This window comes from Yersinia bercovieri ATCC 43970 (genome assembly GCF_013282745.1).
GTDB lineage: Bacteria > Pseudomonadota > Gammaproteobacteria > Enterobacterales > Enterobacteriaceae > Yersinia > Yersinia bercovieri.
This window is the reverse complement of the sequence record NZ_CP054044.1, coordinates 2,130,270-2,187,940: the sequence shown is the minus strand read 5'-3', so window position 1 is coordinate 2,187,940 and position 57,671 is coordinate 2,130,270. Positions and strand designations below refer to the sequence as shown.

Below are 57,671 nucleotides of genomic sequence, written 5' to 3'. Positions count from 1 at the left end.
GCAGTTATTAGCAAAAGAGATGGATGCTCTTCCATGGCGATGCTTATTACAGGAAATCAGCCAACAGGTTTCACAGGGCCAATCATTATCCGAAGCAATGACACATTACCCACGTATTTTTCCGCGATTATATCCCCCAGTAATTGCTATGGGGGAGTTAACCGGGAATCTTGAGCAGTGCTGTATTCAGTTGGTCGAGCATCAGGAACGGCAACAAAAATTACAAAAAAAAGTGATCAAAGCACTAAAGTATCCCGTGTTTGTCTGCATTATCGCGTTAGTTGTCAGTGTGTTAATGTTGGTAATGGTGCTACCTGAATTTGCACAGATCTATCAATCATTTGATACGCCACTGCCCACGCTTACTGCCTCGCTTCTTTGGATGTCAACACGCCTTACAGATTATGGGCTAGGTATCGCCGTCATACTGATATCACTCAGCACCGGATATTTTTATGCACGACAACATAAGGCCCGCTGGCAAATATGGGAGCAAAAAATTTTATTACGTATTCCATTAGTCTCGGCATTAGTTCGTGGCAGTTGCCTTAGCCAAATTTTTCAAACATTGGCTATCACTCAACATGCAGGATTACCACTAACAGCAGGATTAGATGCAGCACTTCTTTCCGCCAGTAACGAGACCTATCGGCAAGCACTACAACATATTCAAAGGCAGATAAATCAAGGTTCCCCTCTATATACCGCTCTTGATCAATACCATTTATTTCCCCCACTGTGCCAACAACTGGTGCGAGTAGGCGAGGAGTCAGGCGCTCTGGATGTACTGCTAGATAAGCTGGCAGATTGGCATCAGCAACAAACACAAGATTTGGCTGATAATCTCACTCAAATGTTGGAGCCACTTTTGATGTTGATTATTGGCGGTATTGTTGGCGTTTTGGTGATAGCAATGTATTTACCGATCTTCCAGTTAGGGGATGTCATTGGGTAGATAGGGGAAAGCTCGCTGGCACTGTGATAGGAGAAAATATGACTAGTCCTACTATAGGTTGATACTTTTCAGCCTTATAACGCCCGATGAAGCTCATCGGGCATTTTGTATTTCGCGACAGATATGGCCGGCGTGTGTGGTAGATTTCTACCAACTCCCTGACCATCTTTCTTTATCGCGTCCTGAAATAAGTTGTCACTCTGAAATGAATAAGCTTCAGGTATTCATTGACCACCGCATCCAGAAAGACATTATCACCGGAAGTTTGAGATTAATTACTGCCAAATACGCGGTTTTCTTGCTCTGCTACACGAATAAACGTAGTGCGTTTAGTTAGCTCTTTTAAGTGTGAAGCACCGACGTAAGTACAGGCTGAACGCAGGCCGCCCATGATGTCACGTACTGTGTTATCAACCGAGCCACGCAATGGCAATTTAACAGTTTTGCCTTCTGCTGCACGATACTCAGCAACACCACCTACATGGCGTTTCATAGCAGATTCAGAGCTCATACCATAGAACAGCATGAACTTCTCGCCATTCTCTTCAACGACACGACCTTCACACTCATCATGTCCAGCTAGCATGCCACCCAACATCACAAAGTCAGCACCGCCGCCGAACGCTTTAGCTACATCACCCGGTACGGAACAACCGCCATCACTGACAATCTGTCCACCCAGACCATGCGCCGCATCAGCACACTCGATAACAGCGGATAGCTGTGGATAGCCAACCCCAGTTTTCACTCGTGTAGTACAAACTGAACCTGGCCCAATACCAACTTTAACAATATCAGCACCAGAGAGGATCAGCTCCTCTACCATCTCGCCGGTGACCACATTACCCGCACAGATCACTTTATCCGGGCAAGCTTCACGGGCTCTTTGCAAGAAAGCGACAAAATGTTCTGAGTAGCCGTTAGCCACATCGATACAGATGAATTTTAAGGCGGGTGATAACGCCAAAATTTGTTTCATTTTGTCGAAATCAGCAGAAGAGGTGCCGGTGGAGACCATAACATGGCGCAGTACTGATTCAGGGACACGTTTCACAAACTCGCCCCACTGCTCAACAGTGTAGTGCTTATGAACTGCGGTAAGAACATCGAATGAGGCCAAGACTTCAGCCATGCGGAAGGTGCCAACGGTATCCATGTTAGCGGCGATGATAGGTACACCGGACCAATTCCAACCTGAGTGTTTGAAGGTAAACTGGCGCTCCAGCTCCACTTCAGAGCGACTTTTCAGTGTTGAACGTTTAGGGCGGATTAATACATCTTTGAAACCTAACTTTAAACCTTCTTCAATACGCATGGCTTATTATTCCTGGTTAGTGGCGATAGATCGCAAAATTGATCGGGCGTAAATCACGCCATCCCAGTGAAGCTATCATACGCATGAATAATTCTTCGGCAAGACTGCGAATTCACCTTTATTTACGCTACAATCCCACAAATTACCTGAAGAGTCGCAACCATGTGTCCGGTGATATACCTACTTCACGTATTTCTCCACGCAGTTCAAATAGAATGCACTCCTTGCTATGCCTGATCGCTTGCTTTCAGATACAATTCGGCCACTCACTAACAGCATGTAAGGTTAGGCAATGACCTATATTGTGGCCCTCACCGGCGGAATTGGCAGCGGTAAAAGCACCGTAGCAAATACATTCGCTAATTTTGGTGTGCCCCTTATTGATGCTGATATCATCGCCCGCCAAATCGTTGAGCCGGGAACGCCAGCGTTAGCAGCTATTGCTTCCCACTATGGCAAAACCATTTTACAAGCTGATGGCACATTGAATCGTGCAGCATTACGCGAAAAAATTTTCAGTGAGCCGCAGGAAAAAGCATGGTTAAATTCATTATTGCATCCGCTAATTCAGCAAGAAACTCAGCGCCAATTTGCCGAGATAGATACACCATACATACTTTGGGTTGTCCCGCTACTGGTTGAAAATGGTTTACACCACCGAGCGAATCGTGTGTTAGTGGTAGATGTTACACCTGAAATACAACTTGCTCGAACGATGGCAAGAGATGGTATTACCCGCCAACAGGCAGAACATATTTTAGCATCACAGGCTTCGCGACAGCAGCGGCTGGCCTGTGCTGATGACATTATTGACAATAGCGGCGATCCATTAATTATCGCCCCGCAAGTTGCTTCATTACACCAGCAGTACTTAAAATTAGCAGCAGCGGCCCAACAGGATCTACATCAATGAGTGACCTCACCTCAACAATACTATTTGAACACCCGCTCAATGAAAAGATGCGGACCTGGCTGAGAATGGAGTTTTTACTACAACAATTAGTAAGTCAGTGTTCATTAGATAATATCGCCAGTGCGTTAACATTTTTCCGCACTGCATCTGATTTAATTGATGTTCTTGAGCGCGGTGAAGTGCGTACTGATTTGCTCAAAGAGCTTGAGCGCCAACAACAGAAATTGCAGCAATGGAGTGATATGCCCGGCGTTGATATGTCGTTAATGGATACCCTGCGCAGTCAGCTAAAAAGCCGGGCATCGGTATTGATGTCAGCACCACGTATTGGGCAAGCATTAAAAGAAGACCGCTTAATCAGTGTTGTTCGCCAGCGGTTAAGTATTCCCGGCGGTTGCTGTAGTTTTGATTTACCCACTTTACACACTTGGTTGCACCAACCGCAGGAACAGCGCAATCAGCACATTGATAAATTGCTAGCAAGTTTAGCTCCACTCAATCAGTCGCTGACCCTCATTTTAGACTTAATCCGCCAGTCTGGCCCATTACGCCCACAAATCAGCTTGAATGGCTTCTTCCAAGATAACGCCGAAGGTGCAGATCTGCTCCGATTACGTCTGCCGCTAGATCCCCAGCTATACCCGCAAATTTCTGGCCATAAAACACGATATGCCATTCGCTTCTTACCACTCGACAGTGAAAATGGTACTGTGCCAGCTCGTTTATCGTTTGAATTAGCCTGCTGCTGATTTAGTTATAATGATACCCAATGGATTCCAAGGGTTGGAAGGTGGCAAATTCATTCACCTGTGACTTGAAAGATAGAGGGTAGAGAAAGATTTTGAGGAGAGAACATGGAACCCGAAGTCATCGAGGTTAACTGCCCAACTTGTGGGAAAATCGTAGTTTGGGGTGAACAAAGCCCGTACCGCCCTTTCTGCTGCAAACGTTGCCAGCTTATTGACTTAGGTGAGTGGGCGGACGAAGAAAAACGTATTTCCAGTAGTGGCGAGTTATCTGACAGTGACGAATGGAGCGAGGAAGAGCCTCCTAAGCACTGATGCTCATACCAAAATGGAGCAAACTACCTTGCTCCATTTCAGTTATAACGCGGTACTATGCAGTGAGTAGTTCGATGATTGCTGCATTCGCGGGTGGAAACTCTTCAGCCAACAATTCAGATTGTCTCACCCAGCGCATCGGTTGCCCTTCGCGACCAAAAGGTTCGCCATCCCACGCTTCGACCATATAAAAAGTTAATGTCACAATACGATCAGTAAAAGTATGCTCTAGCACTTTGAGTAGCGTCGCCTTCTGCACCACAATTCCGGTCTCTTCCAACAGTTCACGTTTTAAGGCCAGTTCCGGCGTTTCACCCTGTTCAATCTTCCCGCCAGGGAACTCCCAAAAACCCGCCATATGGGAGTCAGCAGCGCGCTGGGTAATAAAAATCTCTTGCTGGGCGTTGCGAATAATCCCTACCGCAATATGCAAATGTTTCAATTCTTTTCTCCTCATCAGAGAGCTGACTCATGTGGCCCTCTGTTTACTTGTCCTAAGGCAGCTCGACAAAAAACAAAATAAAAGGGCGGTGTTTAGCCGCCCTTATTGTCAGTGACACCGTGGCCTAAATATTACTGTAGGCTACCATGGCACTGTTTGTATTTTTTGCCTGAGCCACATGGACACGGATCGTTACGACCCACTTTGCGCTCAAGGTTGGCGGCAACATTGATCTCTTCCTGTGACATCAATGCGCTGTTGTCAGACTGGTGGCTCAGTTGTTGCTGTTTAGCCAAACGCTCAGCTTCTTCACGACGTTGTACTTCCAGCGCTTCTACCTCTTCAGGCATCCGCACCTGTACTTTGCTCAGCACGCTAATCACTTCATATTTCAGTGATTCTAGCATGGCGGCAAACATAGCGAAGGATTCGCGCTTATATTCTTGCTTAGGATCTTTTTGCGCATAACCACGTAAATGGATACCTTGACGCAGGTAGTCCATCGCAGCCAAATGCTCTTTCCACAAGGAATCGAGCGTTTGCAGCATCACGCCTTTTTCGAAGTTGCGCATCATTTCAACGCCAACAACCTCCTCTTTGCGGTGATAAACTTCGATCGCCTGTTGAAGAATGCGCTCACGTAATGTCTCTTCATGCAGTTGCGGCTCATCTTCCAGCCATTTTGCAATCGGCATATCAAGATCGAAATCATTTTTCAGGCGCAGCTCTAACCCTTCAACATCCCACATCTCTTCTAGTGACTGGGTTGGAATGTAGCCATCAATAACCGTTTTAAAGACATCTTCACGGATACTGTTGATGGTTTCGCTGACGTCGGACACATCTAACAGCTCGTTACGCTGGCTGTAGATAGCGCGACGCTGGTCACTGGCAACATCATCATATTCCAGTAATTGCTTACGAATATCGAAGTTACGGCTTTCAACTTTACGCTGTGCGTTAGCAATGGCCTTGGTTACCCATGGATGCTCAATGGCTTCGCCCGGTTTCATACCCAGTTTACGCATCATGCCAGACACACGGTCGGAAGCAAAAATACGCATCAATGCATCTTCCATCGACAGGTAGAAGCGTGAAGAACCCGCATCACCCTGACGACCCGCACGACCACGCAACTGGTTATCGATACGGCGTGATTCATGACGCTCAGTACCAATAATGTGCAAACCACCGGAGGCCAGAACCGCATCATGACGAATCTGCCATGCAGCTTTGATGGCGGCGATTTGCTCTTCAGTTGGATCTTCGAGCAAGGCAATCTCACTCTGCCAGCTGCCACCTAACACGATGTCAGTACCACGGCCGGCCATGTTGGTTGCGATAGTAACCGCCCCCGGTTGACCCGCTTGGGAAACGATATCCGCCTCCATGGCGTGGAATTTGGCGTTCAGAACTTTGTGTTCAATACCCGCTTTAGTTAACTCAGCGGATACCACTTCAGATTTCTCAATCGAGATGGTCCCGACCAATACAGGCTGACCATTGGCGGTACGTTCACGGATATCTTCAATGATCGCGCCGATTTTTTCCTGCTCGGTCATATAGACCAAATCAGCCAAATCCTTACGAATCATTGGACGGTTAGTAGGTACAACAATGGTATCCAGCTTGTAGATTGAGCTAAATTCAAATGCTTCGGTATCTGCTGTACCGGTCATACCGGCCAATTTTTCGTACAGGCGGAAGTAATTCTGGAAGGTGATGGAAGCCAGCGTCTGGTTCTCGTTCTGGATTTCCACGCCCTCTTTGGCTTCAATAGCCTGATGCAGGCCATCGGACCAGCGACGCCCTTGCATGGTACGACCGGTGTGTTCGTCAACGATGATAACTTCGCCGTCTTTCACAATGTAATCGACATCGCGGGTAAACAATACATGCGCGCGCAGCGCTGCCGTGACGTGGTGCATCAACATGATGTTAGTTGGAGAATAGAGTGACTCTCCCTCTTCCATAATGCCCGCTTCTACCAACATTTGCTCAATCAGAATCAAACCACGTTCTGTCAGGTGAACCTGACGTGATTTTTCGTCCACTGAGAAGTGGCCTTCACCCTGGAAGGTATCTGAGTCCTCTTTTTCCTGACGAATCAGTTTTGGAATCAGTTTGTTAACCCGGATATACATCTCGGAGCTATCTTCGGCTGGGCCAGAGATAATCAGCGGAGTACGGGCTTCATCGATCAAGATGGAGTCAACCTCATCTACCAGCGCATAATGCAGCTTACGCTGTACACGCTCTTCAGGGCTGAATGCCATGTTATCGCGCAGATAGTCAAAACCGTATTCGTTGTTCGTACCGTAAGTGATGTCAGCAGCATAAGCCGCACGCTTGGCCGGTGCCGTCATATTCGGCAGGTTGATACCAACACTCAGACCAAGGAACTCGAACAATGGACGGTTATTTTCGGCGTCACGTTGAGCCAAATAGTCGTTGACAGTAACCACATGAACACCACGGCCACTTAACGCATTGAGGTAAGCGGGCAGCGTTGCCGTCAGAGTTTTACCTTCACCAGTACGCATTTCGGCAATGCAACGCTCATTCAGTACCATACCGCCGAGCAATTGTACGTCGAAGTGACGCATACCAAACACACGCTTACTGGCCTCGCGCACCACAGCAAACGCCTCAGGAATCAAGGTTTCCAGCACCGCACCTTTTGCCAGGCGCTCACGAAACTCGTCTGTTTTGGCGCGTAATTCAGCATCAGTCAGTTTTTCAACTTCAGGTTCCATGCGGTTGATTAGCTCAACCACTTTGCGCATGCGGCGCAGGGTACGATCGTTACGGCTGCCAAAAACTTTGGTTAATAATTTAATTAGCATGATTCTTAATATCTCTTACAAGACCACCAAACCGACGGTCAAAGGTTACATAAAATGGGGGTAGAAAAGGGAATAATTAGCTGAAATTGGCAGGCCCGGCGCGGATGCCTTGCACTTGTGCAAGCCAAAGCCCAGGTTTGTGTAATGAAAGAACAGGCCGTTTAACCTGCTCGGTATAGCGAATGATCGCGGGTGGCTTAAACTCGTGCGTCAGGAGGGCGTTCAGTGTATCCAGCAACGCAAGCTGCTGAATTTGTGATGGTTCTATCTGTTCGACCTCTGTAACTTCCTGCACTCGGGCATAAGCCGCTTGGGGTGCCAACGCAAATGAGAGGTGACGAATAACCGTCCGCAGTGCATGCTGCTGCCAATAGTCTACGCTGATTGAAGGACGGCGATGTATATCATGCAACAATGCTAAACTGTTAAAGTTTGTCGCAGCATGATTCTGACGGCTTTGGCTTGACGATGTATTAGGTATCGCGGTTTGATCTGGCACGCCAGACAGATTTGAAGGCACGCCAAGACTTGCCGCGACCATCCCCAATAAGAGATGCGGCCAGAAATAACGTCTACCAAATTGTCGCCAACGATTTAGAATACCGATCACGAGTTTAAAATCCGCCGGAGCCTTGTCAATGCGTGAAAACCGCCCACAATTATTAGATGTTCTGTTCGATGATGCGGTTGCAGCAGAAAATGGACCGCTACATAACGTACAACAACGCGCGACTGCACTGTTAAAACTTAACCGTGCGGTAAAAGGATTGCTCCCTTCACAATTACAGCCGTGGTGCCGTGTCGCTAACTATCGACAGAGTGTTTTAGTGCTAGAAACCGCGAATGCCAGCTGGCTAATGCGCTTACGCTATGAGCAACCCGCTTTACTTTCTGCACTACGAGCGCAAATTCTACCATCATTGTCTTCAATCGACATCAGGATTAATCCATCGTTAATGGCTAAGGGTCATAACATGACGCAAGATGCCGCAAAATCGTCGGAAAATCCTGGGAAATCTCCGCCATTACGTCACTTAAGTTTGGAAAGTGCTAAGGAATTAAGAGGATTAGCGAGCCGTAGCCCTGAGAGACTGAGGACAATATTGGAACGATTAGCTGCGTTGGCCGGAGAGAGTGCCAACGCAACCAAAAGTGATGGTGATAAATAGCCTTAGTAAGCTAATACCGTAGACGGTGCTTTGAATGCCAATGGCATTTCGGCTTCGTCTTGGAACGTCACAAATTCCCAAGCTTCTTGCTTAGCTAACACAGCCTGCAATAGCTTGTTATTTAAGGCATGACCTGACTTGTACGCAGTAAATGCGCCAATAATATTATGGCCACACATAAACAGGTCGCCAATCGCGTCCAGCATTTTGTGACGAACAAACTCATCTTCGAAGCGCAGGCCATCTTCATTTAATACGCGGTAATCATCAACCACGATGGCACAATCGAAACTACCGCCCAGGCACAAACCACGGGACTGTAGATACTCGATATCACGCATGAAACCAAAAGTACGTGCTCGACTGATTTGGCGGACGAATGAATCGGCCGAGAAATCCAGACGGTAACGTTGAGTACTTGAGTCAATCGCCGGGTGATTAAAATCAATGGTGAAATCTAAACGGAATCCATTGAATGGAGACAATTCAGCCCATTTATCACCGTCTTCAACCCGCACTGTCTCTTTTAGACGCAGGAATTTCTTCGCAGAGTTTAACTCTTCGATGCCAGCATCTAACAGCAAGTACACGAATGGACTGGCACTGCCGTCCATAATCGGTACTTCGGGAGCGTTAACTTCAATAATAATGTTATCAATCCCTAACCCTGCCAAAGCAGCGTTGAGATGCTCAACAGTAGAAATACGCACGTCATGCTCATTGACCAGGCAAGTACAGAGCATGGTATCACGCACGGATTTTGCATCTGCCGGGAAATCAACCGGTGGATTCAAGTCAGTGCGACGATAGATGACCCCGGTATTAGCCGGCGCGGGTCGCATTGTCAGCGTGACTTTTTTACCGGTGTGCAAACCGACGCCAGTCGCCTGAACAATACGTTTTAAAGTCCTTTGTTTGATCATCGTTTTATCTCGCAATGTTATCCATCCTACCGACCTAGCTTATAACAAGATCGGCGGGACAGTTTAGCACAAAGAGCGGAGATTCCAATATTTTCGGAAATTAGTCGGCTTGCTTGCGCAAAAATGCCGGAATATCCAAATAATCGGGCTCTTTATTGGTTTGAGCAGTTGGGTCATTGACCACTTTAGCCGCAGGTTTAACTTCCTGAGGTAGAGGTGACATGCCATGCTGCTGGTAACGATGGTCCATCACAGGCTGAGTCTGCTTGTTGGTAACCAACGTGATTTCAGGACGTTTGTCCATGCCGATACCGGTCGCCACCACAGTGACACGCAATTCATCGTTCATTTCTGGGTCCAACGATGTACCGATAACCACGGTCGCATTGTCGGACGCAAATGCACGAATGGTGTTACCCACAGTTTCGAACTCATCTAAACGCAAATCAAAACCAGCGGTGATGTTGACCAACACGCCACGAGCACCAGATAGGTCGATATCTTCCAGTAACGGGCTGGAGATCGCCATTTCTGCAGCTTCTTCCGCACGATCTTCACCGCAAGCCACACCGGAGCCCATCATGGCATAACCCATTTCGGACATCACTGTGCGCACGTCAGCAAAGTCGACGTTCATCAGACCAGGGCGGGTGATAAGCTCAGCGATACCCTGAACAGCGCCTTTCAGTACGTCGTTAGCCGCACCGAATGCATCCAGTAAAGAGATGCCACGACCCAGAACTTTCAGCAACTTATCGTTCGGGATAGTGATCAGTGAGTCCACATGTTTGGACAACTCAGCAATACCTTGCTCAGCGAACGCCATGCGTTTTTTGCCTTCAAAATTGAAAGGCTTAGTCACCACGGCAACTGTCAAAATACCCAGTTCTTTTGCCACTTCGGCCACAACAGGGGCAGCACCAGTACCAGTACCACCGCCCATACCTGCCGCGATAAAGACCATGTCCGCGCCTTCAAGGGCAGCACGCAGAGCTTCACGGTCCTCTTCGGCTGAATTGCGGCCCACTTCTGGGTTCGCGCCAGCACCGAGACCTTTGGTAATACCACTACCAATCTGGATGGTTTGGCCAACAGCCGTCTTACGTAGCGCCTGAGCGTCTGTATTAACGGCGAAGAATTCAACACCTTCGATGCGCTCGCGCACCATGTGTTCGACGGCATTACCACCGCCACCACCGACGCCGATGACTTTAATCACCGCGTCATTGGTTAGTTCCATAGGTTCAAACATAGTTTCTCTCCGTTTTGTGCCTGTCGCTTCGAGATCAAAAAATATGTTCAGCTTGATCTCTTTGTTGAAACATTAAAACTCTTTTCTCAGCCAGCTATTGATACGTTTAAACCAATTGCCCACTGAGGCACGTTTTTCTACTTCTGACTCACCACTGAGATGAGACTCTTTACCATAATGCAATAATCCAACAGCAGTGGAGTAATAAGGTTCCTGTGCATAATCCGTCAGCCCGGTGATATTGAGCGGTTGACCGATGCGAACCTGGGCATGGAACACCCGCTGTGCGCATTCAGCCAGACCATCAATTTGTGCCGCGCCGCCAGTCAGCACGATACCGGCTGCCAGATGGTGCTTCACGCCTTGCTGACGCAGTTGCTCCTGCAATTGTAAAATCTCGTCGTTAACTAAATTCAGCAACTCGGTGTAGCGTGGTTCTATAACCTCAGCGAGCGTCTGTCTTTGCAGACTACGAGGAGGGCGTCCGCCAACACTTGGCACTTCTACACTTTCATCCTTGCTGACTATCGACCCGAGCGCACAGCCGTGCCGAACTTTAATCGCTTCCGCATCTGTTGGCGGTGTACCGAAGGCATAAGCTATGTCGCTGGTGACCACGTTCCCGGCGTAAGGGATAACTTTGGTGTGCCGTAATGCGCCACCGGTATAAACCGCCATATCCATGGTGCCACCGCCGATGTCGACCACACAGACACCCAGCTCACGTTCATCTTCCGTCAATACAGCATAACTTGCTGCCAAACCGGCGAAAATAAGTTGGTCCACTTTAAGGCCACAACGTTCCACCGCTTTGACGATATTTTTTGCCATATCGTTATGGCAGGTAATCAGGTGCACTTTGGCCTGCATCCGCACGCCAGAAAGACCAACAGGATTTTTGATGCCCTCCTGATAATCGATGGCATACTCCTGCGGAATAACGTGCAGGATACGATGCTCATCACGCACACGTACCGACTTCGCGGTATGCACTACGTTCTCTACATCTTCCTGAGTTACTTCTTCTTCTGAAATAGGAACCATCCCTATTTCATTCTGACAACTGATATGTTTGCCCGATAACGCCAAATAGACAGATGAAATTTGGCAATCTGCCATTAACTCAGCCTGATCGATAGCGCGCTGAACGCATTTCACTACCGATTCAAGGTCGTTAACCCCACCCTTATCCATGCCACGGGATGGGCAGCTGCCTACCCCAATAATATTGACCATGCCATCGGGCAGAACTTCCCCTACCAATGCGGAGACCTTTGCCGTTCCGATCTCAAGACCTACTACCAGTTTTCTGTCCGTCGACTTGATCATTGTTGTTTTGCCTGTGCCTGATTCTGTTGCGGATTACTGTTCTGCTGGCCATTTATGGGTGGCTCACCACCCTGACTGCCGATGAATACCGGAGCCCAACCTATTGCCGCCCCTGTCTCATAGCGCAAATCTACATAACTGACGCGTTTATCTGGCTGCTGTTGCAACAACGGGTATAACTCGATGAAACGTTGTAAACGCCCCATCCGGTCATCCCGACCCAGCTCCAGCCGAACATCATTATCTAAGGCCAACTGCCAAGAATGCCGGGCGCTCATTGCCGCCATTTTTAGCTGATACTTGCTGGCCGCTAACACCTTGCTCATTGCCCGATAGCCTTCCAGAACATCCTGTTCACTGCCTTCCGGGCCATACAGTAGTGGCAATTGCTGTTTACCAATGCGCTCAGAGGGCACACTGAATGACCGCCCCTGCTCATCAACCATATGCAAATCATTCCAGCGGGCAAAGGGCACATACTCCACCAGATGGATTTTCAGCTCATCCGGCCACTGTTTACGCACACTGGCCTGCTGAATCCAAGGTAACCGCTCAATCTGTTGCTGGATGATGTTCACATCCTGCGTCATAAAGGTACCCGGTGCGCCCAATGCCAGAATCGCCTGGCGAATATCATCATTGGTGGTGTAATGGCGCTCACCGGTCACCACCAGTTTCGACAGCGGCAGTCGGCTGGCATCCTTCATCCAACCCACTACTACCCAACCGCCCCAGAGTATGGTCCCAAGCACCATCAGCAGGAAAACCATACCTGCCAATTGGCCTCCGTTACTGCGCCGGGCTGCGGTGTTTTCCGCCGCACGTTCACGCGCATTGAGGGCAGCTTGCGACATCTCAGTCAGCCAACGTCAGAATTCGGGCCACTAACTGGGAGAAACTCAACCCATGTTGGCGGGCCGCCATCGGCACTAAACTGTGGCTGGTCATACCCGGTGAAGTATTCACTTCAAGCAGGTAGAAATTGCCGTCGCTATCTTGCATGACATCAACACGGCCCCAACCGCTGCAACCCAGCGCCTGATAAGCCCGCAATGCCAATGCGGCTAATTGCTGCTCCAACTCAGTGCTCAGGCCACTTGGGCAGAAGTACTGTGTCTCATCTGACAAATATTTGGCTTCATAGTCATAAAACACGCCCGGTACTTGAATACGGATCGACGGTAAAACGTCATCACCAAGGATCCCAACGGTAAATTCCGGGCCGCTCAACCATTTCTCAATCAGCACATCAGTGTCATGGCGGAACGCCTCAACCAGCGCGCCCTGTAGCTCATTGGCGTGATCCACCTTGCTCATGCCGACACTGGAGCCCTCATGGCTGGGCTTCACGATTAATGGCAGGCCAAGCTTAGCGACACGTGCCGCCAACTCCTCTGACGAAAGTGTTTCAAACTGTTGACGATTCAGCGCTACATAAGGCGAAATCGGTAAATCCAGAGCCTGCCACACTAATTTAGTGCGCAATTTATCCATGGTTAGAGCGGAGGCCATCACGCCGCTGCCGGTATAAGGCAGGCCAAGAAACTCCAAAACCCCTTGCAAGGTGCCATCTTCGCCACCACGGCCATGTAAGGCGATAAACACCTTATCAAAGCCCTGCGCTTTAAGCTGAGTTACCGGGAACTCTTTAGTATCAATGCCATGGGCGTCGATACCGGCTTCTCGCAGGCCCGCTAAAACGGCCTGACCGGATAGCAATGACACTTCACGTTCGGCAGAGGTCCCCCCCAGCAGTACCGCAACTTTCTCAGCCATGATGTTCCTCGTTTTTTATCTGTGGCTGCAATTTAAGCTCAGCCAATTTACGGGCAATTTTACCAATGTTACCTGCGCCCTGAACCAGAATCAGATCATCGCTATTCAGCACTTGCGCCAACACTTCTGGTACGGTTTCACTGTCTGAAACCAAAATCGGGTCTAACTTGCCACGGTTACGGATGGTGCGGCATAACGAGCGGCTATCAGCGCCAGGGATCGGCGTTTCACCCGCGGCATACACATCCAACATCAGCAAAACATCAACTTGCGATAGCACATTAGCGAAATCGTCATACAGGTCGCGGGTGCGGGTATAACGATGCGGCTGGAAAACCATCACAATGCGTTTATCCGGCCAACCAGCTCGTGCCGCTTTAACTGTGGCATCCACTTCCGTTGGGTGGTGGCCGTAATCATCCACCAGCATCACGCTGCCCTCTTTGCCGTTGACCGGTGCCAGTGGGAAGTTGCCAAGGAAATCAAAACGGCGCCCCGTCCCCTGGAATCCTGCCAATGCGCGCAAGATGTCATCGTCTTCAATGCCCTCTTCCGTCGCCACCGCAACCGCCGCTGCGGCATTCAGCGCATTGTGACGCCCCGGTGCATTCAAGGTCACCGTCATCAATGGCTTATCCAAGCGCTTGAGTGTGAAGTGCCCCTGTGGGCCTTCCTGACGATAACTGGCGATCTGCACATCGGCATCATCACTGAAGCCATAAGTGGTGATATGGCGGCCAACACGTGGCAACAACTCGCGCACCACGGGATCATCAATACACATCACCGCACGGCCATAGAATGGCAAATTGTGCAAAAAGTTAATAAATGTCTGTTTTAAGTTCTCGAAGTCTCCCTGGTAGGTATCCATGTGGTCAGCTTCGATATTGGTGACAATCGCCACCATCGGTTGCAAATGCAGGAAGGATGCATCGCTTTCATCCGCTTCTGCTATCAGATAACGGCTAGAGCCTAAACGCGCGTGCGTACCCGCCGCTTTAACCAGTCCACCATTCACAAACGTTGGATCTAAACCCGCTTCGGCATAAATGCTGGAAACCATGGCTGTGGTGGTGGTTTTACCGTGGGTGCCAGCAACGGCAATCCCATGGCGATAACGCATCAGTTCAGCCAACATTTCTGCGCGGCGGATCACCGGAATACGCGCCTCGCGAGCCGCGACAATCTCGGGGTTATCCGCAGAAATTGCCGTTGAAACCACCACCACACTGGCATCCCGCACATTCTCTGGACGGTGATGAAAATAGATCTGCGCGCCCAATGAAGCCAAATGCTGAGTTACCGGGTTGGGTGCCAAATCTGAACCGCTAATCTGATAACCTTCGTTTGCCAACACTTCAGCGATACCACCCATACCGGCACCACCGATGCCAATAAAGTGAATGTGCCGGACGCGACGCATCTCGGGCACGATAGTACGTAGTTTCGCCAGTTGCTGTGTATTCACGTTTCTCTTCACTTTTTTGTCTGTTACACATCCATGACCAGCATTCGCTGCCAGCCATTCATTATCTCAATCTATTTCACTTACTGGCAGCGACCACTTCAGCCGCCACGCGCTCTGTCGCGTCAGGGATAGCCACGGCTCTTGCCCGCTCAGCCATCGTCAATAAAGTCGAGCGATCCCACTCAGCGAGTAGGCCGCTAACCGCTTGCGCGGTAAATTGCGGCTGCTCGATAATTTTGGCCGCCCCTGCTTTTTCCAGCGGCAAGGCATTCCAGTACTGCTGCCGATCTTTATGCTGAAATGGCACAAAAATCGCCGGTAACCCTGCGGCAGCCACTTCGCTGACGGTCAGTGCACCTGAGCGGCAAACCACCACATCAGCCCAGGCATAGGCGGCAGCCATGTCATCGATAAACTCGACAACTTGATGCTTATCGCCCTGCCCTGCTTGCTGGTAAGCCTGCAGTACGTCGGGCAGTGCGCCTTTACCCACCTGATGCCAAACAGTGACCTGCTCACCCAGTGTCGCGGCAACCTGCGGCATGGTTTGATTCAGTACCCGTGCGCCCTGACTGCCACCGATAACCAATACGCGAATCGGCCCCTCGCGGCCCGCCAAGCGCTCTGCTGGCAATGGTAATGCCAACACATCGGTGCGAACCGGATTACCTACCACATCTGCATCGGGGAATGCGCCCGGAAATGCCTGCAAAACTCGCTTCGCAATTCGCGCCAGCCAGCGGTTGGTCAAACCCGCAATACCGTTTTGCTCATGTAGTACCACCGGGATACCACACAGCCAGGCGGCCAAACCACCGGGGCCGGAAACATACCCCCCCATACCCAGCACTACATCAGGCTGATAATCACGCATGATTTTCTTCGCCTGACGCACCGCACGATAAATTCGCACCGGTGCCGTCAATTGAGCCATCAGCCCCTTGCCGCGCAAACCAGAAATCTGGATAAAATCGATCTCAATGCCATGTTGGGGTACCAATGACGCTTCCATTCGGTCTGCGGTGCCTAACCAACGCACCTGCCAGCCTTGCGCCATCAGATGATGTGCCACGGCCAAACCGGGGAAGACATGCCCCCCAGTACCACCGGCCATCACCATTAAACGCTTGGTCTTGCCACTCATCGGGCACTCCTTACAAACGCCTGGGCTTTTGCCAAACGTGTTTCAAAATCAATACGTAACAACAGCACTATCGCGGTTGACATAATAATCAGGCTCGAACCACCGTAACTGATCAGTGGCAATGTCAAACCTTTGGTCGGCAACATCCCAGCCGCAGCCCCAACGTTAACCAGTGCCTGAAAACTAAACCAGACGCCAATCGAACAGGCCAAAAAGCCAGAAAATCGCTGATCTATCTCTAATGCGCGACGCCCAATGGACATAGCACGAAAAGCGACGAAGAATACCATTAACAATGCAAGAACCACACCGAAATACCCGAGTTCTTCACCTAAAATCGAGAAAATGAAGTCGGTATGCGCTTCCGGTAAATACTCCAGTTTCTGCACTGAATTCCCCAGGCCCTGCCCCCAGAACTCACCGCGCCCAAAAGCCATCAGCGACTGGGTTAACTGATACCCGCTGCCGAACGGATCAGCCCACGGATTCCAGAACGAGGTAACACGGCGCATACGGTAGGGTTCGGCAACAATCAGCAGACAAACCGCAAAGACACCGGAACCGATAATCGCCAGAAACTGCCACATTTTGGCTCCAGCCAAAAATAGCATCGCCAGTGTGGTAACAAACAGCACCACCACGGTGCCTAAATCGGGCTGCGCCAGCAGTAACACCGCCAGAATGACCATCACACCCATCGGTTTACAGAAGCCCCAAAAGTTGCTGCGTACCTCCTCAACCTTACGTACCAAATAGCTCGCCAGATAACAAAAGAGCGACAGCTTGGATAACTCTGCCGGCTGAATACGTAGCGGCCCCAAAGCAATCCAGCGTGATGCCCCGTTGACCGAGCTACCCACAACCAATACCACCAGCAGCATTACCAGCGAAATCAATAACATAACATTGCTGTAGCGCTGCCAGACCGCCATCGGGATGCGCAACGTCACCAGTGACAGACCGAACGCTAGCGCCAAATAGAGCGCGTCACGTTTAGCGAACAGGAATGGGTCACTGGCCAGACGCTGACCAATCGGCATTGAAGCCGATGTCACCATCACAAAACCGATAATCGCCAAACCGAATGTCAGCCACAGCAAGGTTCTGTCGTAAAGCACCATACTGGTGGTGTCGCTCTCCCGCGATCCCATCACAAAATGCTTTAGGGTATTAAACAGCCCTAGCCCCGGCATGCGCATCAGCCCAACTCCTCTGCCAAACGAGCAAACTCATCACCACGTTGCTCGAAGCTGCGGAATTGGTCCAGACTGGCGCAAGCGGGTGACAACAACACCATGTCACCCGGTGCCAGGCTCTTCGACAGCAGTACCATTGCCTGCTCCATTGTCTCGGTCAGTTGGGAGACCTCAGGGCGCAGTTCAGCCAGTTCGTCACCATCACGGCCAAAGCAGTAAATCTTGATGTGGTCGCCCTGCAAAAAGCGCGTCAAGCCAGAGAAATCAGCGGATTTACCATCGCCGCCCAGCAATAAATGCAAGGTGCCATCCACCTGTAAGCCATCTAACGCCGCTTCAGTGCTGCCCACATTGGTGGCTTTCGAATCATTAATCCAGCGCACGCCATTGTGCTCAAACACCAGTTGGAAGCGGTGCGGCAGACCGGTAAATGTCGTCAATGCTGTCAAGCTAGATGAGCGCGGGATACCCACAGCATCAGCCAGCGCCAACGCCGCCAGCGCATTGGTGTAGTTATGACGCCCGGTGAGTTTCATCTCACGGGTATTCAACACTTTCTCACCCCGTACTCGCAGCCAAATTTCGCCCTGCTGCTTGTTGAGGTGGTAATCACCTACATCGACCCCAAAGCTGATACAGCGGCTATCAGCACCACGCACGGGCATCGTCAGCGCGTCATCGGCATTCACGACACAAACTTTAGCGTTTTCATACACCCGCAGTTTAGCTGCGCGATATTGCTGCAAACCGAACGGATAACGATCAGTGTGATCCTCCGTCACGTTCAGTATGGTGGCCGCACTGGCCCGCAAGCTCGAGGTGGTTTCCAACTGGAAGCTGGACAGCTCTAGCACCACCAATTGGTTCTCTTGTTTCAACAGCGTGAGGGCCGGAACGCCGATGTTGCCACCGACGCCAACCTGCCAACCCGCCGCTTTTGCCATCTCGCCTACCAACGTGGTCACAGTGCTTTTGCCATTAGAGCCAGTAATCGCTACCACCGGTACTTGATTCTCACGGCAGAACAGTTCGATATCACCGACAATTTCAACGCCCGCATCAGCGGCATCACTTAACGCCGGATGCGCCAGTGCAATACCGGGGCTGGCGACAATCAAATCGGCCTCTAGCAGCCACTGCGCATTCAAATCACCCACATGGCGTTCGATATTTTCGGGTAATTTATCCAGCCCAGCAGGGTTGATTCGGGTATCCATCACACGTGGCGTCACACCGCGCGCCATAAAGAAATCAACGCAGGAGAGGCCGGTTAGCCCCAGCCCGATAATGACCACTTTTTTACCCTGATAATCAACCATAATTACCGTACCTTCAGCGTCGCCAGGCCAATCAGCACCAGCATCAGCGAAATAATCCAGAAGCGCACGATCACCCGTGGTTCCGGCCAGCCTTTAAGTTCGTAATGGTGATGAATCGGCGCCATGCGGAAAATGCGCTGTCCACGTAACTTAAAGGACCCTACCTGCAAGATGACCGACAGTGTTTCAACCACAAACACGCCGCCCATAATCACTAATAAGAACTCTTGGCGCAGTAATACGGCGATAGTGCCGAGTGCGCCGCCCAGTGCCAACGAGCCGACGTCCCCCATAAAGACCTGAGCCGGATAGGTGTTAAACCAGAGGAAACCCAGCCCTGCGCCGACAATGGCGGTACAAACAATCACTAGTTCACCCGCGTGGCGCAGATAAGGAATATGCAGGTAGGCCGCAAAATTCACGTTACCGGTCGCCCAGGCAACCAGTGCAAAGCCGCCCGCCACGAAAACGGTCGGCATAATTGCCAGGCCATCCAGTCCATCAGTCAGGTTGACCGCGTTGCTGGTGCCGACAATCACGAAGTACGCCAGCAAGATATAGAGCAGGCCCAGTTGCGGCATGATGTCTTTGAAGAAGGGCACCACCAACTCGGTAGCTGGGGTATCTTTGCCGATGCTATACATCGCAAATGCCGCTGCCAGTGCAATTATCGACTGCCAGAAGTACTTCCAGCGGGCAATCAAGCCCTTGGTGTCTTTACGTACCACTTTACGATAATCATCAATGAAACCGACGATGCCATAACCCACCAAAATGAATAGCACACACCAGACATAGGGGTTGGATGGGTAAGCCCACATCAGAACCGAAATAGTAATGGAGAACAGAATCATCAGGCCGCCCATGGTCGGCGTGCCGCGTTTACTGAAATGTGACTCTGGCCCATCGTTACGCACCACCTGACCAATCTGCAACTTCTGCAAATAAGCAATCAGGTGCGGCCCCATCCACAATGAGATCACTAATGCAGTCAACAGACTGACGATGGCTCGGAACGTCAAATAGGAAAAGACGTTAAAACCCGAGTAAAATTTCACTAAATATTCAGCCAACCAAACTAACATGATGCCTTCTCCTGTAACGCACGCACGACATTTTCCATGGCGGCGCTACGTGAACCTTTAATTAAAACTGTGATAACCGGATGTTCGCTCAGCAGTTCGCTAACGCGGGCTGCCAATGCGCTCTTATCCTGAAAATGTTCGCCGTTACCGCTAGCGTCGCTGAGTGTCTGACTTAACGTGCCAACACTCAGCACTTTATCGATACCCGCCTGTTTCGCGGCTTCACCGACCTGACGATGGCAATCAATCGCGGTATCGCCCAACTCACCCATATCGCCAACCACCATGACACGGTAGCCCGGCATTTCAGCCAGCACCTGCGCCGCTGCGGTCATGGAACCCACATTGGCGTTGTAAGTGTCATCCAGCAGCAACTTGCCAGCGGCGAGTTGAATGGGGAATAGCCGCCCCGGTACGGCCTGTAACTGCATCAGCCCCTGACGAACCGCCGCTAAATCAGCGCCAACCGACATAGCTAGTGCCGCAGCGGCTAGCCCATTGGCGATGTTATGTCGCCCCGGCAGTGGCAGCTCAATGGCGACAGTGCCAAATGGCGAGTGCAGAGTGAAATGCGTCGCCTGCGGGGTGATTTGCACGTCAGTGGCATAAAAATCGATATCTTCTGCTGCCTGAGGAGCAAAACGCCAGACCCGCTTGTTATGCAGAGTTTCCTGCCAGTGAGGCCAGTCGTTGCTGTCAGCATTAATAATTGCGGTGCCGTTAGCTGGCAATCCAGCAAAAATCTCGCCTTTGGCTTGCGCCACGCCGGCCAGAGAGCCAAAACCTTCCAGATGCGCGGCGGCTAAATTGTTAACCAAGGCGCTTTCCGGGCGGCTTAAATCCGTGGTGTAGGCAATTTCACCCACATGGTTAGCACCCAATTCAATAACCGCAAAATCATATTCTGGCGTCAAACGCAGCAGAGTCAGCGGCACTCCGATATCATTATTAAAGTTGCCGGCGGTATACAGCACCTTGCCGCATTGGCGCAAAATCGCAGCCGTCATCTCTTTGACTGAGGTTTTACCTGATGAGCCGGTTAAGGCCACCACGCGAGCAGGCACCTGCTGGCGAACCCAGGCCGCAAACTGCCCCAGCGCCAGACGAGTGTCTTTAACCACTAATTGTGGTGCCCCCACCAGTAAGCGTTTACTTACCAGCAAAGCGCCAGCACCAGCGGTAACAGCATCTTCTGCGAAATCATGCCCATCAAAACGCTCGCCTTTCAGCGCCACAAACAGACAGCCAGCCGTGACCTTACGGGTATCAATGGTCACTTCGGTGATCTCGAGGTGATTGCCACCTTTATCAGTGGCAATAAGCTCGGCGTTAAGCAGCTCGGACAAGAAATGCAGCGAGACTTTAATCATGCCACCACCCCCAACAGACGCGCGACAGTGACGCGGTCGGAGTAATCCAGTCGGCGATTGCCAACCAATTGATAATCTTCGTGTCCTTTGCCCGCGATCAGAACAACGTCGTCCTCTTTGGCTTGCATAATGGCACTGGTTACCGCTTCAGCACGACCATGGATCGCCAGCGCATGTCCGGCATCCAGTAAGCCGCTGAGGATATCGGCTACAATTGCCTGCGGCTCTTCGCTACGTGGGTTATCGTCCGTAACGACGACACGGTCAGCTAGCTGTTCCGCGATGCCGCCCATAAGTGGGCGCTTACCTTTGTCACGATCACCACCGCAACCAAACACACACCACAACTGCCCTTTACAATGTAAACGGGCTGCTGCCAGCGCTTTTTCCAGCGCATCCGGCGTATGGGCATAATCCACCACGACCGTAGGTTTACCCGGCGCGTTAAATACTTCCATCCGCCCGCAAACCGGTTGCAGATGAGGGGCAGCGGCTAAAAGCTGTGCTAATGGGTAGCCCAACGAGAGCAGCGTTGACAGTGCTACCAGCAAGTTACTGACGTTAAATGCCCCCATCAGGCGGCTCTCTATCTGGCCTTCACCCCAACTGGAGCCAAAGGTGATATTCGCGCCATTATCGTGATACTCCACCTGACTGGCGGATAACCACGGGCCTTTCCAGCCCGCAGGGAGATGACCTTCCATGCTGACGGCGACAGCTTGTGGCAACTGGCTTAGCCAGCGGCGGCCGACTTCGTCATCAGCATTGATAATTTTGTGTTCGGATTGATGGGTGGAGAACAGCAACCATTTTGCCGCCTCGTAACTCGCCATATTGCCGTGGTAATCCAGGTGATCGCGGCTCAAGTTAGTGAACACTGCGGCGGCAAACGGCAATGCGGCGACGCGATTTTGAATCAAACCGTGGGAAGAGACCTCCATCGCCGCAAAAGTGGCCCCTTGATCGACCAGATTGCGCAGTAAATGTTGGATATCAACCGCTGAACCGGTGGTGTTTTCCGTCGGAATCACCTGCCCTAATAAACCATTGCCGACAGTCCCCATCACCGCACTGGTTTCGCCCAGCGCCTGGCTCCACTGCGCCAATAATTGGCTAGTGGTGGTTTTGCCGTTAGTCCCGGTCACGCCGACCAAACGGAGTGCCGCGCCCGGTTGATGGTAAAACTGCCCCGCCAGCGTGGATAAGTGCTGATTCAAATTACGCAAATAAATAACAGGAACGCCATGTATCTCTGCAACACTGGCATCCGGTGCCACACCATCGGCTTCGGCCACAATTGCCGCCACACCTTGTGCGATGGCTTGTGGGATATAGCGACGCCCGTCCGTCTGGTGGCCAACAATGGCAACAAACAGATCCCCGGCAGCGGCAACACGGCTGTCTAATGTCATTTCCCGTAGCGCACGCTCCGGGAGGTCTAGCCCCCAAGGAGCGAGTAAATCGCGCAAGTTACGATCTGCCACCTGAACCCTCTTTTGTATTAATCACTAATTCGCTTTTATCACCAGTGGGTAACGCATCGGGTTCAATGTTCATGGTGCGCAATACGCCCCCCATGATGGCACCAAACACCGGTGCAGAAACCGCACCACCGTAATATTTCCCTGCCTGCGGGTCATTGATGACCACAACCAGAGCAAATCGAGGGTTACTCGCGGGCGCAACGCCTGCGGTGTAAGCGAGGTATCGGTCCATATATTTGCCATCCGGGCCAACTTTCTTGGCGGTACCGGTTTTAATGGCAATACGGTAGCCTTTGATGGCCGCTTTGGTGCCCCCGCCGCCGGGCAGTGCCACACTCTCCATCATATGAACCACGGTGCGTACCAGCGGTTCAGGGAAAATGCGCTCACCAGCTACTGGCGGGTCAACTTTGGTGATCGACAGCGGGCGATAGATCCCCATGCTGCCGATGGTTGCATAGACTCGCGCTAGTTGTAACGGTGTTACCATTAGCCCGTAGCCGAAAGAGAAGGTGGCCCTCTCTATGTCAGACCACCGTTGTTTTTTAGGATATAAGCCACTGCTCTCTCCGACCAACCCCAAATTGGTCGCTTTCCCAAACCCAAACCGTGAGTAAGTATCTACTAACGCTGAGGATGGCATCGCTAACGCCAGTTTAGAAACACCGACGTTACTCGACTTCTGCAAGATCCCGGTCACGGATAGCTCTGCGTAACGGGCCACGTCTTTAATCTGGTGACCGTTAACAAAGTACGGCAAGGTGTTCAGCACGCTGTTCTCTTTCACTACGCCGTGCTGCAATGCCGTCATGACTACCATTGGCTTAACTGTCGAGCCGGGTTCAAAAATATCGGTTATTGCCCGGTTACGCATGGCATCTTTCGGCGTACCGGTCAGGTTATTCGGGTTGTAGGACGGGCTGTTCGCCATCGCCAGCACTTCGCCGGTATTCACATCCACCAACACCGCCGTACCTGATTCTGCTTTGTTGAATGCCACCGCATTGTTCAGTTCACGATACACCAGTGCCTGCAAGCGCTCATCAACACTCAACACCAGATTATGTGCCGCCTGACTATCAACAGAGGAGATATCCTCAATGACGCGCCCATAGCGGTCTTTGCGCACCGTACGCTCGCCGGGCTGCCCAGTGAGCCAGCGGTCAAAACTTTTCTCTACGCCTTCAATGCCTTGGCTATCAATATTGGTTACGCCAATAATGTGAGCCATCACCTGGCCTGCTGGATAGTAGCGGCGGGACTCTTGGCGCAAATAGATGCCGGGTAATTTCAGCTTGTGGATATAGTCGCCAATGGCGGGGTTAACCTGACGGGCCAAATAGACAAAGCGCCCTTTTGGATTGGCATTTATTCGCGTTGCCAATTGATCTAGCGGGATTTCCAGTGCATCAGACAGCGCTTTCCAGCGCGTATCCAGCGTAATGCCGCCGCGCTCGGTAAGCTCTTTCGGGTCGGCCCAAACTGCATTAACTGGCACGCTAACTGCCAATGGACGGCCTGAACGGTCGCTGATCATGCCACGAGCTGTTGGCACTGCTTGTACCCGCAGCGAGCGCATATCGCCCTCGCGCACCAGTTTGTCAGGGTTGATCACTTGCAGATAGGCAGTGCGCAGCAGCAATCCGATCAATGCCAATAAAATACAGCCGCACAGCAACGCAAAACGCCAGCTAATAAAGCTGGCTTGTTCTTCTTGGCGCTTTAACTTCCCGGGGCGCGCTGCTTTCATGCGTTACCTTGGCAACGTAGAGTCATGGTGGCGACTAATTCCTTTATTATTAGAAAAACCTATTGCTGAACCACAATATTTTCTTGTGATGGATCAACATGTTGCATCTTCAGCTTGTCAGTTGCGATACTTTCAACACGGCTGTGGTCACCCAATGCGTTCTCTTCCAGAATCAGGTTGCGCCACTCGATATCCAGCGCATCCCGCTCCAGCACCAACTGCTCACGCTCAGCGGTTAACAAGCGCGTGCGGTGGGCGGTGGTCACAACAAAAATGGCAGACACCAACACCGCGACCAGTAAAATCAACGGGATTTTCGCATTGCGGAGTAAGTCCCCGCCGATGACCCCAACTAAACCGTGGCGTTCGTTGCCTATCACTCTTTAATCCTCTCAGCAAAGCGTAATACTGAGCTACGTGCTCGTGGGTTTTCAGCCACTTCAGCATCCGCTGGCATCATCTTGCCAATGGATTTCATCGTGCGCCCACCCATGCTGCGTAACTGCGCTTCCGTCAATGGCAATCCCGCCGGAACCTGTGGCCCACGGCTGCGTTGACGGATAAAGTTCTTCACAATGCGGTCTTCAAGGGAGTGGAAGCTAATCACTGACAAACGGCCTTCGTCTGCCAGCACTTCATGAGCGCCATCCAGTGCGCGCTCAATTTCTTCTAACTCACTGTTGATATAGATGCGGATAGCCTGGAAACTGCGGGTCGCCGGGTGTTTATGCTTCTCGCGGAATGGGCTGGCGTTAGCAATCAAATCAGCCAGCTCTTTGGTGCGTGTCATCGGCTGCGTAAGATTACGCTCAACAATGGCCTTGGCCAGACGCTTGGCGAAGCGCTCTTCACCAAAGGTTTTTAGCACCCAAGCGATATCATCGGCGCTGGCTTTCATCAACCATTCGGCGGCAGATAACCCACGGGTAGGATCCATCCGCATATCCAGCGGCCCGTCACGCATGAACGAGAAACCGCGTTCAGGATCATCCAATTGCGGGGATGACACACCGAGATCCAGCAAAATACCGTCAATGCGGCCAACTAAATCCAATTCCCGCACATAATGCGCCAATTCAGAAAAAGGACCGTGTACGATAGAGAAACGCGGATCAGTAATAGATTTTGCTGCTTCAATTGCTTGTGGATCACGATCGATCGCTATCAAGCGCCCTTCTGGCCCAAGTTGGGACAAAATCAGACGCGAATGACCACCACGGCCAAAAGTTCCGTCAATATAGATGCCGTTATCGCGGATGTTCAGGCCATTTACGGCTTCATCCAGCAATACGCTGGTGTGCTTGTAGTTGTTATCTACAATTTTTTTGTTATCTACCATGCTTATAGCGATAAGTCCTGTAGCCGCTCAGACAGTGGTTCCTGAGTCGACTGTTCTGCGTCGATGTCATCCTTGACTTGTTGATACCAGGTCTGTTCATCCCACAGCTCAAACTTGTTGAACTGCCCAACCAGCATCACTTCTTTATTCAGCCCGGCGTGCTGACGCAATGTTCCTGCAATCAGTAAACGCCCAGCACCGTCCATCTGACATTCACTGGCATGTCCTAACAGCAAACGTTGAACCCGACGCTCAGCCGGGTTCATGCTCGACAGACGAGATAATTTTTGTTCAATGATTTCCCATTCAGGGAGTGGATAAAGCAACAGGCATGGTTGGTGAAGGTCTATGGTACAGACCATCTGGCCCTGCGACTCCTCATTCAGCAAATCCCGATAACGGGTAGGTACGGCGAGCCGCCCTTTGCTGTCGAGGTTAACCATCGTTGCCCCACGAAACATGACTGAGTTACCCCTTCATGACCCAATTCGCCACTTTACCCCACAAATCCCCACATTAAAGAGTTTACGGATGGTATGAAAACCTTGTCAAGCCAGAGCCGAGGCGCTTTGACAATATTTATGGGCCGTTTTTGAGATATATCTCGTAGAAGGGGCTATTTTAGTGCTTGAAATAGAAATTAACGTCATGATTAACGGGCTATTTTTCCGCCAGTAATTCCTGCAACTTAAATAAATAATTAATTGTCGATTAATTGTTTCATTATTTCCTTCTGCAAGGAATGTCTCATTTTCAGTATGAAAAACGTACGGTCTAAAATTCAACTGTCTGAGTAGAAAACCCGCGTCTGCTGGCTTCACTAAGGAAAAACAGCGGAAATCGGTGACAAAATCCACGACAAAACAATAATACCCTTGAAAACAACAAGTGTTATCGGCGCTGCATTTTACTTCAATTAAGCCGCAAGGATTAATCTATTTTGAAATAAATTATTGGTACATATTTTGGGGCAGCGCTGAAATATGAATGTCTTCAGACAGATAAATCTTAAATTAGGGAAATACCGCAAAATAGTTTTTTTCTCATCGATTCTTTTAAATTTGACTTAGATTGCATTCGTTTTCCTCGCCACCAAAGCGAAATCATAACATTTTGTTTTTAAACAAAAAATAGATAGCCGCCATTTTAAAAACCACCGAAAGCCCTATTCCTCACAGTAGAAAGTATAAAAATCAGGCAAATGTTAAAAATAAAAATTTTAAGCTGGTTATATTACAACCAATAGCACTGTAAACTGCAACAAAAGCATAATAGCAACACAATCAGCTAATATTTAAATGATGAGCAATACATAAATCCTGCTATTAATCTCATTGATTAGCGTTTTAGCAGATTTTTACCCCAAGTAGGGAGTTAATGACAATGTTTTCAACTGGGTCCCGTCTGCGTAGTGCCGCAGCCGATACTTTCGCACTCGTGGTGTATTGTTTTGTCATCGGCATGATAATTGAAATAGTGATCTCGGGAATGACCTTCCAACAGTCGCTCTCTTCCCGTCTGGTCTCAATACCGGTCAATATCCTTATCGCCTGGCCTTATGGTGTGTATCGCGATGCTTTTATCCGCTTCGCATATCGTCATGTGGGGGAGCATGTTTGGGCAAGAAATCTGGCAGACCTACTGGCATACGTCAGTTTCCAGTCACCGGTCTATGCGCTGATTTTGTGGTCGGTAGGGGCTGATTTAGAGCAAATCACCACAGCAGTCACCAGTAATGCCTTGGTTTCTATGGCGATGGGTGTGGCGTATGGCTACTTTTTGGAGTATTGCCGGAGGTTGTTCCGTGTTGCAGGCTACGTCTAATATACCCGTCATCTTTCAAGTTGCAGGTGTGTTGGTTACGCTCGTTACTCGGTCCATCCATGGACCTCGCCTCTGCGAGGCCGCGGGCAAGCGGCGTTCAAATCTGCTCCCGACAAATTTGTCTCTTGCTTGCCGCTTTCCTGCATCTTGAAATCTATTGGGTATAAATGGGATGGATTACGCAAGCACAATCAGGGCGCATTCGGCACCCTGATTCATAATAAAAGGCTATTTACGGCTCAAACTGCCGCGGCGGAACAAGTTACGACGGATGCGCGTTAAACCCGGCTTCGGCTTATGCGGCTCATCTAAGCTGGCTAATACCAATTCCAATACACGTTCGGCCACATCTCGGTGGCGCTGTGCGACCGCCAATACCGGACATTCTAGGAAATCGAGCAGTTCGTTATCACCAAAAGTAGCGATCGCCAGATTGCTGGGTAAGCGCCCACTCTGCTTTAAGGTGACATCCATAACGCCCTGTAGCAGCTGGAATGAGGTGGTAAACAGCGCCTGTGGCATCGGGTGGGTCTTTAGCCACTCGGCAAACAGCACTCCGGCGGCTTCGCGTTCATAGCTGTTGGCGTAGAGGTAATCGACCTTACGGGGATCATCCTTCCACGCTTCACGAAAACCCATCTCTCGCAGAAAGCTGACCGACAGCTCAGGTAACGCGCCGAGATACAGTACCGATTCCGCTGGGAAAGTCCGTAGCTCTTGCGCCAACATCAATGCATCTTCTTGATCCGCACCCACCACACTGATGAAATGTTCGCGGTCCAAGGCTCGATCAAGGGCGATGATCGGCAACGGGTCATTGGCCCAGCGCTGATAGAAAGGGTGCTCTGGCGGCAAAGCCGTTGAAACGATAATGGCGTCAACCTGACGCTGCAACAGATGCTCAATGCAACGCATTTCATTATCGGGCTGATCCTCAGAACAGGCGATCAACAATTGGTAGCCACGCTGGCGAGCCTGACGCTCCAAATAGTTTGCGATACGGGTGTAGCTGGTATTCTCCAGATCCGGGATCACCAGACCAATCGAACGGGTTCTGCCCGCGCGCAATCCTGCCGCAACGGCATTTGGGTGATAGTTATGTTCCCTGACCACAGCCATAACTTTATCTACTGTTTTATCGCTGACCCGGTACTGTTTCGCTTTGCCATTAATGACATAACTGGCGGTTGTGCGCGAAACGCCCGCAAGACGCGCGATTTCATCCAGTTTCACATTGACCCCTTATAAACCCAATAAAGTAATGAAAGGCATGATGTCTGCCAGAGCGGAGTATCTCAGAATTTCTCAATCCGTCGATCTACAGTAGCATTACAGCTAAACCATGAGATATAGACATAATTTAACTACGGATATTTCGCTATATAGATCTAACCGCAGAACTCACTATTGAGCAACCGCTTTAACCGCCATATAACACTACCTTGGTTAAATAATAAGAAAAAAAAAGCCCAGCATCTCTGCTGAGCCTGATAATGAGTATTAATCACTTTGGTTAACGCATTATCTTATCGCCACGGGAGACACCGACAATACCGGAGCGGGCAACTTCAACAATTTCGGCCACTTCCCGCACAGCATTTAAGAATGCATCCAGTTTATCGCTCGTCCCGGCAAGCTGGACGGTATAGAGCGTGGCAGTCACATCAACAATCTGCCCACGGAAAATTTCAGCGCAACGCTTCACTTCTTCACGCCCGTAACCGCTGGCCTGCAACTTCACCAACATGATTTCGCGCTCAACATGTGAGCCGGAAACCAACTCACTGACTCGCAAGACGTCCACCAGCTTATGCAGCTGTTTTTCGATCTGCTCCAGAACCTTGGCATCGCCCACGGTTTGGATGGTCATTCGAGACAGCGTTGGATCGTCGGTCGGCGCAACAGTCAAACTCTCAATGTTATAACCGCGCTGAGAAAACAGGCCCACAACCCGTGATAAAGCACCTGATTCGTTTTCCAGCAGAACTGATAAAATCCGGCGGCGCATAATTATGTCCTCTCCGTTTTGCTAAGCCACATTTCGTCCATGCCACCACCGCGAATCTGCATCGGGTAAACATGTTCCGTTTCATCAACAGTCACATCCACAAACACCAGGCGATTCGTCTCGGATAATTGTGACAAGGCATCGGCCAGCTTACTTTCCAACTCATCCGGCGTGCGGATTGCAATACCGATGTGCCCATAAGCTTCAGCCAATTTGACGAAATCAGGCAGTGAATCCATATAAGACTGTGAATGACGGCCTGAATAGATCATATCCTGCCACTGCTTCACCATGCCGAGATAGCGGTTATTCAGGTTCAGTACCAGCACTGGCAGGTTATATTGCAGTGCAGTAGATAACTCCTGAATATTCATTTGGATACTGCCATCACCGGTGACACACACCACGGTTTCATCCGGTAGCGCCAGTTTAACCCCAAGGGCCGCCGGTAACCCGAAGCCCATGGTGCCTAAGCCACCTGAATTGATCCAATGGCGTGGTTTATCAAATGGATAGTAAAGTGCGGCGAACATCTGATGTTGGCCCACATCTGAGGTGACGTAAGCATCACCTTTAGTCAAACGGTGCAGTGTTTCAATAACGGCTTGTGGCTTGATCTTGCCGCTCTCTTTGTTGTAGCCCAGACAGTTGCGCGCGCGCCACTGTTCAATGGATTGCCACCAGTCACGCAAACTATCAAAATCTTGTGCACTATCAATCTGAGGCAGTAGCTCCAGCATTTGTACCAAAACTTGTTTGGCATCACCGACAATCGGAATATCTGCATTGACAGTTTTCGAGATTGACGTCGGATCGATATCAATGTGTACCACACTGGCATCTGGGCAGTATTTAGCCAGATTATTGGTGGTGCGGTCATCAAAGCGCACGCCAATGGCAAAAATCAGGTCTGTATTGTGCATGGCCATATTGGCCTCAAACGTCCCGTGCATCCCCAACATGCCAACACTTTGGCGATGCGTGCCAGGGAAGCTACCCAGCCCCATTAGCGAGCTGGTGACCGGAAGATTCAACTTCTCAGCAAACGCCAATAGCTCTTCGTGGCAGGCTGAATTTATCGCCCCACCACCGACATACATAATAGGTCTTTTGGCCGCGAGAATGGTTTGCAGCGCACGCTTAATCTGACCACGATGGCCCTGCACTGTCGGATTATATGAGCGCAAGCTAACTTGTTCTGGGTAGGCGTAAGGCATTTTGACCGCTGGCCCTACAATATCTTTTGGCAGATCAATAACTACTGGACCTGGGCGGCCTGTCGAAGCCAGATAAAATGCCTTTTTCAGTACAGTGGGAATATCTTCCGTGCGTTTAACCAGGAAGCTATGTTTAACCACTGGGCGGGAGATCCCCACCATGTCGCACTCCTGGAAAGCGTCGTAGCCAATCAACGAGCTAGGCACCTGACCAGAAAGCACCACCATTGGCACGGAATCCATATAGGCCGTGGCAATACCGGTAATTGCATTGGTCGCGCCGGGGCCGGAAGTGACCAGCACTACGCCGACTTCGCCGGTTGCCCGCGCATAACCATCGGCCATGTGTACCGCACCTTGTTCGTGGCGCACCAGCACGTGATCGATGCCTCCGACCGTGTGCAGGGCATCGTAGATATCAAGTACGGCCCCGCCGGGATAACCGAACACATGCTTAACGCCCTGATCGATTAACGATCGGACAACCATCTCGGCTCCTGACAACATCTCCATGGGTTTTGCCTCCAGGCTTAGTTTGCTCATCGGATAACGGGAAGTCATTTCCACGGGTTCCTGTAGGAAAGGCACAACGCCCCTTATTCCTATTCTTAGTTTGTTATAGTTAGGGTAACTAACTTATTAACATAACGTCAGAATTTCTGGCAGGCAAACAGCAATTATCTGCCCTAAAGACAATTCCGTTAGTCACATACTGGATTTACTCCAGTTACAAAAACAAAACACTACCAGAGTAGCCGCAACCTTGGTTTTTACATCGCATTAGCAGGTAATTATAGAACTTAATCAGGCTAATGATTTTTACATGCTGGATGCAGCAAAATGATAGGCACTACACAGAAATGGGTAGAGAAAGAGGGGGGTTGCAGGTAAAAACAGCGATAGCCAGCATCAATATTAAAGATGCCCACTATCGCCGTGAGAAGATGGATTATCAATCACGGTACATGGAGTCAATCTCATTCTGATAACGCTGGAGAATGATTTTACGCCGCAATTTCATGGTAGGTGTCAGCTCACCGGTTTCCATGGTGAATGCCTGCGGTAATAGCGTAAAGCGCTTAACCTGCTCGAACAGCGCCAGCTCTTTTTGCATATCTTTCAGCCGTTGTTCAAACAAACTGACAATATGGCTATGGCGTAATAGCTCTAACCTATCGTGATACTTCAGATTTATCGAACGCGCATACTCTTCCAGTGATTCAAAACAGGGAACAATCAGCGCCGACACAAACTTACGCGTATCCGCAATAATCGCTATCTGCTCGATAAAACGGTCCTGACCGAGGGTGCCCTCAATCATTTGTGGCGCAATGTACTTCCCACCCGAGGTTTTCATCAGATCTTTGAGGCGCTCGGTGATGAATAGATTACCTTTAGCATCCAATGCACCGGCGTCACCGGTTTTGAGCCAGCCATCTTCGGTGAAAGATTCTGCGGTCTCCTGCGGCTTATTAAAATAGCCGCGCATGACAATCGGGCCACGGACTTGAATCTCATTTTCAACCCCTAAACGGACATCAATCCCCGGCAGTGGCTTGCCGATAGAGCCGAAGCAGAAATTTCTCTCTTCCCAGCAAGAGACTGTAGCGCAGGTCTCGGTCATGCCGTAACCGTACTTAATATTGATGCCGATAGCTTGGAAAAACAGAATAATATTGTCATCCAACCGCGCACCCGCCGCCGGTAAAAAGCGCACTTTTCCGCCCAATAAGCCCCGTAACTTACTCAATACCAAGCGATCTGCCAGCTTATACATCAGCCCGGATAGCAGTGATGCTGTTTGCCCAGATTGCAGATTTTGGAATTTGCGTTCGCCACAGCCGACAGCCCAACGAAACAGCATCCGGCGGTGCCATTTTGCCAACGCGACTTTATCATTGATGGCACTGAACACTTTTTCGTAGAAGCGGGGAACTGCGCACATGACAGTAGGTTTTACCGCCTGCATTGCCGGGCGCACCCAATCCGTATCACTGATATAGACGTTTTGCGCGCCGGTATGCATCACATAGAAGCTCCAGGCCCGCTCAAACACGTGAGATAACGGCAGGAAACTAAGGGAAACATCATCAACTGTCAGAGTTAAGCGCTGATCGTGTAGGTAGAGTTGAGCCGCCATATTACGGTAGTCCAGCATCACACCTTTAGGTTCACCCGTAGTACCAGAGGTATAGATCAGCGTGAACAAGTCATCCAGGTCGCAACTATCTATACGTGTAGTCAATAGATGCTGCTGTACGGCATCGGGCTGCTGCTCAAAATCAGTCAAATGCTGGGCGTATTCACAACCACGTAAATCGACAGCAGGATCTAATACGATAATCTGAGTCAACTGAGGGCACATTGGCTTTAGCGTGATAGCCACATCAAATTGCGGTTGCCCACCGACAAATAAAATACGCACATCGGCATCATTGAGCACGTAAGCGGCCTGATTCGTCGTATTGGTGGCATACAAGGGAACACTCACGCCGCGCAATTGTAAAATAGCCAAATCCGCTAACGACCAAGCCATACTATTATTAGCAAAAATCCCAATGCGCTCTTGAATTGCTGCATCCAAAGAGAGCAGTGCAGTAGAGATCTGAGTGACGTGTTGGTCAACCTGACGCCAGGTTAGCTGTTTTTCGCCTTCTGGCGACCATTCACGAAAGGCTATCTGATCAGCACGACCGCTGATTTGCTGGCGCAAACGGCGCACAAGGTGGTATTGCTCTAGTGTATGGTTCATAACATCGCCGCTCGCTGATCAATCATTCATTAAAGTGTACCGCAACTTTTCGCCTGTTGGCATTCAGCTTACATGTGTTCACTTTTTTTTCGCGCAGTCTACCCGCTCTAGAGGTTATGGCAAATAAAATTCAGCGCAGAAATGTGAGCTAAAATGGACTTTGATGAAAAATAGAGCGGTTAGGGCTGGCGACTGGGGATTTAGCAGAACAGTTGTCTGTTACTGAAGGGGGTGACAAAAGAGGGAAGAAAGCAATATTCGATTCAATCTTACCCCTGCCTGCTACTGAGCTTAATATAATTTCAGCAGCAGGGCTTAACGGAAATGATTACAATGGGGTACTAAGTTGGCCGAGTAATTCCTTCATCCATTGATGGCCTTTATCTCTATCAGTAGATTCATGCCATGTAAGATAACATGGCCGACTGACATTCTCTCTCCAGGGTAAAGAGAGCAGTTTTAAATTAAGGGATTCACTGTATTTCTGAACAAGCCATCGAGGAGCAATGGCTACAAAGGAAGTTTGAGACACAATATTAAGCACGCTATTCATATCCGTGCTTTCATAAGCAATGCTCTGGGCACTGACTATTGATTCATAATAAAAATCACTAAAAGAACCCACTTTATCTAATGACACTACGGCGTGTGGTTCGGAAATGAGTTGCTCTTGGCTAATTGAATTATCAATACGTGGATGACTTTTAGACACAGCCAGTACCGATTCATCATTAAATAATGATATATCGTGAAAGTCAGGGCGTTCAAACTTAGTATAACCGATAACAAATTCTGTTTCTTGATAACGTAATTGGTGCTCAATATTCTCATTAAGATTAGATCTGATAATGAGTTGAACATTGGGTGCCAATTGCTTAACGCGCTCTATTATTTGAGCCGTCAGCCTAATATCTAAAGGGCTACAAATAGATAAATTAAATACTCGCCCACTATTTTTCGCTTCAAAACCGGCACCCGGCAACTCATTTTGTACGAGTTGCAGCGCCTGCCTTACTGGCCCAAAAAGCTGGCGTGCTCTGGCGGTAGGCTGAATACCACGGCCATAACGAACAAACAATTCGTCATTAAACATCACTTTTAAACGGGCTACCGCGTTACTCACTGCGGGCTGGGACATACCCAGCGCTTGGGCTGCCCGTGTTACATTATGCATTTGCATTACTGCATCAAAAACAGTTAATAAATTGAGATCGACACTTCTTAAGTGAACTTCGCTACACTCTTTTTTAGTTGCTTGACTATCGGTGATTAAATTGTATTCAGACATGCTTAACTCCACTAAGCTTTATGCAGATGGCATGATTAATAAAAGAGCTCCGCTGATATTTATCACTATCTCAAAATATCTTTGATTTCTTACTATTAATGACGCCAATATTCTCATCATTACCGTTATAAGATAAAATGAGTCTCATCCTTGTATAAATGAAACGATATGAATTGCCTCCATGTATTTTCCGCTGATAATGCCCATAGATAAATACGTGAATAAGCCATCCACATAAAGTATCCCATATAGTATTTAAGACTAATTCATCTTAGAAATACAAACCTACTCTATCATATGCATCAATAATAAAAGCAATAGCATGATCACATCACAAAATGGGATGGTTGACAACTATGCCATTAACAAATAATAAATTCATCAATGAAAACTTATTAGTTATTAATTATAGTCGCGAATATGTTTAATCATGGATTGAATTTCATAAAACTTAATTATGACTTTACTCCATAGTCATAACACTTTAAACAAATAAATAATCCCATTCATTAAATCAATCAATATTTATATTCACAAAACATATAAGTGAAAGATAATAAGGTTTGCTGTGAATTTACTCTATTAGTGAGCAATAAATTACTCTCACTATTTTACGCTACTCTTATAAACTCTAAATATAACCTTCAGAACAAGGATTAACCCCTGATAAACAAGCGGCAATGTCTTTAGAAATCTGAAAAGCACAATAACCTATATTGTTATAGTTATGCCAAACAAACAAAAAGACACAATAGAAAATATCAGCTTAATCATCCTAAAAAATGACTTATAAGGTTTTTTGTTCCAAAATAAGGAATTCAAAGCCATCGGAACCAGTTGAAGAGACTACTTAAAACAAATATTGACATAACCATAGAATTAACGTATCAATTTAGGTAACGCAATATCATTAACCAATGAGAAACTGAAAAAATAATGTTCTACTCAACCCGCCTACTAAGCCTACTACTAAACGCATCTCACTTGCGCGGTATGTTGGTGGACGGAAATCAGAACTGATTCAGTCATCAAGATTAACAAGCCCGCGCAAATGCGCGGGTTTTTTTTTACCCGCAAAGCGCAAATGTAAACACGACAAGGAATACCCACCATGAGCCAACAGGTCATTATTTTTGATACAACATTGCGCGACGGTGAACAAGCGTTGCAAGCCAGTCTGAGTGTTAAAGAGAAGCTGCAAATCGCGCTGGCACTGGAAAGAATGGGTGTCGATATAATGGAAGTCGGCTTCCCGGTCTCCTCTCCTGGCGATTTTGAGTCAGTACGTACTATCGCGCAGCAAGTGAAAAACAGCCGGGTTTGCGCCCTGGCGCGTTGCGTAGATAAAGATATTGATGTCGCGGCCGAAGCCTTGCGTATCGCCGAAGCTTTCCGCATCCACGTATTCTTAGCCACCTCCACCTTGCATATCGAATCCAAGTTAAAGCGCTCATTTGATGATGTGTTGGCGATGGCGGTGCACTCGGTGAAACGTGCCCGCAACTATACCGACGACGTAGAGTTCTCCTGTGAAGATGCGGGGCGCACCCCAATAGATAACTTGTGTCGTATTGTTGAAGCCGCAATTACGGCGGGTGCCACAACCATCAATATTCCGGATACCGTCGGTTACACCACCCCTTATCAGTTCGGCGGGATCATCACCGACTTGTATGAGCGCGTACCTAACATTGATAAAGCGATTATCTCAGTGCATTGCCACGATGATTTGGGGATGTCAGTGGCCAACTCCATCACCGCAGTGCAAGCGGGGGCGCGTCAGGTTGAGGGCACCATCAACGGCTTGGGCGAACGGGCGGGTAACTGCTCACTGGAAGAGGTGATCATGGCCATTAAGGTGCGCCATCAGATGTTGGGGGTGCATACCAATATCAATCATCAGGAAATTTACCGTACCAGCCAGTTGGTCAGCAAAATATGCAACATGCCTATTCCTGGTAACAAAGCCATTGTCGGCAGCAATGCTTTCGCCCACTCCTCCGGTATTCATCAGGATGGTGTGCTGAAAAACCGCGAAAACTACGAAATCATGACCCCTGAATCTATCGGCCTGAAAGAAGTGCAGTTGAACCTGACCTCTCGCTCTGGCCGTGCGGCGGTGAAACACCGTATGGAAGAGATGGGTTATCAGGATAAAGATTACAATTTGGACTCCTTGTACGATGCTTTCCTGAAACTGGCAGACAAAAAAGGCCAAGTCTTTGACTACGATTTGGAAGCCTTAGCCTTCATTAATAAGCAGCAGGAAGAGCCTGAATATTACCGTTTGGACTATTTCAGCGTCCAATCTGGCTCCAGTGTAATGGCGACTGCCTCCGTGAAATTGGTGTGTGGCGAAGAGATAAAATCCGAAGCCGCCACCGGTAACGGCCCCGTTGATGCGGTGTATCAGGCCATCAATCGTATTACCGACTATCCAATCGAGCTGGTGAAATATCAGTTGTCTGCCAAAGGTCAGGGTAAAGATGCACTGGGTCAGGTTGATATCGTGGTTGATCACCAAGGCCGCCGCTTCCATGGCGTGGGTTTGGCAACTGACATTGTTGAGTCATCCGCTAAGGCATTGGTACACGTATTAAATAACATCTGGCGCGCTCATCAGGTAGAGATCGAGAAGCAGCGCTTGCAACAAAATAATCAGGAAATGGTGTGAACATGACGAAGACTTATCATATTGCCGTTTTACCCGGAGACGGTATTGGCCCTGAAGTAATGGCTCAGGCAAGTAAAGTGTTGGATGCGGTGCGCCAGCGCTTTGGTATCAAGATTTCAACCAGCGTTTATGATGTGGGTGGTGCGGCCATCGACCGCCACGGTAGCCCATTGCCACCAGCAACCGTCAGCGGTTGCGAGCAGGCAGACGCGATTTTATTCGGCTCAGTGGGCGGCCCCAAGTGGGAACATTTGCCACCGGCGGAACAACCGGAGCGCGGTGCCTTACTGCCATTGCGCAAACACTTTAAATTATTCAGTAACTTGCGCCCTGCGCGTTTATATCAGGGATTGGAAGATTTCTGCCCGCTGCGCAGTGATATTGCCGCCAGAGGCTTCGACATTCTGTGTGTGCGTGAATTAACCGGCGGTATCTATTTCGGTCAACCAAAAGGCCGTGAGGGCCAAGGCCAGTATGAACGTGCATTTGATACCGAAGTGTATCACCGCTTCGAAATTGAACGTATTGCCCGCATCGCCTTTGAATCTGCCCGCAAGCGCCGTGGCAAAGTGACATCCATTGATAAAGCCAATGTGTTGCAAAGTTCTATTTTGTGGCGAGAAGTGGTCAATACCATTGCGGCGGACTACCCGGATGTCGCGTTGTCCCATATGTATATTGATAACGCCACCATGCAGTTAATCAAGGACCCATCCCAGTTTGACGTGTTGCTGTGCTCTAACTTATTTGGCGATATTTTGTCTGACGAGTGCGCCATGATCACCGGCTCAATGGGCATGTTGCCATCCGCCAGCTTGAACGAACAAGGTTTTGGCTTATATGAACCCGCAGGTGGTTCGGCACCGGATATCGCCGGTAAAAATATCGCCAACCCCATCGCCCAGATCTTGTCATTAACCCTGCTGTTGCGCTTTAGCTTAGGCAAAGATGACGCCGCAGATGCCATTGAGCGCGCCATCAATCAGGCATTGGAACAGGGCTATCGCACTGCGGATTTAGCCGGTGATGGCAAAGCCATTGGCACCAACGAAATGGGCGATATCATCGCTAAATTCGTGGCGGAGGGGGTTTAACATGAGCAAAACCTTATATCAAAAACTGTACGATGCACACATCGTTCACGAAGCGCCCAATGAAACACCATTGCTCTATATCGATCGCCACTTAGTGCATGAAGTGACCTCACCGCAAGCTTTTGATGGCCTGCGAGCTATGGGGCGCCCGGTACGTCAACCGGGTAAAACCTTTGCCACTATGGACCACAACGTCTCAACCCAGACCAAAGATATCAATGCCAGCGGTGAAATGGCGCGCATTCAGATGCAAGAGTTGATTAAGAACTGTGCTGAGTTCGGCGTCTCCTTATATGATCTGAATCACCCGTTTCAGGGCATCGTACATGTGATTGGCCCTGAGCAGGGCATGACCTTACCGGGCATGACCATTGTGTGTGGCGACTCTCATACCGCCACCCATGGCGCATTTGGCTCATTGGCCTTTGGGATCGGCACCTCAGAAGTTGAGCATGTGCTGGCGACCCAAACCCTGAAACAGGGCCGTGCCAAAACCATGAAAATTGAAGTCAATGGTGAGGTTGGCGCGGGGATCACCGCCAAAGATATCGTGTTGGCGATTATCGGCAAAACCGGCAGCGCGGGCGGTACAGGCCATGTGGTGGAGTTCTGCGGCAGCGCGATTGAAGCGCTGAGCATGGAGGGCCGCATGACATTGTGCAACATGGCTATCGAAATGGGCGCAAAAGCTGGGTTAGTGGCACCGGATGACACCACCTTCAACTATCTGAAAGGGCGTCAGTTTGCCCCGACTGGCGAACTGTGGGAGCAAGGCGTGGCTTACTGGCGCACCTTGAAATCTGATGCGGAGGCCAAATTCGATACCATCGTCACCTTAGCGGCAGAGGATATCGCACCACAAGTCACCTGGGGCACCAATCCGGGCCAGGTGATTGCGGTGAACCAAATCATTCCGGCACCGGACTCCTTCAGTGATCCGGTTGAGCGCGCCTCGGCAGAAAAAGCCTTGGCTTATATGGATTTGCGCCCTGGCATCAAGTTGACCGACGTGGCGATTGATAAAGTCTTTATCGGCTCTTGCACCAACTCGCGCATTGAGGATTTACGTGCCGCCGCCGCCGTCGCGCAAGGGCGTAAAGTCGCCAGCGGTGTACAGGCTATCGTGGTTCCTGGCTCCGGCCCGGTGAAAGCTCAGGCAGAAGCTGAGGGGCTGGATAAGATCTTTATCGAAGCCGGTTTCGAGTGGCGCTTACCCGGCTGCTCAATGTGTCTGGCGATGAACAATGACCGCCTGGAGCCAGGTGAGCGCTGCGCCTCCACCAGCAACCGTAACTTTGAAGGCCGTCAGGGCCGTGGTGGCCGCACCCATTTGGTTAGCCCGGCGATGGCCGCCGCCGCCGCCGTCAGTGGTCACTTTGCTGATGTCCGCGACTTAACCGCCGCTACCCACTAACCGGAGACTCCACCATGGCTAAATTTACTCAACACATTGGTTTGGTTGTACCCTTGGATGCGGCGAACGTCGATACCGACGCGATTATCCCAAAACAGTTTTTGCAGAAAGTCACTCGCACTGGTTTTGGTCAACACCTGTTTAACGACTGGCGTTTTCTCGACGATGCGGGCAAAGTGCCGAACCCTGAATTTGTACTGAACCAGCCCCGCTATCAAGGCGCGACCATTTTGTTGGCCCGCGAGAACTTCGGTTGCGGTTCATCGCGCGAACATGCGCCCTGGGCACTGACAGACTTCGGTTTCCACGTGGTGATTGCTCCGAGCTTTGCCGATATCTTTTACGGCAACTCATTTAACAACCAACTGTTACCGGTCACATTAAGCGAAGCCGATATTGATACGTTATTCCAGTTAGTTAAGAGCAATGAAGGCATTCAATTTGTTGTCGATCTGGAAGCGCAAACCGTAAATGCAGGTGGCAAAAGTTATGCTTTCGAAATCGATAGCTTCCGTCGCCACTGCATGATTAACGGCTTGGACAGTATTGGCCTGACCTTGCAGCACGAAAGTAATATTTCCGCATACGAAAAACAACAGCCAGAATTTCTGCGGTAATTATTTTTATAAGTGAGCAATACCAGCGCCCTACGGGGCGCTACAGGCTGCTGAAAAAACCCGATGACGCGATCTGGAACGGAGAGGACGGGTAGAAGAGTAAAGCGTCCGCGCCAGGGATGGCGCGGCTCGAGCCTCCAGGGAAGGATTTATGGCGTCTTTACGATCTAGCTGTTCTCTCCGCAACCGGCACTTTGTCAATAACCTCCAGCGCCCTACGGGGCGCTAAGCTTCCCGCACCCGTGCGCAAATAATCAGCGCCAGAATGGAGAGCACCATCGCCATCACATATACCGAATCATGTCCCCAGGTTTCGGTCAATCCCCCTTGCAGCACCCCCGCTAAAATCACCCCGGTTGAAATACTGTTAGTAAACAGCGTGGTAGCGGCCCCCGCCCTGCCCGGCATTAAATCCTGGAAATAGAGCATACCGATACCCGCGACGATCCCGATAAAAATGGCATTGAAAATCTGTAGCAACATCAACGCGGTTTTGAATTTAAACAGCACCAATCCGGTATAGAACAGCACGCCAGCCAGCACGGCAAATAGCATGATTTTGCGCTTGCCAAAGTACCGAACCGAATAGCCCGCCAGCAGCATGATGGGGATCTCAAGCCCGGCGGCAGTGCCCATCAACAAACCCGCTAAGCGCTCAGGCAGACCCAGGCTTGCGGTGATATACAGTGGCATATCAATGATATACATGGTGTTGCAAGTCCACATCAGCATTGAGGCAATAAACAGCAGCAACACGTTTTTATCGGCAAACAAGCTGCCCTGCACCACCACTGGCGCATCCACCACCGGCTCTGCGCGCGGCACTGACGGCAGAATAAACCACACCACTAACGCACTCAGCACAAAGATACCAGCGGCAATACTGAACATCAGGGTAAAACCATAATTCAGTGCCAGCATAAACGACAGCGGTGGCCCAATAACCCACGCCAATGAGAGCTGCGCACGCATAATAGAGCTGAACATCACCACTTCACGCGCAGAACTGTCGGCATATTCACGCGCGAGGGCAAATATCTGCGGCATGGCGGTGTTGGCGACCGACGCCAGCAACACACCCGCGGTAATTAATGTCAGATAATCACGGTTAAAGGCGAATAGCAGGCAGTTGCCCACCGCCATCAGATAACAGACCATGATGAGTTTGCGGCGATCACCACGTGAATCGGAGCGTTTTGCCAGAATAAAGCTGACAGTAATCCCGGCAATGGCATTCACGGTATAAAACAGACCAACCCAGAGTGGGCGAACTTTCACTTCGGTGCTTAAAAACAGGCTTAATGTCGGAGCCTGTAACGCGCCAGCGATACCAGAAAGAAAGGCCACCACAAAGAAAGCGAGAAAAACCGGGTTGATACGACGGGAAAAGGTGAGTGCAGATTTCATTCCAGGCTCCAGCGCCAGAAATAGCGATTTATCTCTATGCTACAGAAGCTCTTATATAAAGCAGCATAATTTTAATGGTAAAAATCATTTTTCTGATAACTAATTTGCAGCTAACAACGCCACAGCTTCAAGTGCCAAGGGTAATAAAAAAAGCCAGCAGAAAATCCTGCTGGCTGGTGAAACACACCATTACTCAGAAATTTTTGATACTCAATACATTTGCTACTCAATACAGCAGCAGGACTCACTTCACTCAACTGACATCATCTAGCACAATCAATCACAGGGTATGCTCGGTGCGGGCGATAATATCGTCCTGCGCATCTGGCGACAGTGCGGTGAAAAAAGCTGAGTAGCCCGCCACCCTAACCACCAAATCGCGGTAACGATCTGGATGCTGCTTGGCATCCACTAATGTCTCGCGGGAGACAATGTTGTACTGCACGTGCCAGCCCAGATACTCCTCAAAGAAAGTACGCAACATCATCATTAATTTTTCACGATCGCGAGGGTTATCCAACGTGGACGGATTCAGCTTTTGATTCAGCAACACCCCGCCCAGAATCGAGGCGGTGGGGAGTTTTGACAGTGAGTTAAACACCGCCGTTGGCCCCAGATGGTCAGTGCCAGAGGCCGGACTTGCTCCTTCCGCCAGTGGGCTGTGCGCCTTGCGTCCATCCGGTGTTGCCATGGTCGCCGCACCAAATGGCACATTGGCAGAGATGGATGATGTGCCAGCGTAATAGGTGCCACCAATAGGCCCGCGACCAAAACGGGTATTGTGATACTGCTTCAGCTCATCAATGTAGGTCTGATAAGCCCGCACCAGCAGTTGGTCAACATCATCAACGTCATTGCCATATTTCGGGGCTGAATTAATCAGATGCTGGCGCAGTTGCTCGCCGTTCAGACCGGCGAAGTCATTGGTGAGCGCCGTTGCCAGCTGTTGCTGGCCGATAAGTTGTTGTTCGAACACCAGTTTACGTACCGCGGCCAGACTGTTGCCCAGATTGGCGATACCCACTTGCAGACCAGAAACCCAGTCGTAACGGGCGCCCCCCTGCTTGATGCTTTTACCGCGCTCAATACAGTCATCCACCAGCGCCGAGCAGACAATATCGTGGGCGTTCTCTTCCAGCACGGTATCTACCACACACTCGATTTCGATGGATTTACGGGTGTAGTAGCGGATCTGCTGATCCCACTGCGCCATCACTTGGGCGAAATCAGTAAAGTTGCCTTGCGACAGCCCCTGCTCTTGCGGCAAGAACACCTGGCCTGATGTGGCATCGCGCCCCTGTTCCAGCGCCGCCAACATCACGCGAGCAAAGTTGATAAAACTCATGCCAGTACAGCGATAGCCCCACTTGCCGCCGACTGCAGTCTCAATACAGCCAATCGCTGCATAGTCGTAGGCATCCTGCGGCTCCACGCCCAGCTTGATAAACTCAGGAATAACGATTTCGTCATTATTAAAGGCCGGCATCCCAAAACCGCAGCGAATGACCTGCACACAGGCGTCGAGGAAATCGTCACTGATCCCCGCATGGTAGCGGACACTGAGGTTTGGCTGGGTTGATTTTAAGCGCCCGCACGACTCCAGCACCGCATAAGAGAGCGGGTTAACGGCATCAATGGCCCTACCCTGCACCAGTTTTTGTCCACCAATAGTGACGTTTTGATAGAGCGGGCTACCCGCCGACGCCTTAGAGTGCGAACCGGAACGGATTTTATTCACTTCCAGTAATTTCAGCCAGCAGCTATGCAGCATCTCAATCGCGTGCTCGCGACTCAGGCTATTTTCCAGCTCCACATCGCGGCGATACCATGGGTAGAGATACTGGTCGAGGCGACCAAAGGAGACCGAGTGACCATTGGATTCAATTTGCAAAATTAGCTGAATGAAGTAGCACAGCTGCAAAGCTTGCCAGAAGCTCTGCGGCGGTTGATGAGCAATCAGCGCGCAGTTTTCGGCAATAGCCAGCAGCTCAGCACGCCGCCAATCGCGCGTCTCGATCTCCGCCATTTGCTGCGCCACAGCCCCATAGCGCTCAATATGTTCACTCAGCGCCACCAGCGAGATATCAATCGCTTTCAGAAATTGCTCTTTGTGCAAATCACTCCAGTCGGTCAGTTGCAGACGCGCGCGGCGACTGGCGACTTTGGTGCGTAGACCATCCAAGCCCTTCTCCAGCAACAGCGGGAAGTTAACCGCCAGATGGGCATCACCGGAGGTCATATTGCCTTCCGCCTTGATGATACCGGTCGCCAGTAGCGCTTTTTGTTCGTCGGTAAACATACCGTAGCAGCGATCCTGCACGGTTTGACCGCGCCACCATGGGCACAACTGATGCAATACCGCTTTGTCTGCTTCACTGACCGAAAAGCCCGCCCCAGGGCGATCAGCCAGCTGGTCAATTTCACTTTCAATCCAACCGACGGTGTATTCAGGGAAAATCGGTGCCGCTCGCAGTTGGCTGGCCTGATTACCGATAATCAGCTCATCGTTTTTGATCCAAACAGTGCGCTGCTGTAGATGGTGAGCCAGCGCCAGCGCACGGCGAACTGGCAAGGGTTTATCCTGATGCTGCTGATAAGCCTCGGTATAATGCAGCGCCCGCTCGGTACATACCGGTGGTTTAACAATGTGGATCAGTGCGTTTTTATGCTGTTTTGTCCGTTCGCTTAAGGTTACCAAATCGAGTGTGGTCATTGCGTCATCCTCTTAAAATTGCGGTCAGGCCCTTGTCACGGGCATAACTTTCCGCGAAGGCCAGCAGGTCAGGAGCATCCAAAGGGCTATTGGCGGCCAGATAGGCTTCACCTAGCAACGAATATTTATTGATGCCCAGCGTGTGGTAAGGCAAAAAATGGATCTCTTTCACCCCAATCTCATCAGCGGCAAAATCGACAATTCCTTTCACCGAGTCACAATCTGCATTGAAGTCGGGGATCAGCGGCACCCGCACCGTAATAGCGGTGCCTGCCGCGGCTAACTTGCAAAAATTATCCATCACCCGCCTGGCCGAACCGCCAGTCCACTGCTGAAAACGGCGCTCATCGGTATGCTTGAGATCCGCCAGCATCAAATCAAGCCATGGCAAAGCCGGGGCGATATAGCGCCACGGGGTGTGTAAGCAAGATTCAACCGCGGTATGAATGCCCAGTTGATAGCAGCGCTGCAATAGTTCAGCAGCAACCTCCGGCTGCATAAAAGGCTCGCCGCCTGATAGGGTCACCCCGCCGCCGCTGCGCCGATAAAACGGCATGTCACGCAGCAAGGTTTCCATCGTCGCCTCAAGATCAATCGGGCGGCCACACACCGTCAGCGCACCACTGGGGCAACGAATGGTCAGCGCCTGAATATCCTCTACCGCCAATAATTGACGCTGAATAACCAGTTGATCATCAATACGTTGGATCGCCTGCGGGCAGCTCTGCTGGCACAAATCACAGCCAGATAGGCACAGGCGCGGGTCAAATAACACTTCAGGTTTAGGTGAACGACTCTCCGGGTTTTGGCACCAGCGGCAGCTCAGCGAGCAACCTTTGAGGAATACCACACTACGAATGCCGGGGCCGTCATGAGTGGAATAGCGCTGCACATTAAAAATCATCTTATTCCCCCATTAGCAGTGACTGCATCAGCATCGCGGTGATAACCCGCTTTCCATGGCAACCAGTATCTGGGTAATATAGGGAAAGAAAAATTGATGAAATTTGCCGTGGAGTTCCTCTTTTATGTCCGCCTCACGTTTGCAACAGCAATTTATTCGCCTCTGGCAACGGTTTAATGGTCAGCCAACGGAAACCACCTTACAGGAGCTGGCCGAGGTGCTCTGCTGCTCACGTCGCCATGTCCGATCCTTGCTGGGCAGTATGCAGCATGAGGGCTGGCTGAGTTGGCAAGCGGAAGCGGGGCGTGGTAAGCGCTCACAATTGACCTTCCTCTACTCCGGGCTGGCACTGCAACAGCAGCGGGCCGACGAGTTGCTGGAGCAGGACAATATTGATCAGCTGGTACAGTTGGTGGGGGATAAAAAAGCGGTACGCCAAATGCTGCTATCCCAGTTGGGGCGCAGTTTCCGTCAGGGAAAACATATTTTGCGCGTACTCTATTATCGCCCGCTCCCCAATCTACTCCCGGGCACCGCCCTGCGCCGCTCAGAAACCCACATGGTTCGGCAGATTTTTAATGGCCTGACGCGAATAAATGAGGAAAATGGGGAACTCGAGCCAGATTTGTCTCACCACTGGCAAGCCATCAGCCCACTGCATTGGCGCTTTTATTTACGCCCCGCCATCCATTTCCATCATGGCCGTGAACTGGCAATGGAGGATGTCATCACCAGCCTGACCCGTCTGATCCCACAACCGCTGTTCTCGCATATCACGGCGGTGCGCTCGCCGACCCCCTATGTCATTGATGTGCATCTCAACAGCCCGGATCACTGGTTACCCTGGCTGTTGGGCAGTGTACACGCCATGATTTTGCCGCAGGAGTGGGAAAGTCAGCCCGACTTCCCGCGCCACCCTATCGGCACTGGCCCCTATTCAGTGATCCGCAATCATCGTAGCCAATTGAAAATTCAGGCGTTTGATAACTATTTTGGGTTCCGCGCATTGATTGATGAGGTGAATATCTGGGTACTACCGGAGCTGTCCGAGGAGCTGGTCTACTCCGGTGTGCAACTACAAGCGGATGACACCAGTAAAAATGAGCTGGAGAGTCGGTTGGAGGAGGGCTGCTACTTTTTACTGTTTGATCAGCGCTCCCGCCAAACCAGTCATCCCGAGATCCGCCGCTGGCTCTGTAGGCTTCTCACCCCTGTCGCCCTACTCAGCCATGCAGACCCCTTTTATCAGCGCTACTGGTCACCGGCTTACGGCATGTTGCCGCGCTGGCACCACAACCGGCTAACCACACTGGAACCCAAGCCGGAGGGGTTGAGCGAACTGACGCTCACCTTTTACAGCGAGCACTCCGAGTTTGATGCCATCAGCCAGACACTGACCACCCTGCTGGCCGCCCATGGCGTCAAGCTGGTGATTCAGGCGGTGGATTATGTCAGTTGGTATCAAGGCGACGCGCAGAGCGATATCTGGCTCGGCAGCGCCAACTTCTACCTGCCGCTGGAGTTCTCTCTATTTGCCACCCTGTATGAGCTACCGCTGCTGCAACACTGCCTCGACGATGAGCTGCATCACGACGTGGGATCATGGCGCAATAATAGCCTGCCGATGGCGGACTGGAGCCAACGATTAGTCAGCCAAAATCAATTCCACCCGCTGTTCCATCACTGGCTAGAATTATATGGGCAGCACAGTATGCGCGGCGTGCGCATGAACACCCTCGGCTGGTTTGACTTCAAATCAGCCTGGTTTACCCCACCTGAGGTATAAACGCCCTTTCACCCGCCCGAATTAATCACTACAATAGCGCCGTCTCAACGGGGTGCAAGAACATCGCTAGCCAAGTTCAATCCGGTGCCGCAAATGTTAAAAACACAGCGAGCCGGGTTCAGACAGTGGCGGACAGCACGGAGAAACCGGAGCGTACACGTAGTACGTGAGGATTTCGAGTACTGCCCAACGCTGTATCAACCATGGCGCAGCACGTTTTTGCTGAGAGCAAACCCGTCGAACCTGATCCGGTTAATACCGGCGGAGGGATTTGAGAAAAATAACGTTTTATCATCATGATAGCGACGTTATTGACCGCCTCAGATACCTTTGCCACCTTTATTCTTAAGGAGTGCAAAGTGTTTAAACGTATAATTCCCTGCTTGTTTTTGCTGTCTGCTGCCGCTGTTGCTGCCGATAAACCCACCCTGACGGTTTACACCTATGACTCCTTTGCTGCCGACTGGGGGCCAGGGCCGGCGATTAAAAAAGCCTTTGAAGCCGAATGTGATTGTCAGCTTAAATTTGTGGCGCTGGAAGATGGTGTTTCACTGCTGAATCGTCTGCGGATGGAGGGTAAAAACAGCCAGGCCGATGTTATTTTAGGCTTAGATAACAATCTGGTACAGGCGGCGGAGCAAACCGGCTTATTCGCGCCAAGTCAGGTGGATACCAGCACACTGACACTGCCTGAGCCGTGGCAAAACAGAATCTTTGTCCCTTACGACTACGGCTACTTTGCCTTTGTGTATGACAAAAACAAACTGAAAAACCCACCGAAGAGCCTGCAAGAGTTGGTCAGCAGCAAAGCGCCGTGGAAGGTTATCTACCAAGATCCCCGCACCAGTACACCGGGCCTTGGCTTAATGCTGTGGATGCAAAAAGTGTATGGCGATAAAGCCCCGCAGGCGTGGCAAGAGCTGGCGAAAAAAACCGTCACGGTCACCAAAGGCTGGAGCGAAGCTTACGGTCTGTTCCTGAAAGGGGAAGGGGATCTGGTGCTGAGCTACACCACTTCGCCGGCTTACCATCTGATTGAAGAGCAGAAAAGCAACTACGCCGCCGCCGATTTCAGCGAAGGCCACTACCTGCAGGTGGAAGTCGCGGGTCAAGTGGCGTCCAGCAAACAGCCGGAGCTGGCACAGCGCTTTATGAAATTTATCGTCACCCCCGCCTTCCAAAACCATATTCCCACCGGCAACTGGATGTATCCGGTGATCAAAATGGATCTTCCGGCAGGGTTTGAAACGCTAACTGTGCCGCAAAAAGCATTGCAGTTTGATGCCAAAGAGGTAGCCGATAACCGTGGTAAATGGATTCAGGCATGGCAATCCGCCGTCAGCCGCTAATCCCGCCATGGTTGTGGCCGGGGCTGCTTGCCGCCGCGCTGATAGTCGGTGTCGCCTTATTGGCGTTCACCGCTATTTGGCGACATGCACCCGCGGCAGAGTGGCAAAATCTCTGGCATGACAGCTATCTGTGGCATGTGATCCGCTTTACCTTCTGGCAGGCGTTTCTCTCCGCGCTGCTGTCGGTGACACCCGCCATTTTTCTAGCCCGCGCCCTCTATCGCCGCCGCTTTCCAGGCCGTCAACTGATGCTACGTTTATGCGCCATGACACTGGTGCTGCCGGTGTTGGTGGCCCTGTTCGGTATCCTGACGGTCTATGGCCGCCAGGGCTGGCTGGCGGGGCTGTTTAGCTGGCTGGGGATGGATTACCGCTTCTCGCCCTATGGTTTACAAGGCATTTTGCTGGCGCATATCTTCTTTAATATGCCGCTGGCGACCCGCTTATTGCTGCAATCACTGGAGAGCATCGCCGTAGAGCAGCGCCAGCTGGCCGCGCAGTTGGGTATGAATGGCTGGCAGCATTTCCGCTGGGTCGAGTGGCCCTATCTGCGCCGCCAAATTCTGCCCACTGCCGCGCTGATTTTTATGCTCTGTTTTGCCAGCTTCGCCACCGTGCTGTCACTGGGCGGCGGGCCACAAGCTACCACCATCGAGTTAGCGATTTATCAGGCGCTTAGTTACGATTATGATCTCGGGCGCGCCGCACTATTGGCGCTAATCCAACTGGGCTGCTGCTTGGGGTTGGTGGTGCTAAGCCAGCGGCTGAACTCGGTACTGGCGGTGGGAAACACTCACGGACAGATATGGCGCAACCCGCAAGATAGCTATTGGTCGTGCATCAGCGACACTCTGCTGATTGGTGCGGCTTTGCTATTGATGGTTCCTCCTTTGCTCGCGGTCGTCATTGATGGCAGCAATCAAACGATACTCACCGTGTTGCAGCAACCCCCGCTCTGGCAAGCCTTCTTTACCTCATTGACCATCGCCATTGGGGCCGGATTACTCTGTGTCACCCTGACTATGATGCTGCTGTGGAGCAGCCGTGAGCTGAAACTGCGTCAGCAGATGGCCTACGGGCAAGCGCTGGAAGTGAGCGGCATGGTGATTCTGGCGATGCCGGGTATCGTGCTGGCGACCGGCTTCTTTTTACTGCTAAACGACACCTTGGGCTTGCCACAATCCCCTTACGCGCTGGTGATCCTGACCAATGCGCTGATGGCGGTGCCCTATGCCTTGAAAGTGCTGGATAACCCGATGCGCGATCTGGCCGAGCGCTATACGCCGCTCTGCTTATCGCTGGATATTCGCGGCTGGCACCGGTTGCGCCATATTGAGCTAAGCGCCCTAAAGCGCCCATTGGCGCAAGCGCTGGCCTTTGCCAGTGTGCTCTCCATCGGCGATTTTGGCGTGGTGGCGCTATTTGGTAATGAGCACTTCCGCACCTTGCCATTTTATCTCTATCAGCAGATAGGCTCTTACCGCAGTAACGATGGCGCAGTGACTGCCCTGCTGCTGCTGCTGCTCTGTTTCCTGCTATTTACTCTGATTGAACGACTGCCGAGCCGCCATGCTAAAACTTGAGAAAATAACCTATCTGTACGACCACTTACCGATGCGCTTTGATTTGCGCATTCAGCCCGGTGAGCGGGTGGCGATCCTTGGCCCGAGTGGCGCGGGTAAAAGCACCCTGCTGAGTCTGATTGCCGGTTTCTTAGCGCCGGCCAGTGGCCGTATGTTGCTGAATAATCAGGATCACACCACCACAGTACCCGCCCAAAGGCCGGTATCGATGCTCTTTCAGGAGAATAATCTGTTCTCACACCTCAATGTGGAGCAGAACATCGGGCTGGGGCTGCATCCGGGGCTGAAACTCAATCAACAGCAAAAACAGTTACTCAGCCAGATTGCCCAGCAAGTGGGATTGGAGTCGTGCCTCGACCGCCTGCCCGCGCAGCTCTCCGGTGGTCAACGCCAGCGGGCAGCACTCGCGCGCTGTCTGGTGCGCAGTCAGCCAATCCTACTGTTGGATGAGCCATTTTCTGCGCTGGACCCCGCATTACGTAATGAAATGCTGCAATTGGTCGATCAGGTGTGCCGCCAGCGCCAACTGACGCTACTGATGGTGTCACACAATCTTGATGATGCCGCGCGTATCGCCGACCGCACCTTACTCGTGGTTGATGGCCGCATTTACTATGACGGCCAGACTCAAGCACTGGTCAGCGGCAGTGCGCCAGAAGCTAGCGTGCTAGGCATCCCGTTATCCGCCCAAGACTTTCCATAACAGATGGCGATAAATCGGCATCATCGGCTGCATATGCAGCCAGACAAAACTGGCGATCGCGAGTGCAATCGCCAGCAGCGTCATCCAGCGCAGTCGGGCAAGGGGCAGCCACTTGCTGAGGCGATCTGGACTACGTTTATCAAAACGCCACCAGCGCCATAATAACCCGCACGCCAACCAAATCAGCAGCACCACCGCCACTAACAGACACTTAAACATAAAGCTATTGGCGCTCGGTGGGATATCAATGGCAACACCGGCCAGGATGCCAGGGAAGAAGTAGACCGGCGGCCAGGTGAGGCAACCAATCACATTGGGTAGCGCGAATTTTGCCGGCGGCAAATTCAGCATCCCCGCCACCATTGGCACGATAGGGCGTGCCGGGCCGATAAAGCGCCCCAGCAGAACCGTGGCCATGCTGTGGTTGTGCAGTGCATGTTCGGTTTTCGCCAGCATCGATTTATGTTTTTTCAGGAAAGACCAGCGGTGCAGCGGCGCTTTGAAACGGCGACCAATAAAGTACGAAAGCCAATCCCCCGTCAGACAACCGACTGTAGCTGCGGCCCAGGCCCAATAAAAATCCATCTCCCCGCTGCCAATCAGCGCCCCCACAGTGGTCATCATGATAGTGCCGGGCAGTAGCATCCCCACCAGCGCTAAAGATTCGAGAAAAGTCACGAACATGACGACAAATAGCGCGAAAGCCAGTGATTGTGTCAGCAAATGTAATATGTAGGCTTCCATAAATTTGTCCGTTGGTTAACAACCCTGTTTCAGGCGCGGGGGATTGTCCGGCTCCCCGTCAAATGAGTCAATGGGGAATCATCATTGAAATAGACAATCACTGTATAAATACCCATACTAAGGGAGCTTAAGCCCCAGGCGTTATTGTTGCAGCCAGTTTGGATGCGGACAGCGCGCAGAAACCGGAGCGTACACAGAGTACGTGAGGATTTCGAGCACTGCCCAAATTCAAAATGGCAAATAAAATAGCCTGTACATAATTTAAATAGTTTCTCTTACTAAAGGTAGCAGTGTGGGGCACACCCGTCAGGGCTTCCTGCTCACACGCCACTGGCGTGACACGCAGGCAGGCACCGAAGTTGAATTCTGGCTCGCCACCGATGAAGGGCCGCAGCACGTTAGACTGCCGCCTCAGCCATCGGTCGCCTTTATCCCGGCCGAACAACGGCAACGGGTTGAAACCCTGCTGCGTGATGAACGCCGTTGGCAACTGCGCCCCCTTGAGCTAACCGACTTCCATCACCGCCCAGTTCTGGGGCTGTATTGCACCCAGCATCGCCAGTTAATCCGCCTGGAAAAACTGCTCAGGGAGAGTGGCGTGAATGTTTATGAAGGTGACATTCGCCCGCCCGAACGTTTTCTGATGGAGCGCTTTATTACCGCGCCAGTCTGGTTCAGCGGGGATGAGAACGGCAACGGCCCACTACTCAATACCCAGATGAAACCGGCGGATAACTATCGACCCGCGCTAAAACTGCTGTCACTGGATATCGAAACCAGCGAACACGGCGAGCTTTATTGCATTGGTTTAGAAGGTTGCGGTCAGCGGCAGGTTTACATGCTGGGGCCGCCCAATGGCGACGATGCCGAGAGTGCCGCACTGGATTTCAATCTGGAATATGTCGCCAGCCGCCCGCTATTGCTGGAGAAGCTGAACCAGTGGCTGGAGCGGTATGATCCCGATGCCATAATTGGTTGGAATCTGGTGCAGTTTGATCTGCGCGTGCTACAAAAACACGCAGATCGCTATCAGATCCCGCTGCGCTTTGGCCGTGGCGGTAGCCTGCTGGAGTGGCGCGAGCACGGCTTTAAGCAGGGGCATTTTTTTGCCTCGGCGGCCGGGCGACTGATTATCGATGGCATTGAGGCGCTGAAATCGGCGACCTGGAACTTCCCCTCCTTCAGTCTGGAGTCTGTCTCGCAAACCTTGCTGGGCGAGGGGAAAGCCAGTGATAACCCCTATCAACGCATGGATGAGATCAATCATCGCTTCGCCAATGATAAGCCAGCACTGGCCCGCTATAATCTGAAAGATTGTGAGCTGGTGACGCGGATTTTTGCCAAAACCGAGCTGCTGAGCTTCTTGCTTGAGCGCGCAACTGTCACTGGGTTGGCGGCGGATCGCAGCGGCGGTTCAGTGGCGGCCTTTACCCACCTCTATCTGCCACGGATGCACCGTATCGGCTATGTGGCCCCCAATTTAGGTGAGCTACCAGAAGAGCACAGCCCCGGCGGCTTTGTGATGGACTCTCGGCCCGGTTTGTATGACTCGGTGCTGGTGCTCGACTATAAAAGCCTCTATCCCTCGATTATCCGCACCTTTCTCATTGATCCGGTCGGGTTAGTCGCGGGTATGCAGCAGCCGGATGATGAGCACTCGGTGCCGGGTTTTCGCGGGGCCTGGTTCTCCCGCGAGAAACACTGCCTACCGGCGATTGTCAACCAGATCTGGCAGGGGAGAGAGGCGGCAAAACGTCAGCAAAACAAGCCGTTATCGCAAGCATTAAAGATCATTATGAACGCTTTTTATGGCGTACTTGGCTCCAGCGGTTGCCGCTTCTTCGATCCAAGATTGGCCTCCTCGATCACCCTGCGCGGCCATGAGATCATGCGCCAAACCCGCGAATTGATTGAAGCACAGGGCTATCAGGTGATTTATGGCGATACCGACTCAACATTTGTCTGGCTGAAAAATGCCCATAGCGAAGCGCAGGCAGCGCGCATCGGCAAAGAGCTGGTTCAGCACGTCAATCAATGGTGGCAAAACCATATCCGGCAAACCTTTAATTTGCCCTGCGCACTGGAACTGGAGTTTGAAACCCACTATCGGCGCTTTTTGATGCCCACCATCCGTGGCGCGGAGCAAGGGAGCAAAAAACGCTATGCCGGGCTGATATCAACACCCACCGGCGATCAGATGGTGTACAAGGGGCTGGAGACAGTTCGCACCGATTGGACCCCGCTGGCACAGCAATTCCAGCGCGAGTTGTACTTGCTAATTTTCCAGCAGCAGCCCTATCAGGACTATGTGCGCGATTATGTGGCGCGCACCCTCAATGGTGAGCTGGATGAGCAGTTGATCTACCGCAAACGCCTGCGTCGGCGGCTCGACGACTATCAGCGCAATGTGCCACCACATGCCAGAGCTGCCCGTCTGGCGGATGAGTTTAACCGCAAGCAGGGCCGCCCACTGCAATATCAAAATGGTGGCTGGATAAGCTACGTCATGACCACTGCTGGCCCCGAGCCACTGGAGACCCGCCAATCCCCCATCGATTACGATCACTACCTGACCCGCCAGCTACAACCGGTAGCTGACGCTATACTTCCGTTCATGCATGATGACTTCACCACACTGATAACCGGACAAATGGGGCTATTTTAATCGTAATTCAGCTGTTTTACAGGTGACGCAGCGCTCGCCTTCCATTACCATAGCGCCCTTGCCAAAATTCGCATCAACGCACTGACAAACACTTTTCTACTCATAACTGTCCAACAAAAAAATCGAGCCGATAATTTATGCCTTTTACACTTGGTCAACGCTGGATCAGCGATACAGAAAGCGAACTTGGATTGGGTACCGTCGTTGCCATCGACGTACGCATGATCACCTTACTGTTCCCCGCAACCGGTGAAAACCGCCTTTACGCCAGAAATGACTCGCCTATCACTCGTGTCATGTTCAATCCAGGCGACACCATCACTCACCACGAAGGCTGGCAGCTGAAAGTGGAAGAGGTGACGCACGAAAACGGGCTGATTACCTATATCGGCACCCGTCTGGATACAGACGAGAACGGCGTCTCGATGCGTGAAGTGCTGCTCGATAGCAAACTAACTTTTAGCAAACCACAAGATCGGTTGTTTGCCGGTCAAATCGACCGCATGGATCGTTTTGCCCTGCGTTTTCGCGCCCGTAAGTATCAAAGTGAGCAGTTCCGCTTGCCATGGAGCGGCCTGCGTGGCGTCCGTGCCAGCCTGATCCCACACCAACTACATATCGCTTATGAAGTGGGGCAGCGCCATGCACCGCGCGTATTGCTGGCCGATGAAGTCGGCTTGGGTAAAACCATCGAAGCGGGGATGATTATCAACCAGCAACTGCTGGCAGGCCGTGCTGAGCGTATACTGATTGTAGTACCAGAAAGCCTGCAACATCAGTGGTTAGTTGAGATGCTGCGCCGCTTTAATCTGCGCTTCTCGCTATTTGATGACAGCCGCTACTCCGAAGCCTTGCAAGACAGCACCAATCCGTTTGAAACCGAACAAATGGTGATCTGCTCCCTGGATTTTGTGCGCCGTAATAAGCAGCGTTTGGAGCAGTTGGCAGACGCCGCTTGGGATCTACTGGTGGTGGATGAAGCGCACCATCTGGCGTGGAGCGAAGAGGCGCCGAGCCGCGAATATCAGGTTATTGAACAGTTGGCTGAAAATATCCCCGGCGTCTTACTGTTGACCGCAACACCAGAGCAATTGGGCCAGCAGAGCCACTTTGCTCGCTTGCGTTTGCTCGATCCTGATCGCTTCCATGACTACGAAGAGTTCATCAATGAGCAGCAGAAATATCGCCCGATTGCCGATGCCGTGACACTGCTGCTAGGTGGCGAGCGCTTAGCCGACGATAAGCTGAATTTGTTGGGTGAACTCATTGCTGAGCAAGATATTGAACCACTGCTGAAAGCCGCTAATAGCCAAAGTGAAGATAGCGAAGCCGCCCGTAAAGAGTTGGTGACCATGCTGATGGACAGACATGGCACCAGCCGGATCTTGTTCCGTAACACCCGTAATGGGGTGAAGGGCTTCCCGCATCGCGTCTTGCATCAAATTAAGCTGCCGTTACCGACTCAGTACCAAACGGCGATTAAAGTGTCGGGCATCATGGGCGCCAAAAAAACATTGGAAGCGCGCGCCAAAGATATGCTTTATCCGGAGCAAATCTATCAGGAGTTTGAAGGCGAAAATGCCACCTGGTGGAACTTCGATCCTCGGGTTGAGTGGCTGCTCAACTATCTGATTGCTAATCGTGGCGAAAAAGTGCTGGTTATCTGCGCGCAAGCCGCCACAGCATTGCAGCTCGAACAAGTGCTGCGTGAGCGCGAAGCTATCCGCGCCGCCGTGTTCCATGAAGGTTTATCGCTGATTGAACGCGACCGTGCCGCCGCCTACTTTGCCTCTGAAGAGGATGGCGCACAGGTATTACTCTGCTCTGAAATCGGTTCGGAAGGGCGTAACTTCCAGTTCGCCTGCCAGTTGGTGATGTTTGACCTGCCGTTCAACCCAGATTTGCTGGAACAGCGTATTGGCCGTCTGGACCGTATCGGCCAGAACCGCGAAATCCAAATCATGGTGCCCTATTTGGAAAATACCGCCCAAGCGGTGCTGGTACGCTGGTATCACGAAGGTTTGGATGCTTTCGAGCACACCTGCCCAACCGGCCGCACCATCTATGATACCGGCTATCAAACACTGATTGGTTATCTGGCGACCCCCAATGAGCAGGAAGGGCTGGATGAGTTTATCCACACCTGCCGCCAGCAGCATGAAGAGCTGAAACTTCAGTTGGAACAAGGCCGTGACCGTCTATTGGAGATGCACTCCAATGGCGGCGAACATGGGCAGGAGCTGGCGCAGATTATTGCGGATCAAGATAATGACGTGAATTTAGTCAGTTTCGCCCTTAACTTGTTCGATATTGTTGGGATCAACCAAGAAGATCGTAGCGATAACCTGATCGTACTGACACCATCTGACCACATGTTGGTGCCGGACTTCCCTGGTTTGCCGCAAGATGGCTGCACTGTCACCTTTGATCGCGAACAGGCACTGTCGCGGGAAGATGCCCAATTTGTCAGTTGGGAACATCCGATCATCCGCAATGGTTTGGATCTGATCCTGTCTGGCGACACGGGCAGTTGCGCAGTTTCTTTGTTGAAAAACAAAGCATTGCCTGTTGGCACCTTGCTCGCTGAATTGGTCTATGTGGTCGAAGCGCAAGCGCCAAAACATCTGCAATTGACCCGTTTCTTGCCACCGACTCCGGTGCGGATGCTGATGGATCGTAACGGCACCAATCTGGCGGCACAGGTTGAATTTGAAACCTTTAACCGCCAGTTGAATGCGGTTAATCGTCATACCTCCAGCAAGTTGGTCAATGCGGTGCAGCAAGAGGTTCACA

45 protein-coding genes, 1 other RNA gene and 1 riboswitch (2 of these 47 cut by a window edge) are annotated in these 57,671 nt (G+C 51.0%); of the genes, 16 read left to right on the top strand and 30 right to left on the bottom strand.

The genetic code is table 11. From position 1 onward, the window contains the following. Positions 1-955: the 3' portion of a protein transport protein HofC gene (gene hofC, locus HRK25_RS09810; protein ID WP_032898075.1), read on the top strand. 245 nt of this gene lie to the left of the window's left edge; the window shows 955 of its 1,200 coding nt (coding positions 246-1,200); its start codon lies beyond the left edge, outside the window; it ends in the stop codon at positions 953-955. Between the two features lie 271 nt (positions 956-1,226). Here hofC and HRK25_RS09805 read toward each other — a convergent pair whose 3' ends face one another. Beyond that, positions 1,227-2,270: a GMP reductase gene (locus tag HRK25_RS09805; protein ID WP_004875550.1), complete on the bottom strand. Its 1,044-nt coding sequence runs from the start codon at positions 2,268-2,270 to the stop codon at positions 1,227-1,229. A gap of 292 nt (positions 2,271-2,562) precedes the next feature. On the opposite strand from HRK25_RS09805, the gene coaE reads away from it, so the two are divergent. The 3 genes from coaE (at position 2,563) to yacG (ending at position 4,244) form a co-directional block, all read left to right on the top strand. Further along, positions 2,563-3,183, top strand: a complete 621-nt coding sequence (gene coaE / locus HRK25_RS09800) for a dephospho-CoA kinase (RefSeq protein WP_005275209.1) — start codon at positions 2,563-2,565, stop codon at positions 3,181-3,183. After that, a complete protein-coding gene (gene zapD / locus HRK25_RS09795) occupies positions 3,180-3,932 on the top strand; it encodes a cell division protein ZapD (RefSeq protein WP_032898076.1) in 753 nt (250 codons plus the stop codon). Before coaE ends, zapD begins: the two co-directional genes overlap by 4 nt. A 105-nt stretch (positions 3,933-4,037) precedes the next feature. Continuing rightward, positions 4,038-4,244 (top strand): DNA gyrase inhibitor YacG, encoded by a 207-nt coding sequence (gene yacG, locus HRK25_RS09790; protein WP_032814702.1) that lies wholly within the window; start codon positions 4,038-4,040, stop codon positions 4,242-4,244. 55 nt (positions 4,245-4,299) lie between these two features. Here yacG and mutT read toward each other — a convergent pair whose 3' ends face one another. The 3 genes from mutT to secM form a co-directional block, all read right to left on the bottom strand. Next, the gene (gene mutT, locus HRK25_RS09785) at positions 4,300-4,686 is read right to left on the bottom strand and encodes an 8-oxo-dGTP diphosphatase MutT (protein WP_005275214.1); all 387 of its coding nucleotides are present in this window, start codon (positions 4,684-4,686) and stop codon (positions 4,300-4,302) included. 131 nt (positions 4,687-4,817) lie between these two features. Next, positions 4,818-7,532, bottom strand: a complete 2,715-nt coding sequence (gene secA, locus HRK25_RS09780) for a preprotein translocase subunit SecA (RefSeq protein WP_005275216.1) — start codon at positions 7,530-7,532, stop codon at positions 4,818-4,820. A 76-nt stretch (positions 7,533-7,608) separates the two neighbouring features. Next, a complete protein-coding gene (gene secM / locus HRK25_RS09775; RefSeq protein ID WP_005275218.1) occupies positions 7,609-8,142 on the bottom strand; it encodes a secA translation cis-regulator SecM in 534 nt (177 codons plus the stop codon). Positions 8,143-8,170: 28 nt separating this feature from the next. Between secM and HRK25_RS09770 the strand changes: the two genes are divergently transcribed. Then, entirely contained in the window at positions 8,171-8,701 is a 531-nt protein-coding gene (locus HRK25_RS09770) for a DUF721 domain-containing protein (protein WP_005275220.1), read from the top strand. Positions 8,702-8,703: 2 nt separating this feature from the next. Here the strand turns inward: HRK25_RS09770 and lpxC are convergent, their stop codons facing one another. The 16 genes from lpxC to mraZ all read right to left on the bottom strand — a co-directional run bounded on the left by lpxC (position 8,704) and on the right by mraZ (position 26,597). After that, positions 8,704-9,624 carry a UDP-3-O-acyl-N-acetylglucosamine deacetylase gene (lpxC, locus tag HRK25_RS09765; protein WP_004389005.1) on the bottom strand — a complete coding sequence of 307 codons (921 nt, stop codon included), beginning with the start codon at positions 9,622-9,624 and terminating at the stop codon, positions 8,704-8,706. 100 nt (positions 9,625-9,724) lie between these two features. Continuing rightward, positions 9,725-10,876 (bottom strand): cell division protein FtsZ, encoded by a 1,152-nt coding sequence (ftsZ, locus tag HRK25_RS09760; protein WP_004389003.1) that lies wholly within the window; start codon positions 10,874-10,876, stop codon positions 9,725-9,727. Positions 10,877-10,948: 72 nt separating this feature from the next. Then, complete coding sequence (ftsA, locus tag HRK25_RS09755) at positions 10,949-12,205, bottom strand: cell division protein FtsA (RefSeq protein WP_002210431.1); 1,257 nt, start codon at positions 12,203-12,205, stop codon at positions 10,949-10,951. Continuing rightward, positions 12,202-13,059: a cell division protein FtsQ gene (gene ftsQ, locus HRK25_RS09750; protein WP_005275222.1), complete on the bottom strand. Its 858-nt coding sequence runs from the start codon at positions 13,057-13,059 to the stop codon at positions 12,202-12,204. Before ftsQ ends, ftsA begins: the two co-directional genes overlap by 4 nt. A 1-nt stretch (position 13,060) precedes the next feature. Then, positions 13,061-13,981 carry a D-alanine--D-alanine ligase gene (locus HRK25_RS09745; protein ID WP_032898077.1) on the bottom strand — a complete coding sequence of 307 codons (921 nt, stop codon included), beginning with the start codon at positions 13,979-13,981 and terminating at the stop codon, positions 13,061-13,063. Continuing rightward, positions 13,974-15,449 (bottom strand): UDP-N-acetylmuramate--L-alanine ligase, encoded by a 1,476-nt coding sequence (gene murC, locus HRK25_RS09740; protein WP_005275228.1) that lies wholly within the window; start codon positions 15,447-15,449, stop codon positions 13,974-13,976. The genes HRK25_RS09745 and murC overlap by 8 nt, the downstream gene beginning before the upstream one ends. Positions 15,450-15,525: 76 nt before the next feature. Next, positions 15,526-16,593 carry an undecaprenyldiphospho-muramoylpentapeptide beta-N-acetylglucosaminyltransferase gene (gene murG, locus HRK25_RS09735; RefSeq protein WP_032898078.1) on the bottom strand — a complete coding sequence of 356 codons (1,068 nt, stop codon included), beginning with the start codon at positions 16,591-16,593 and terminating at the stop codon, positions 15,526-15,528. Then, positions 16,590-17,792 (bottom strand): cell division protein FtsW, encoded by a 1,203-nt coding sequence (ftsW, locus tag HRK25_RS09730; protein ID WP_032898080.1) that lies wholly within the window; start codon positions 17,790-17,792, stop codon positions 16,590-16,592. The genes murG and ftsW overlap by 4 nt, the downstream gene beginning before the upstream one ends. Then, entirely contained in the window at positions 17,792-19,108 is a 1,317-nt protein-coding gene (gene murD, locus HRK25_RS09725; protein WP_005275234.1) for a UDP-N-acetylmuramoyl-L-alanine--D-glutamate ligase, read from the bottom strand. Before murD ends, ftsW begins: the two co-directional genes overlap by 1 nt. A gap of 2 nt (positions 19,109-19,110) precedes the next feature. Then, positions 19,111-20,193, bottom strand: coding sequence for a phospho-N-acetylmuramoyl-pentapeptide-transferase (mraY, locus tag HRK25_RS09720; protein ID WP_032814707.1), 1,083 nt, complete (start codon positions 20,191-20,193; stop codon positions 19,111-19,113). Then, positions 20,187-21,563 (bottom strand): UDP-N-acetylmuramoyl-tripeptide--D-alanyl-D-alanine ligase, encoded by a 1,377-nt coding sequence (murF, locus tag HRK25_RS09715; RefSeq protein ID WP_032898081.1) that lies wholly within the window; start codon positions 21,561-21,563, stop codon positions 20,187-20,189. The genes mraY and murF overlap by 7 nt, the downstream gene beginning before the upstream one ends. After that, positions 21,560-23,047 (bottom strand): UDP-N-acetylmuramoyl-L-alanyl-D-glutamate--2,6-diaminopimelate ligase, encoded by a 1,488-nt coding sequence (murE, locus tag HRK25_RS09710; protein WP_032898082.1) that lies wholly within the window; start codon positions 23,045-23,047, stop codon positions 21,560-21,562. The genes murF and murE overlap by 4 nt, the downstream gene beginning before the upstream one ends. After that, complete coding sequence (locus tag HRK25_RS09705) at positions 23,034-24,797, bottom strand: peptidoglycan glycosyltransferase FtsI (RefSeq protein WP_005275244.1); 1,764 nt, start codon at positions 24,795-24,797, stop codon at positions 23,034-23,036. The genes murE and HRK25_RS09705 overlap by 14 nt, the downstream gene beginning before the upstream one ends. 59 nt (positions 24,798-24,856) lie before the next feature. After that, positions 24,857-25,177, bottom strand: a complete 321-nt coding sequence (ftsL, locus tag HRK25_RS09700; protein ID WP_032814710.1) for a cell division protein FtsL — start codon at positions 25,175-25,177, stop codon at positions 24,857-24,859. Continuing rightward, positions 25,174-26,136, bottom strand: coding sequence for a 16S rRNA (cytosine(1402)-N(4))-methyltransferase RsmH (rsmH, locus tag HRK25_RS09695; RefSeq protein WP_005275251.1), 963 nt, complete (start codon positions 26,134-26,136; stop codon positions 25,174-25,176). Before rsmH ends, ftsL begins: the two co-directional genes overlap by 4 nt. Positions 26,137-26,138: 2 nt before the next feature. Further along, positions 26,139-26,597, bottom strand: coding sequence for a division/cell wall cluster transcriptional repressor MraZ (gene mraZ, locus HRK25_RS09690; RefSeq protein ID WP_004875568.1), 459 nt, complete (start codon positions 26,595-26,597; stop codon positions 26,139-26,141). A gap of 922 nt (positions 26,598-27,519) precedes the next feature. Between mraZ and HRK25_RS09685 the strand changes: the two genes are divergently transcribed. Continuing rightward, positions 27,520-27,960: an L-alanine exporter AlaE gene (locus HRK25_RS09685; RefSeq protein WP_032898084.1), complete on the top strand. Its 441-nt coding sequence runs from the start codon at positions 27,520-27,522 to the stop codon at positions 27,958-27,960. A 228-nt stretch (positions 27,961-28,188) separates the two neighbouring features. Here the strand turns inward: HRK25_RS09685 and cra are convergent, their stop codons facing one another. The 5 genes from cra to leuO form a co-directional block, all read right to left on the bottom strand. After that, positions 28,189-29,193 carry a catabolite repressor/activator gene (cra, locus tag HRK25_RS09680; RefSeq protein WP_004875570.1) on the bottom strand — a complete coding sequence of 335 codons (1,005 nt, stop codon included), beginning with the start codon at positions 29,191-29,193 and terminating at the stop codon, positions 28,189-28,191. A 280-nt stretch (positions 29,194-29,473) separates the two neighbouring features. Next, positions 29,474-29,968: an acetolactate synthase small subunit gene (ilvN, locus tag HRK25_RS09675; RefSeq protein WP_004388986.1), complete on the bottom strand. Its 495-nt coding sequence runs from the start codon at positions 29,966-29,968 to the stop codon at positions 29,474-29,476. A 2-nt stretch (positions 29,969-29,970) separates the two neighbouring features. Beyond that, on the bottom strand, positions 29,971-31,698 hold the full coding sequence (gene ilvI / locus HRK25_RS09670; protein ID WP_032898090.1) for an acetolactate synthase 3 large subunit: 1,728 nt from the start codon (positions 31,696-31,698) through the stop codon (positions 29,971-29,973). 439 nt (positions 31,699-32,137) lie between these two features. After that, on the bottom strand, positions 32,138-33,937 hold the full coding sequence (locus HRK25_RS09665) for an AMP-dependent synthetase/ligase (RefSeq protein ID WP_032898086.1): 1,800 nt from the start codon (positions 33,935-33,937) through the stop codon (positions 32,138-32,140). 328 nt (positions 33,938-34,265) lie between these two features. Beyond that, positions 34,266-35,225 carry a transcriptional regulator LeuO gene (gene leuO / locus HRK25_RS09660; protein WP_005275265.1) on the bottom strand — a complete coding sequence of 320 codons (960 nt, stop codon included), beginning with the start codon at positions 35,223-35,225 and terminating at the stop codon, positions 34,266-34,268. A gap of 1,111 nt (positions 35,226-36,336) precedes the next feature. Here leuO and leuA point away from each other — a divergent pair. The 4 genes from leuA to leuD are packed head-to-tail and all read left to right on the top strand — an operon-like array spanning position 36,337 to position 41,024. Further along, positions 36,337-37,899 carry a 2-isopropylmalate synthase gene (gene leuA / locus HRK25_RS09650; protein WP_005275266.1) on the top strand — a complete coding sequence of 521 codons (1,563 nt, stop codon included), beginning with the start codon at positions 36,337-36,339 and terminating at the stop codon, positions 37,897-37,899. A gap of 2 nt (positions 37,900-37,901) precedes the next feature. Beyond that, positions 37,902-38,993: a 3-isopropylmalate dehydrogenase gene (leuB, locus tag HRK25_RS09645; protein ID WP_032898088.1), complete on the top strand. Its 1,092-nt coding sequence runs from the start codon at positions 37,902-37,904 to the stop codon at positions 38,991-38,993. 1 nt (position 38,994) lies between these two features. Beyond that, positions 38,995-40,407, top strand: coding sequence for a 3-isopropylmalate dehydratase large subunit (gene leuC, locus HRK25_RS09640; protein ID WP_005275268.1), 1,413 nt, complete (start codon positions 38,995-38,997; stop codon positions 40,405-40,407). Between the two features lie 14 nt (positions 40,408-40,421). Further along, positions 40,422-41,024 carry a 3-isopropylmalate dehydratase small subunit gene (gene leuD / locus HRK25_RS09635; protein WP_005275269.1) on the top strand — a complete coding sequence of 201 codons (603 nt, stop codon included), beginning with the start codon at positions 40,422-40,424 and terminating at the stop codon, positions 41,022-41,024. 225 nt (positions 41,025-41,249) lie between these two features. Here leuD and HRK25_RS09630 read toward each other — a convergent pair whose 3' ends face one another. The 3 genes from HRK25_RS09630 to HRK25_RS09620 all read right to left on the bottom strand — a co-directional run bounded on the left by HRK25_RS09630 (position 41,250) and on the right by HRK25_RS09620 (position 46,048). Beyond that, complete coding sequence (locus tag HRK25_RS09630) at positions 41,250-42,431, bottom strand: sugar efflux transporter (protein WP_005270570.1); 1,182 nt, start codon at positions 42,429-42,431, stop codon at positions 41,250-41,252. Positions 42,432-42,711: 280 nt separating this feature from the next. Next, positions 42,712-45,144, bottom strand: a complete 2,433-nt coding sequence (locus tag HRK25_RS09625) for a formate C-acetyltransferase/glycerol dehydratase family glycyl radical enzyme (RefSeq protein ID WP_005270572.1) — start codon at positions 45,142-45,144, stop codon at positions 42,712-42,714. A gap of 4 nt (positions 45,145-45,148) precedes the next feature. Then, the gene (locus HRK25_RS09620) at positions 45,149-46,048 is read right to left on the bottom strand and encodes a glycyl-radical enzyme activating protein (protein ID WP_005270573.1); all 900 of its coding nucleotides are present in this window, start codon (positions 46,046-46,048) and stop codon (positions 45,149-45,151) included. 124 nt (positions 46,049-46,172) lie between these two features. Between HRK25_RS09620 and sgrR the strand changes: the two genes are divergently transcribed. Then, a complete protein-coding gene (gene sgrR, locus HRK25_RS09615; RefSeq protein ID WP_005270574.1) occupies positions 46,173-47,834 on the top strand; it encodes an HTH-type transcriptional regulator SgrR in 1,662 nt (553 codons plus the stop codon). Between the two features lie 94 nt (positions 47,835-47,928). Here sgrR and HRK25_RS09610 read toward each other — a convergent pair. Continuing rightward, positions 47,929-48,002: non-coding RNA, sX9 sRNA (locus HRK25_RS09610), on the bottom strand. A gap of 24 nt (positions 48,003-48,026) precedes the next feature. Continuing rightward, positions 48,027-48,121, top strand: a riboswitch (TPP riboswitch). A gap of 72 nt (positions 48,122-48,193) precedes the next feature. Between HRK25_RS09610 and thiB the strand changes: the two genes are divergently transcribed. Genes thiB through thiQ form a run of 3 tightly spaced genes read left to right on the top strand, consistent with a single transcriptional unit; the run spans position 48,194 to position 51,469 of the window. Continuing rightward, entirely contained in the window at positions 48,194-49,183 is a 990-nt protein-coding gene (gene thiB, locus HRK25_RS09605; RefSeq protein ID WP_032896418.1) for a thiamine ABC transporter substrate binding subunit, read from the top strand. After that, complete coding sequence (thiP, locus tag HRK25_RS09600; RefSeq protein WP_032896304.1) at positions 49,159-50,766, top strand: thiamine/thiamine pyrophosphate ABC transporter permease ThiP; 1,608 nt, start codon at positions 49,159-49,161, stop codon at positions 50,764-50,766. The genes thiB and thiP overlap by 25 nt, the downstream gene beginning before the upstream one ends. Further along, positions 50,753-51,469 carry a thiamine ABC transporter ATP-binding protein ThiQ gene (thiQ, locus tag HRK25_RS09595; protein WP_032896306.1) on the top strand — a complete coding sequence of 239 codons (717 nt, stop codon included), beginning with the start codon at positions 50,753-50,755 and terminating at the stop codon, positions 51,467-51,469. Before thiP ends, thiQ begins: the two co-directional genes overlap by 14 nt. Here thiQ and HRK25_RS09590 read toward each other — a convergent pair. Then, complete coding sequence (locus HRK25_RS09590; protein ID WP_005270577.1) at positions 51,446-52,213, bottom strand: DedA family protein; 768 nt, start codon at positions 52,211-52,213, stop codon at positions 51,446-51,448. The two genes, thiQ and HRK25_RS09590, sit on opposite strands and share 24 nt — an antisense overlap. Positions 52,214-52,505: 292 nt before the next feature. Between HRK25_RS09590 and HRK25_RS09585 the strand changes: the two genes are divergently transcribed. Continuing rightward, a complete protein-coding gene (locus HRK25_RS09585) occupies positions 52,506-54,878 on the top strand; it encodes a DNA polymerase II (protein ID WP_005270578.1) in 2,373 nt (790 codons plus the stop codon). A gap of 137 nt (positions 54,879-55,015) precedes the next feature. Continuing rightward, positions 55,016-57,671 carry the 5' portion of an RNA polymerase-associated protein RapA gene (rapA, locus tag HRK25_RS09580; protein ID WP_032896307.1) on the top strand. It continues 251 nt past the right edge of the window, so 2,656 of the gene's 2,907 nt are visible here — the first part of the coding sequence; it begins with the start codon at positions 55,016-55,018; its stop codon lies beyond the right edge, outside the window.

Bases quoted from the DNA above. Each gene is read 5' to 3' on its own strand.
- HRK25_RS09685 (WP_032898084.1), top strand. From the start codon at position 27,520: ATGTTTTCAACTGGGTCCCGTCTGCGTAGTGCCGCAGCCGATACTTTC.
- murF (WP_032898081.1), bottom strand. From the start codon at position 21,563: ATGATTAAAGTCTCGCTGCATTTCTTGTCCGAGCTGCTTAACGCCGAG.
- murD (WP_005275234.1), bottom strand. From the start codon at position 19,108: ATGGTTGATTATCAGGGTAAAAAAGTGGTCATTATCGGGCTGGGGCTA.
- HRK25_RS09805 (WP_004875550.1), bottom strand. From the start codon at position 2,270: ATGCGTATTGAAGAAGGTTTAAAGTTAGGTTTCAAAGATGTATTAATC.
- HRK25_RS09745 (WP_032898077.1), bottom strand. From the start codon at position 13,981: ATGGCTGAGAAAGTTGCGGTACTGCTGGGGGGGACCTCTGCCGAACGT.
- HRK25_RS09770 (WP_005275220.1), top strand. From the start codon at position 8,171: ATGCGTGAAAACCGCCCACAATTATTAGATGTTCTGTTCGATGATGCG.
- rsmH (WP_005275251.1), bottom strand. From the start codon at position 26,136: ATGGTAGATAACAAAAAAATTGTAGATAACAACTACAAGCACACCAGC.
- ftsW (WP_032898080.1), bottom strand. From the start codon at position 17,792: ATGCGCATGCCGGGGCTAGGGCTGTTTAATACCCTAAAGCATTTTGTG.
- thiP (WP_032896304.1), top strand. From the start codon at position 49,159: ATGGCAATCCGCCGTCAGCCGCTAATCCCGCCATGGTTGTGGCCGGGG.
- ftsQ (WP_005275222.1), bottom strand. From the start codon at position 13,059: ATGTCGCAAGCTGCCCTCAATGCGCGTGAACGTGCGGCGGAAAACACC.
- ftsA (WP_002210431.1), bottom strand. From the start codon at position 12,205: ATGATCAAGTCGACGGACAGAAAACTGGTAGTAGGTCTTGAGATCGGA.
- HRK25_RS09620 (WP_005270573.1), bottom strand. From the start codon at position 46,048: ATGATTTTTAATGTGCAGCGCTATTCCACTCATGACGGCCCCGGCATT.
- HRK25_RS09630 (WP_005270570.1), bottom strand. From the start codon at position 42,431: ATGAAATCTGCACTCACCTTTTCCCGTCGTATCAACCCGGTTTTTCTC.
- leuC (WP_005275268.1), top strand. From the start codon at position 38,995: ATGAGCAAAACCTTATATCAAAAACTGTACGATGCACACATCGTTCAC.
- sgrR (WP_005270574.1), top strand. From the start codon at position 46,173: ATGTCCGCCTCACGTTTGCAACAGCAATTTATTCGCCTCTGGCAACGG.
- lpxC (WP_004389005.1), bottom strand. From the start codon at position 9,624: ATGATCAAACAAAGGACTTTAAAACGTATTGTTCAGGCGACTGGCGTC.
- leuO (WP_005275265.1), bottom strand. From the start codon at position 35,225: ATGTCTGAATACAATTTAATCACCGATAGTCAAGCAACTAAAAAAGAG.
- coaE (WP_005275209.1), top strand. From the start codon at position 2,563: ATGACCTATATTGTGGCCCTCACCGGCGGAATTGGCAGCGGTAAAAGC.
- HRK25_RS09590 (WP_005270577.1), bottom strand. From the start codon at position 52,213: ATGGAAGCCTACATATTACATTTGCTGACACAATCACTGGCTTTCGCG.
- ftsZ (WP_004389003.1), bottom strand. From the start codon at position 10,876: ATGTTTGAACCTATGGAACTAACCAATGACGCGGTGATTAAAGTCATC.
- ilvI (WP_032898090.1), bottom strand. From the start codon at position 31,698: ATGGAGATGTTGTCAGGAGCCGAGATGGTTGTCCGATCGTTAATCGAT.
- HRK25_RS09665 (WP_032898086.1), bottom strand. From the start codon at position 33,937: ATGAACCATACACTAGAGCAATACCACCTTGTGCGCCGTTTGCGCCAG.
- secA (WP_005275216.1), bottom strand. From the start codon at position 7,532: ATGCTAATTAAATTATTAACCAAAGTTTTTGGCAGCCGTAACGATCGT.
- ilvN (WP_004388986.1), bottom strand. From the start codon at position 29,968: ATGCGCCGCCGGATTTTATCAGTTCTGCTGGAAAACGAATCAGGTGCT.
- yacG (WP_032814702.1), top strand. From the start codon at position 4,038: ATGGAACCCGAAGTCATCGAGGTTAACTGCCCAACTTGTGGGAAAATC.
- mraY (WP_032814707.1), bottom strand. From the start codon at position 20,193: ATGTTAGTTTGGTTGGCTGAATATTTAGTGAAATTTTACTCGGGTTTT.
- leuD (WP_005275269.1), top strand. From the start codon at position 40,422: ATGGCTAAATTTACTCAACACATTGGTTTGGTTGTACCCTTGGATGCG.
- murG (WP_032898078.1), bottom strand. From the start codon at position 16,593: ATGAGTGGCAAGACCAAGCGTTTAATGGTGATGGCCGGTGGTACTGGG.
- HRK25_RS09625 (WP_005270572.1), bottom strand. From the start codon at position 45,144: ATGACCACACTCGATTTGGTAACCTTAAGCGAACGGACAAAACAGCAT.
- leuB (WP_032898088.1), top strand. From the start codon at position 37,902: ATGACGAAGACTTATCATATTGCCGTTTTACCCGGAGACGGTATTGGC.
- zapD (WP_032898076.1), top strand. From the start codon at position 3,180: ATGAGTGACCTCACCTCAACAATACTATTTGAACACCCGCTCAATGAA.
- mraZ (WP_004875568.1), bottom strand. From the start codon at position 26,597: ATGTTTCGTGGGGCAACGATGGTTAACCTCGACAGCAAAGGGCGGCTC.
- leuA (WP_005275266.1), top strand. From the start codon at position 36,337: ATGAGCCAACAGGTCATTATTTTTGATACAACATTGCGCGACGGTGAA.
- HRK25_RS09705 (WP_005275244.1), bottom strand. From the start codon at position 24,797: ATGAAAGCAGCGCGCCCCGGGAAGTTAAAGCGCCAAGAAGAACAAGCC.
- thiQ (WP_032896306.1), top strand. From the start codon at position 50,753: ATGCTAAAACTTGAGAAAATAACCTATCTGTACGACCACTTACCGATG.